Here is a 57,671-nt window from a genome sequence, read left to right as displayed (position 1 = left end):
GCAGCAGGCGCGTCAGCACCGGCGTCGACATCTTGCGCGTCGCCGACTTGTGGGCCTGCGCAATGGCCTGCCACACCGGGCCCAGGCCCTGGCGCTTGATGGCCGAGATGAAATGCAATGACGCGAATTTCAGGAACGGCAGGCGGGTTTCGATCTGCCGCTGGATCTGTTCGCGCTGGTAGCTGTCGACCGCATCCCACTTGTTGATGGCGATCACCACCGCACGTCCGCTTTCGAGGATGTAGCCGGCAATGTGCGCGTCCTGGTCGGTCACGCCCTGCGTCGCGTCGAGCAGCAGCAGCACCACGTTGGCCGACTCGATGGCCTGCAGCGTCTTGACCACCGAGAACTTCTCGATCGCCTCGAACACCCTGCCCTTGCGACGCAGGCCGGCGGTGTCGATCAGCTCGAAGCGCTGGCCGTTGCGCTCGAACGGCACCGAGATGGCGTCGCGCGTCGTGCCGGGCATGTCGAAGGCCACCAGGCGCTCTTCGCCCAGCCAGGTGTTGATCAGCGTGGACTTGCCGACGTTGGGCCGGCCGGCCACCGCCAGCTTGATCGGCTTGTTGACCTCGTCTTCGTCTTCCTCGTCGTCCGGGTCGGCCAGGTTCAGCGGCTCAAGCGCCAGCTCGACCAGGTCGCGCATGCCCTGCCCGTGCGCCGCGGACACGCCGTGCACGTCGCCGAAGCCCAGCTCGTAGAAGTCGACCAGCTTGGTGCCGTCGTGCATGCCTTCGGCCTTGTTGGCCGCCAGCACACAGGGCTTGCCCAGGCGGCGCAGCTCGTTGGCGATGTCGTGGTCTTGCGCCGAGAGGCCTTCGCGGGCATCGACCACGAAGATCACGACATCGGCTTCGGCCACGGCCTGCCGCGTCTGCTTGGCCATTTCCTTGTAGATGCCGCTGCCGGCATCGGGCTCGAAGCCGCCGGTGTCGATCACGATGAACTCGTGCTTGCCCAGGCGGCCGTTGCCGTAATGGCGGTCGCGCGTGAGGCCGGCGAAGTCGGCGACGATGGCGTCGCGCGTCTGGGTCAGGCGGTTGAAGAGCGTCGACTTGCCGACGTTGGGACGGCCGACCAGGGCCACGACCGGCTTCATGGCCGGCCTTTCGATGGCGCGGTTTTCATGGTCGGGCCTTGGAAGTAAGAGAAAGACAAAAAATGATTATTCAGGGCGGTAACCGAACACGCCACCCTTGGCGGTCACGACGACCACCGTGTTGCCGGCCAGCACCGGCGTCACGGTGATGGCCGAGCCATCGGGCGTCACGCGGTTCAGCAGCGCACCGTCTTCACGCGACACGAAGTGCAGCGTACCGGTGCTCTCGCCGATGATCAGCGAGCGGCCCACGGCCAGCGGTGCGGTCAGTTCGCGGTTCTTCAGGCGGCTCATCTGCCAGGCGCGCTCGCCGTCGGCGCGGCGCCAGGCGGTGACGCTGCCGTCCGATTCGGTGCCATAGAGAAAGCGCTCGTCGCCGCTCACGCCGTCGGCGCCCGAGGCCGGCTTGCTCCAGAGCAGCTGGCCGCGCAGGGTGTCGACGCAGCCGACGCTGGCGTAGTAGGCGCGTGCGCAGACCGTGTCGCCGTAGCGGCTCACGCTGCCGGTCAGGTCGACCAGGCGCTCCACGTCGTTGGTGCCGCGCGGCGCAGCGATGGGGGCCTCCCAGCGCGAGCTGCCGTTGCCGGGGCTCATGCCGACGAGTCGGCCACCCAGACCGGCGACCAGCGTGTCGCCGACCGCGATCAGCACGCCCGATTTGCGCAGCACGAGGTTTTCGCCCGGGCGCTGCTGCTGCCACAGGCGACGGCCGCTCTGGCCGTCCCAGGCGCTGACGCTGCGGTCGGCGGTCTGTACGAAGACGCGGCGACCGGCCACCAGCGGCGCGGTGAAGGCCTGGGCCGACAGGCGCTGCTTCCACAGCACCTTGCCGTTTTCGATCGCCACCACTTCGTTGTTGGTGGTGACCACGGCCGTCAGCGAACCGTCGCTGCCGACACCGGCCGCCAGCGGCGCACCGGCGCTGGCGCGCCAGGTCTCGCGACCGGCGCGGGCGTCGATGGCGACGACCGTGCCGTCGCTGCCGGCCACGGTCACGATGTCGCCGCTGACATCGGCGGTGAGCGGGAATTCGACGCCCGGAATCCGCACGTTCCAGGCCTGGCGCACGCCCATCAGGGACGGGTTGGCCGGCAGCTCGGCGGGCTTGGGCTTGCCGGAGCCCGAGCAGGCGGCCAGGAGCGCTACCAGAACAAGAGCAGAACCCGCGCGCAGGGCGGTCGATTCAGGCTTGAAACGCTTGAAATTCATGAGGGTGTGCGATCAGGAGTTCTTGGGGACGGCGGGCGTCACGGTGACGGTCGGCGCCAGGGTCTTCGGGTCGACACCGACCGCGTTGAGCTTGATCTCGACCAGCCGGCGGTAGTCCGAGCCGGCGCCCAGGCCGGTCCAGGCCTTGCGGTACTCGGCCTGCGCCTCGTCGCGCTTGCCCTGTGCCATGAAGATGTCGCCCTTGCGGTCGGCCACCAGCGGTTCGAATTCGGTCGGCACCTTGCCGTCGAGTTGCTTGAGCGCGTCGTCGTAGGACTTGGCATCGAGCAGTTCGGCCGCGAGCCGCAGCTTGGCGATGGCCTGGTAGCCCGGGTCGACGGCGTTCTGCGCGACCCAGCCCAGCGCCGCGCGCGAGCCGTCGGCATTGCCCTTGTCGAACAGCGTCTTGGCGACCAGCAGGCCGGCTTGCTGTGCGTAGGCGGTGCCTGCGAAGCGCTCCTTCATGTCGGTCATCACGCGCTGGATGCGCTCGACGTCGCCGGACTGCGTGCTCCGTTCGACCTCGTCATAAAGGGCCGCGGCCTGAGCAGCCTTGGTGCGCTGGAAGTACTGCCAGCCGTTCCAGGCCACGAAGGCGCCAGCGACGAGCAGCACGGCCCAGGTGATCAGGGTGCCGTAGGTGTTCCAGAAATGCTTGAGCTGGTCGAGCTGTTCCTGTTCTTCGAGGTCGAGATGGGTGGCCATGCGCTGTCAGAGGTTGGGAGCCGGCGATTGTAGGGTGGCGGCCCAGGTGGTCACTTCAGCAAGTGAACGGGCGGACTGCGCGACGCTGGCGTCGCGCAAGGCCTTGAGAGTCACTTCACCGCGCGCAAGTTCATCGGCGCCGAAGATCAGGGCCCAGGCGGCGCCGCTGGCGTCCGCCTTGCGCATCTGCGCCTTGAAGCTCGCCAGGCCTTCGGCGGTGCTGGCGTGCATCTGGACGCGCACACCGGTTTCGCGCAGCTGCTGCAAGGCGCGCAGCACGACGGGCATCGAAGCGGCGTCGGGCACGATGGCATAGACATCGGGCACCGGTGCCGGCACTTCGGCGCCCTGCTCTTTCAGCAGATCGAGCACGCGCTCGACGCCGATGGCCCAGCCCACAGCGGGCGCCGGCTTGCCACCGATCTGGGCGATGAGGTCGTCGTAGCGGCCGCCGGCGCACACCGTGCCCTGCGCGCCGAGGCGGTCGGTCACGAACTCGAACACCGTGAGGTTGTAGTAGTCGAGCCCGCGCACGAGGCGCGGATTGATCGTGAAGGCGATGTCGTTGGCCTTGAGGATGGCCTGCAGCCCCTCGAAGTGCGCCAGCGATTCGGCACCGAGGAAGTCGATCAGCTTCGGCGCCGACTCGACCACTTCCTTCATCGCCGGGTTCTTCGTGTCGAGGATGCGCAGCGGGTTGCTGTGCAGGCGGCGCTTGCCGTCCTCGTCGAGCTTGTCGGCGTGCTGTTCGAAGTGGGCAATGAGCTGGGCGCGGTGCAACGCGCGCTCGGCCGGCTGGCCCAGGCTGTTGAGCTCCAGGCGCACGTCGGTCAGGCCGATGGCCTTCCACAGCGCGGTGGCCAGCAGGATCAGTTCGGCGTCGACATCGGGCCCGGCGAAGCCGAGCGCCTCGGCGCCGATCTGGTGGAACTGGCGGAAGCGCCCGCGCTGCGGCTTTTCGCGGCGGAACATCGGGCCCGTGTACCAGAGGCGCTTGGGCCCTTCGTAGAGCATGTTGTGCTCGATCACGGCGCGCACGAGGCCGGCCGTGTTCTCCGGGCGCATCGCCAGATGCTCCGCCTGCCCATGCTTGTCGGAGCGGTCTTCGAAGGCGTACATCTCCTTCTCGACGATGTCCGTCACCTCGCCGATGCCGCGCACGAACAGCGCCGTGTGCTCCAGGATCGGGGTGCGGACGTTGCGATACGCATAGCGCCCCATCAGGTCGCGCACGATGGCTTCGAGCCATTCCCAGCGCGCCGATTCGGGCGGCAATATGTCGTTCATGCCTTTGACGGCATTCAGTTTTTCAGCCATGGATCTGCGGAGGTTTCAGGCCAGGACAGCGTGCTCGCTGCCGAAGCGCTTTTCGATGTAGGTTTCGACGAGCTGGTGGAACTCGTTGGCGATATTGTCGCCGCGCAGCGTGAGGGCCTTTTCGCCGTCGATGAAGACCGGCGCGGCCGGCGCTTCGCCCGTGCCGGGCAGGCTGATGCCGATGTCGGCGTGCTTGCTTTCGCCGGGGCCGTTGACGATGCAGCCCATGACGGCCACCTTCAGCGTCTCGACACCCGGGTACTTCTTGCGCCAGACCGGCATCTGCTGGCGCAGGTAGTCATCGATCTGCTTGGCGAGTTCCTGGAAGGTGGTGCTCGTGGTGCGACCACAGCCCGGGCAGGCCGTGACGCTGGGCACGAACACGCGCAGGCCCAGGGCCTGGAGAATTTCGTTGGCGATCAGCACTTCCTGCGTGCGCGACTCGCCCGGCTGCGGCGTGAGCGACACGCGGATCGTGTCGCCGATGCCCTCCTGCAGCAGAATCGACAGCGCCGTGGCCGAGGCCACCGTGCCCTTGGTGCCCATGCCGGCTTCGGTCAGGCCCAAGTGCAGCGGGTTGTCGCAGCGCCGCGCGAGTTCGCGGTACACCGAAATCAGGTCTTGAACGCCGCTCACCTTGCACGACAGGATGACCTGGTTGCCGGCCATGCCCATCGACTCGGCCAGCTTGGCGGATTCGATGGCCGAGGTGATCAGCGCCTCGTACATCACCTGCTTGGCGTCCCAGGGCGTGGCACGCTGGCTGTTGGTGTCCATCAGGCTGGCGAGCAGTTCCTGGTCGAGGCTGCCCCAGTTCACGCCGATGCGCACCGGCTTGTTCCAGCGCATGGCCGCGTCGATCATCTGGCCGAACTGCTTGTCCTTCTTGTCGCCCTTGCCCACGTTGCCGGGATTGATGCGGTACTTGCTCAGCGCTTCGGCGCAGGCCGGATAGTCGGTGAGCAGGCGATGGCCGTTGTAGTGGAAGTCGCCGATCAGCGGCACGTCGATACCCATGCGATCGAGTTGCTCGCGGATGTAGGGCACCTGCGCGGCGGCTTCGGGCGTGTTGACGGTGATGCGGACCATCTCGGAGCCCGCAATGGCGAGCTCCTTGACCTGGATTGCGGTGCCGATGGCATCGACCGTGTCGGTGTTGGTCATCGACTGCACGCGCGTGGGCGCGTCGCCCCCCACCGTGACCGTGCGCGGCCCCCAGACCACGCTGGCCTGGCGCGAGCGCCGCGCCTTGGGCGCGGCCGATTCAATGGGCTGGGGAGTGCAGTCGGTTGTCACGATTTCACCTCGAAGCGCGCCACACCGCCGCCGCGGGTGACAGGCTTCAGATCGTAGGGCTTTCCGTTCACTTGCACATCGACCGCCGAGGCGCGCCCGACCACCACGGACAGCGGCAGCGTGCCGGACAGGCCGACGGTTTCGCCGACCTGCAGGCTGCGGCGCAGCAACTGCTTGCCACCGGCTTCGGTGACGGTGACCCAGCATTCCTCGCGCGCCACCAAGACGAGCTGCTGGCTGCTGGCTGTGCTGGTGTTGGCGACGGCCGCCACGGGGGCGGAGGCCGGGGCGGCGGGCACGGCAGCCACTGCGCCAGCGACCGGTGCAGCGCCCACCGGGCCGGTCGGCGCCACGGCCTGCGTCGGCACGGACTCCGAGACGCCCCCCTGATCGGCGGGTGGCATGACCTCGGCATCGTTCTTTGCGGTCAGTCGCGCGACGGAGGCGCCGATCTGGTCGAACGCCGATTGCGGCATCCAGAACAGCACGCCGGCACCGATCAGCAGCAGCACCACGACCGTCAACAGCGCGCGCGATGGCAGGCCGCCGGAACGCCCACCGCTCCAGCGAGGCGTGTCGGAGACCACGCGGGCATTCAGCGTGCGATTGGTTTCGGCCAGCGGTGCGCGTTGCGCGCCCGGCAGCTTGGCCAGCACGGGCGCCGGATCGATGCGCAGTGCGCGGCACACGCTGCTGGCCAGGGCCCGGGCGAACACCGGGTCGGGCAGCGAAGCGATGTCGTCGGCCTCGAGCGCGAGCAACTTTTGCGGCGGCACCTTGAGTGCCGCGGCCACCATCTCGATGTGCAGGCCATGTGCTTCGCGCGCCTCGCGCAGCATGTCGCCAGCCGTCTTGTGCGCGACGTCGCCTTCTGCCAGCGGCAGTGCCGCGGACGTCCCGAACTCTGAAACCCGTTCAGTCATTGAAATTCCCGCGCTCGTACGCCATTGCCTCCCGCGATTGAGGGAAACGTCGTTGCAGTTGACCGCCCAGCTGCGCGACAGCCTCGCGGTTGTTGAGCTTCCGTTCGACCTTGATGCCGAGCCACAGCGTCTCGGCATTGGCCGACGGGCTGTTGTTGACACGGCGGATGTAGAACTGCGCGCGCGACCATTCTTCGCGCTGCGCCAGCACCGAGGCCAGGTTGAAGCCGATCACAGGATTGCCGGCGTCGAGCTCGTAGGCCTGCAGGAGGCTGCGTTCGGCTTGCGGCCTCTGACCGGCCTTGAGCTCGCAGACCCCTTGGGTCATGAGCGTCTTGGCGCGGTCGGTGTAGCTGGGCACCGCCAATGCGGCGGCGAACTGCTGTGCGGCGTCGCCGTAGCGGTTCTGCTGGCACAGCAGCCAGCCGTAGTTGTGGCGCGTGTTGGCGTCGCGCGGATTGATCGCGACGGCGCGGCGGAAGCTGTCTTCGGCCAGACCGGCATCCTCGAGCCGCATGTAGACCAGGCCGCGCAGGTTGTAGGCGTCGGCGTAGTTCGGGTCGATGGTCAGCACCTGCTTGAGCTCTTCGAGGGCGACCGAGGTCTGGCCTTGTTCGAAGTAGCCGGCGGCCAGCTCCATCCGCAGGCGGGCACGGCGGCGGTTGTTTTCGTCGACGTCGGTCACGACAGTGGTGCCGCTGTCGGCCCCGCTGCCGACAAGCCCGGTGGTGGTGGTTCGCGTGTTGACGCAGCCCGCGAGAAGAAGCACCACGGCGACGCTCGCGATTCCTGCGCTCAGCACTCGCTGCGCGCTCGCGGTCGTCGTCGGTAAGGCCATGCTCATTGCGTCAATGCTCCTGGGGAACGGTTGGTTTGGTGGTCTTGGCGCGGGGCGGGTGCAGAACGACGGGGCGCTCGGCCACCGCCGCACGGCGCTGGGCCATGCGTTCGGCCGCACGGGTGCGGTCTTTCACGTCGCCGGCGAGTTGTCCGCAGGCGGCGTCGATGTCATCACCGCGCGTCTTGCGCACGGTGGTCACGAGGCCCGCTTCGCTCAACGTGCGGGCAAAGGCCAGCACGCGCGGTTGCGGCGAGCGCAGCAGGCCCGACGCCGGAAACGGGTTGAACGGGATCAGGTTGAACTTGCACGAGACGTCGTGCTTGCGCACGAGCTCAATCAGCTGGCGCGCGTGCTCGGGCTGGTCGTTCACGCCGTCGAGCATGCAGTATTCGAAGGTGATGAAGTCGCGCGGCGCATGCACGAGGTAGCGCTTGCAGGCCTCGAGCAGTTCGGCGATCGGGTACTTGCGATTGAGCGGCACGAGGTCGTCGCGCAGCGCATCGTTGGGCGCATGCAGCGAGACGGCCATGGCCACGGCGCAATCGGCGCCCAGGCGGTCGATCATCGGCACCACGCCGGAGGTCGACACGGTGACACGGCGGCGCGACAGCCCGTAGGCGTTGTCGTCGAGCATGGTGCGCAATGCGGGCACCAGCGCCGAGTAGTTCTGCAGCGGCTCACCCATGCCCATCATCACCACGTTGGAGATGACGCGCTCGCTGCGATTCAGGTGCTTGCGCAGGAAGTGCTCGGCGAACCAGAGCTGGGCGACGATTTCGCCCGTGGTGAGGTTGCGGCTGAAGCCCTGATGCCCGGTCGAGCAAAAGCGGCAGCCCACGGCGCAACCCGCCTGCGACGACACGCACAGCGTGCCGCGGTCGTCTTCGGGAATGAACACGGCCTCGACCGCATCGCCGCCGCCGACGTCGAACAGCCACTTGATCGTGCCGTCCTTGGATTCATGCTGCGTGAGGACCGACAGGGCCTCCACGCGCGCGGTGGTCGCGAGTTTCTCGCGCAGCGACTTCGCCAGATCGGTCATCTGGGTGAAGTCGCTGGAGCCACGCTGGTGGATCCAGCGAAACAGCTGCGTGGCGCGGAATTTTTTCTCGCCGAGTTTTTCGCAGAACGCAGCCAGCCCGTCGAGATCGAATTCGAGCAGATTGGCTGTGGTCATGAATTCAGGCGAGAAACGGCTTCAGCGTGCGTAGACGTTGAGGCCGGCGAAGAAGAAAGCGACTTCGTTCGCTGCCGTTTCGGGCGCGTCCGATCCGTGAACGGCGTTGGCGTCGATGCTGTCGGCGAAGTCGGCGCGAATGGTGCCGGCGGCTGCCTTCTTCGGGTCCGTGGCGCCCATCAGGTCACGGTTCTTGGCGATGGCGTTCTCGCCTTCGAGTGCTTGCACGAACACGGGGCCCGAGATCATGAACTCGACGAGGTCCTTGAAGAAGGGACGCTCCTTGTGGACCGAGTAGAACTGCTCGGCTTCGTTGCGCGACAGGTGCACCAGCTTGGCGGCGACAACCTTGAGGCCGGCAGCCTCGAAGCGGGAAACGATCTTGCCGATGACGTTCTTGGCGACGGCGTCGGGCTTGATGATGGAAAGGGTACGTTCGATAGCCATTGAAATGCTTCCTGAGCTTTGATTTTGAAGTGTTTTGTCACAACTGCAGCGAATTTGTTTCGCGGCCCGTCGACAAAGCCTCTGATTTTAACCGGCGCGACCTGCGGGATTGGTGAAAACCCCGCGAAAGGCCGCGCTCCGACGGCTGGCTTTCAGCGTCCGCGGCGGCGACTGCCGGCCGGGCCGCCGAATCCACCACCGCCTTGCGAGCCGCCGCCACCACCGCCGCGACGTCCCGGGCCGCCGCGCTGCTCCTTGCGCTGGCGCGAGAAGCTGTCGGCGCCGATGTAGCCTAGCGAGGTCTTCATCGGATCGGGCTGGTTCGCGCCGCCGCCACCACCACCCGCGGCCCGGTTGCCGCCGCCCTGCCCTTGCCCCTGGCCGCCCTGACGGTTGCCGGGACCCGCGTTGCCGCGACGCCCCTGTTGCGGCGGACCGCCGTTGCCGCCGCCCCGGTTCGGACCACCGCGTCCTCCGCGCTCGCCGCGCGGCGGACGGCCGTCGCCCAGCGGACTCGGGATCGGCGCTTCGCCGCGTGCTTCACGCGGCTGACCGCCCCCCATGCCACCGTTGTTGTTGCGGTTGTTGTTGTTGCCGCGGCGCTTCTTGTTTCGACCGTTGCGACCGCCGCCCTCAGGACCACCGGGGCCACGCTGCTGCTGCGGAGCCGGTCGCGCCTGCGCGCCGCCCGAGGCCTGGAACAGCGCTTGAATATCGCGCTCGTCGAGTTCCATCCAGGCACCGCGCTTGAGACCGCGCGGCAGCACCATCGCGCCGTAGCGGATGCGGATGAGCCGGCTGACCGCATGGCCCACCGACTCGAACAGGCGGCGCACCTCGCGATTGCGGCCTTCGGAAATGGTCACGCGGTACCAGCAGTTGGAACCCTCGCCGCCACCGTCTTCGATGGTGCCGAACTGCGCCATGCCGTCGTCCAGGCGCACGCCCTCGAGCAGTTTCTTCTTTTCTTCGCTGGTGAGCGCGCCCAACACGCGCACCGCGTACTCACGCTCCAGGCCGAAGCGCGGGTGCATGAGCTGGTTGGCCAGGTCACCGGAGCTGCTGAACAGCAGCAGGCCTTCGGTGTTCAGGTCGAGCCGGCCCACCGACTGCCACTTGCCCTGCTGCAGACGCGGCAGCTTGCGGAACACCGTCGGGCGGTTCTGCGGATCGTCGTGCGTGACGACTTCGCCCACGGGCTTGTGGTACGCGATCACGCGCGGCGGCGGCGGTGCGATGCGGTAGCGGATCGGCTTGCCGTTGATCTTGACCTGGTCGCCGTACTGGATGCGCTGGCCGATGTGGGCCGGCTCGTTGTTGACCGAGATGCGGCCCTGCAGGATCAGCTGTTCCATCTCGAGGCGCGAACCGAGACCGGCCTGCGCCAGCACCTTGTGCAGCTTGGGTGAATCGGCCTCGGGCAGCAGCACGCGCTTGAGCGGCGGCACCTCGGGGCTTTCTTCGTCGGCATCGAACTGGCCGGAAATGACGTCGGCAAAGCGGATCGGCTCGGTCGGCGGCGCGTTGCGCTGCTCGCGCTCGGCGGCACGACGGGCGCGGTCGAGGTCGTCCTCCTCTTCGTCGGGCTCGTCTTCCTCGTCGTCTTCGTCATCCCCACGGTCGTCGTCCTCGTCCTCATCGGACGCCTGAGGACGCGGTGCTTCGACCGGTGCCGGCTCGCTTTCCTCGGTCGCCGCTGGCGCAGCAACCACGGGTGCCACATCGGGCTCCACCGTCGCGGGGGCTTCGGCCGCAGGAGCGAGTTCCGCCGCGCTCGCCAATTGCTCATCGGCAGCCGGAGCCTCGACCACCTTCTTCTTGCGAGGTGCACGCGGCTTCTTCGGAGCTTCCTCGGCCTCGGCCCCTGCCAGCTCTGCGGGCGCAGCGACGGATTCAACAGCAACTTCCGTCACCTTCTTGGGCGTGGCTGGCCGCTTCCGCTTCTTGACTTCGGGTTCGACCGGCAGCATCGCTGCGTCGTCGGTGTCGGATGAGCTCATGGGGTTTTTCCGGGAGAAACAGCGGGGGGGTCGTGGGGATCGGCCTCGTCCGCTGCGGGGGACGGGACCTCAGATTCGGGTTCTTCGGGCGCGGCGGCCACTTCGGGTTCGGCGGGCAGCTCGTCGGTTTCTGGCTCGGACACAGGCAGCGCCTCATCGACAGGCTCGGCGGCCTCGGCGATCGCCACCACCTCTTCGGCGAACTCCGCCGCATCGGTCGAGACGACTTCTGCCAGCTCAGCCGACTCGGACGGCGCATCGACCATGGCGAGTTCCGCCTGCACGCCTTCTTCATCTGCCGGCGTTGCGGCCTCTGCAGATTCCGCAACGACCTCTTCCGCCGCATCGACGTCGATCGGCAGCCCCGGCTGGTCGCCCGAGGCCTGCTGCAGTGCATCAACCAGCGCCGCCTGCTGCGCGGGCGTTTCCACCAGCGGCAGCTGGTCGAGCGAGGCCAGGCCCAGGTCGTCGAGGAACTGGCGGGTGGTCGCGTAGAGCGCGGGCCGGCCGACCGTTTCGCGGTGGCCGATCACCTCGACCCAGCCGCGGTCTTCGAGCTGCTTCAGGATCAGCGAGTTGATCGTGACGCCGCGGATGTCTTCCATATCGCCGCGCGTGGCCGGCTGCCGGTAGGCAATGATGGCCAGCGTCTCGAGGGCGGCGCGCGTGTAGCGCGGCGGCTTCTCGGGATGCAGGCGATCGAGGGCGTCGCGCATCTCGGGCCGGCTCTGGAAACGCCAGCCGCTGCCGACGCTCACCAGCTCCAGGCCGCGTTGCGCCCAGTCTTCCTGCAGTTCGAGCAACAGCACCTTGATCGTGTCCACGCCCAGCTCGTCGTCGAACAGCACGCGCATGTCGCGCACCGGCAGCGGCTGGCTCGAACAGATCAAGGCGGTTTCGAGAATGCGCTTGGCATCCGCCGTATTCATGGTTCGCGTTATCCGGAAAAAGGCGCCTGGCGACGCTTGTTCAGATGGATGGAAGGGGTAGGCGTTGCCGGCACGCGGCGAGTGCAACGCAAGGCCGGCCTCGGGTGGCCGGCGCGGCCCTCGGGCCGTCAGGCACGATTGTAATCCAGCCCCCAGGTCTGCAAAGCCTGCGCCAGATCGGGCGGCGGCGGCGAGCGGAACTCCATCGCCTGCTGCGTGACGGGATGCACGAACGCCAGCCGGAACGCATGCAGCGCCTGCCGCGACAGGCCCGCCGCCGGCGCACCGCCATACAGCGCGTCGCCGACCAGCGGATGACCGATCGACGCCATGTGCACGCGGATCTGGTGGGTGCGACCGGTTTCGAGCGTGCAGCGCACCGCGCAGCCGTCAGTATGGCTGTCGAGCCGCTCGATCAGCGTGCGCGCGGTCTTGCCCGCGTGGCGCTCCAGGTCGACCACAGCCATGCGCAGCCGGTTGCGCGGATCGCGGCCGATCGGCGCATCGACCTGCCGGGCCGCGGCACCTTCCCAGGCCTTGTGCCCCATCGCCAGGTACTGGCGCTTCACGTCGCGTGCGGCGATCAGCGCCACCATCGCGTCCATCGCGGCCCGTGTGCGCGCCACCACCATCAGGCCGCTGGTGTCGCGGTCGAGGCGGTGCACGATGCCCGCGCGCGGCAGCAGCACGGCCTTCGGGTCGAGCGCCAGCAGCCCGTTCAGCAGTGTGCCGCTCCAGTGGCCCGGCGCCGGATGCACCACCAGACCGGCGGGTTTGTCGATGATTCGCAGGTGTTCGTCTTCGTGGACGGTGACCAGGTCCATCGCCTCGGGCCGAAAGGCCTGGCTTTGGGGCGTGGGCCGCAGTTCGATGCGCCCCGACTGGCCGACGCGCACCGTGGCAGAAACCTTGGTGAGTGTGCGCCCTTGCAGCTCGACGGCGCCGGCCTCAATGAGTTGCTGAAGGTAACTGCGCGAAAACTCGGGCACCAGCGCAGCCAATGCGCGGTCGAGCCGCTGGCCGTGCTGCGCCTGCTCGATGGCGAAGGGCCGCAGCTCGCTGGGCTCCGCGAGATCAGCGCCCTCTTCAGGTTCAGGCCCTTCCGGGGGATCGGTCAGGGGGTCGGTCGATATAATTGAGGGCAACTGTTTCACGAAAGCCGTATGTGATGTTTCGCGCCAAATTATCGGTCCCTGCCTGGATCGCGCTCAGCGCGGCGGCCCTTCTCGTCGCCGGTTGCGGTTCCACCACCAAGGAAGACAAGACCGCGAACTGGAGCCCCAACCGCATCTACTCGGAAGCCAAGGACGAAGTCGGCTCCGGCGCCTACGACAAGGCGGTGCCGCTGTACGAAAAGCTCGAAGGCCGTGCCGCCGGCACGCCGCTGGCCCAGCAGGCCCAGCTCGAGAAGGCCTACGCCCAGCACAAGGCCGGCGAAAAGGCCAACGCCATCGCCACGCTCGACCGCTTCATGAAGCTGCACCCGGCCAGCCCGGCATTCGACTACGCGCTCTACCTGAAGGGCGTGATCAACTTCAACGACGACCTGGGCATGTTCGCGTTCCTGACGCGTCAGGACCTGTCCGAGCGCGACCAGAAGGCCGCCAAGGAATCGTTCGAATCCTTCCGCGAGCTCGTGACGCGCTTTCCCGAGTCGCGCTATGCGCCCGACGCGCGCCAGCGCATGAACTACATCGTGAACTCGCTCGCGCAGTACGAAGTTCACGTGGCGCGCTATTACTACTCGCGTGGCGCCTACCTGGCGGCCATCAACCGGGCGCAGATCGCGCTGTCCGACTACCGCGAAGTGCCGGCGCTCGAAGAAGCCCTGTACATCATGGTGAAGTCGTACGACGCGCTCGGCATGAAGGACCTGCGCGACGACGCGCAACGCGTGCTGACCACCAACTACCCGAAGAGCACCTACCTGGCGAACGGCTTCAAGGGCAGCAGCGACCCTTGGTGGAAGCTCTGGTAATCCAGCGCCCCACGGTAGATATCAATAAGGTTTCCTGAGCGCGTCGATCGCGCTCTCGAAATCCGCTTCGGTTTCCAGCCGGCGCATCGGCGGCAACGCCGCCAGCAGCCGCCGGCCATAGCCCATCGCCACGAGGCGCGTGTCGCAGATCGCGAGCACGCCGCTGTCGGTTTCACGGCGAATGAGGCGCCCCGCCCCCTGTTTCAATGCCACGGCCGCCTCGGGCAGCGAGTAATCGCTGAACGAGCTGCGTCCCTGCGCTTCGAGCCGCTGCGAGCGGGCCTCCACCAGCGGGTCGTTGGGCGGCGGGAACGGCAGCTTGTCGATGACCACGAATTGCAGCGCGTCGCCCGGTGCATCGAAGCCTTCCCAGAACGACGCCGACGCCACCAGCACGCAGCCCGCGCGCCCGTTGCTCGCGCCTTCGCGGAAGCGGTCCATGAGCACGCGCTTGGGCAGTTCGCCCTGCACCAGCACCTCGGGCCGCGCTTCCGTCTGGAGCAGTTCGAACTGCTGGCGCATCGCGTCGCCGATCGTACGCAGCGCGCGCAGCGTGGTGGTGAGCACCAATGTGCGCCCGCCGAGTTCGGCAGCGCCGTGCGCGGCCAGCTTGGCCACCTGCTGGCTGTGCGTGGGATCGTTGGGCTTCGGAAAGGCCCGTGGCACGTAGATCGCCGCCTGCGAGGCGTAGTCGAAGGGGCTCTGCACGCGCAGCACTTCGGCGTCGCGCAGACCGCAGGGCTCGGTGAACCAGCGCAGCGTCGGGTCGTCGCCCAGCGTGGCGGAGGTGAAGACCCAGGCGCGGCGGCTGTCTTCCTGCGGTGGCGGCGGGACGGCGCCGTGCTCGGGGTCTTCGTCGTCATCGCCGTAGGGCAGGTCGGACTCCACGGGCTCGTCGGTCAGCTTGAGCACCCGCTTGCGCATCGCATCGGCGATGTCGAGCGGCGACTCGATCAGCCGCAGCTGCGTGCCCACGTCGACCCAGCGCACGGAATCGAGCTCGCACGGCTGCGCGAAACGCGCGGTGCGTTTCGCGAGCTGGCGTGCGCGCTCATGCAGACGCCCGAAGTCAGGCGAGATCTCGCTCACCGTGTCCAGCCCGTCGGCAGCCAGCACGAAGGCGTCCTGCAGGTCGTCGAGCGCACCCTGCCAGGCTTCGGCGTTCACACCCTCGGGGGCGGGGCCGATCCAGCGCAGCTTGGCACCCGGCCATTGCTTGCCGACCACCAGGCGCAGTTCGCGCGCCGCGCGTTCGACGCCCGCCACCAGCTGCTGCCAGTCGACCAGCCCGCGCGCATGCTGCAGGCCGGCGCCGAGCATGTCGCGCGCGAAATCGAGCGCCTGCCCGCTGCCGAGTTGCGCGCCCAGGAACTGCACGCCGGTTTCGTTGAGCTGGTGCGCCTCGTCGAACACGACGACGCTCACGGTCGGCAGCAGCTCGGCCATGCCGGTCTCGCGCACCGCGAGGTCGGCAAAGAACAGGTGGTGGTTGATGACCACGATGTCGGCCGCCAGCGCCTCGCGCCGCGCCAGGTTGACGTGGCAGGCCTTGAACTGCGGGCATTGCGCGCCCAGGCAGTTCTCGCGCGTGGAGGTGATCAGCGGGATCAGCGGAGAGCGTTCGTCGAGCCCCGGCAGTTCGGCGAGGTCGCCGGTGCGGGTGGCTTTCGACCACTGCTCGATCTTTGCCAGCGTGCGCAGGCTGCCGCGCTCGGGCAGCGAGGCGTCGTGGCGCGCCATGTCGAGCCGGTGCAGGCACAGGTAGCTGCCCCGCCCTTTCAGCAGCGCCGTGCGTATCGGCAGCGCGAAGGCCTCGACGAGGCGCGGCAGGTCGCGGCCGAACAGCTGGTCCTGCAGGGTCTTGGTGGCGGTCGAGAGCAGCACGCGCTCGCCGCTCAGCAGCGCCGGCACGAGGTACGAAAAGGTCTTGCCCACGCCGGTGCCGGCCTCGACCACGAGCATGCCGCCGTCGGAGATGGTGCGGGCCACGGCCATCGCCATCTCGGTCTGGCCGCCGCGTTCGCGGAACTGCTCGGCGGCCTGCGACAGCACCCCGTCCTGCGCGAACGCATCGCGCACCTGGTTTTCGAGCGGCGACGTCACGCCGGCTCTTTCGGGTCGAGCGCGTTCTCGAGCTGGGCGATCTGGTCGCGCAGGGCGAGGCGGCGCTTTTTCAGGCGGCGCATCAGCAGTTCGTCCTGCGGCACGCCGTCTTCCGAGAGCCGGTCGATGGTCGCGTCGAGGTCGGCATGCGCGATGCGCAGCTCGATCAGCTGACGGGAAAGGGAATGAAGATTGGAGTCCAACGGTGGGGGGGCGCGTGCCACATGGGGCCGCGCGTGTTCATTCGATAATACGTCCTGACACGAACCCCAGAGAAGACAGAAAGCGCGCCTCTGGCGCCCCAGCGCTCATGACCCAAGGCTTTCGACTCGCCGCCGCCACCGGCCTCCACAAGGGGGATCGCCCCTACCAGCAGGACCAGGTGCTGTTGATGAGCCACCCCCGCACGCCGGGCTGCGTGCTCGGCGTCATCGCCGACGGCATGGGCGGGCGCAGCGGTGGGCGCAAGGCGTCCGACCAGGTGCTGATGACCGCGCGCCAGCTCTTCACCCGCTACAGCCCCGAACGCGACGACCCCGCCGTCGTGCTGCGCCAGCTGCTCGAAGACGCCCACACGGTGATCAAACTCACCGCGCTGTCGAGTGAGCAGGAGCCTCACAGCACGCTGGCCGCCTTCCTGATGACCCCCAAGGGCGACTGCGCCTGGATTCACGCAGGCGACTCGCGCATCTATCACTTCAACGACGGCGCGCTGGTCAAACGCACGCGCGACCATTCGTATGTGCAGGCGCTGGTCGATCGCGGCCAGATCAGCGAGGCCGAGGCCAACATCCATCCGCAGGGCAACATCCTGCTGGGCTGCCTGGGCATGACGACCACGCCGCCGCCCGTCGATCCGCACCACATTGCCAAGCTGCAGCCGGGCGACCTGCTGATGGCCTGCAGCGACGGGCTCTGGCACTACTTCTCACCCGAGGAACTGGCCAGCGTGCTCTACGCACAGCCGCCGCGCGATGCAGTGGAAATTCTGGTGGGAGAAGCGCGGCGCCGTGCGCGCGGCACGGGCGACAACATCTCGATCGCGGTGCTCAAGCTCGACCGGCTGCCTGCGGCGGCCTGAGCGCCCGCCTCTCTTTCAGGGTGCCGGTGCTGGCAACGGCGCGCCGCGCGGCTTGGTCCGCTCGGCGTTCTGGCGTTCACGGCTGGCTCGATGTTCCGCCGCCCGCTTCTGCTTGTCTTCGAAGCGCGTGCTCACGGCCGGTGCGTCGGCGCGGCGCTGCGCCGCCTTGGCCTGCTCGTCGGCATGGGCCTTCTGCTTGTTCTCGAACTGGCGCTGGCGTGCGTCCGCATCGGCCGCCGTCGCAGCACGGCTCGCGGCGTGGTCGGCGGCCCGCTGCTCGCGCTCTTTCTGATCCTGTTGCGACTTCTCACGCTGCTCGCGCGAATCCTGTGGGCGCTGGGTGGCGGCCTTCTGGTCGAGCTTCTGCAGCTCGGCCGCGCCGCTGCGCTGGCGCTGGATGTCGTTGATCGCGGTTTCCTGCCGCTTGATGTGGTCGGTTTCCTTGCGACGGCGGCTGCGACTTTCGCGCAGGCAGTCTTCGACTGCGAACTTCTTGTAGCAGGCCGCCCGCTCCTTGGTGTAGCGCGACTCGATGGCCTCGCGCTCGGTGGCCAGACGGCTGCGTTCGGCTTCGAGATCGGCGCTGCCCGCCGCCGCATTGGACTGGGCCCAGAGCGGCAGGCTGGCCAAGGCCAGGAACAGGGCAAGAGCGGTTTTTTTCATGTGAGTCGGGTGTCGACGATGCGGCGTTCGAGGGCGAGGAATTCGCTCGACTGCATTTCGGTGAGCCGGGACACCGTGCGCGGAAACTCGTGCGCCAGCGGCCCCTCGGTGTACAACGCCTCGGGCGGAACCTCGGCCGACATGATGAGCTTGCAGCGCCGGTCGTACAAGACATCGACCAGCCAGGTGAAACGGCGTGCTTCCGAGGCCATGCGCACGGGCATGTGCGGCACGTCGGACAGCAGCACGGTGTGGAACTGGCTCGCGATCTCGAGGTAGTCGTTCTGCGAGCGCGGACCGCCGCACAGCGTCTTGAAGTCGAACCACACCACGCCGCCGGCCTTGCGCAGCGCGCGGATCTCGCGCTGCTCGATGTGCAGGATCGGGCTTTCGTCGGCCGTCTCGGCCAGCTTGTCGAAGGCGTGGCGCATTTCCTTCTCGGCCGCCGCGTCGTTCGGCGTGAGGTACATGCGCAGCTGCTCCAGCGTGCGGCGCCGATAGTCGGTGCCGTTGTCCACGCTCAGCACTTCGAGCTTCTGGTTGAGCAATGCAATGGCGGGCAGGATGCGGTCGCGGTGCAGGCCGCCGGGGTACAGGTCGTCGGGCTTGAAGTTCGAGGTGGTGACAAAGCCCACGCCGTTGTCGAACAGCGACACGAGCAGCCGGTGCAGGATCATCGCGTCGGTGATGTCCGCGACGTGGAACTCGTCGAAGCAGATCAGCTTGTAGCGCTTGGAAATGCGCAACCCCAGCTCGTCGAGCGGGTTCACGGTGCCCTGCAGGTCGCGCAGTTCGCGGTGCACTTCGCGCATGAACTCGTGGAAGTGCAGGCGCGTCTTGCGCCGCAGCGGCACGGCGTTGAAGAACAGGTCCATCAGGAAGCTCTTGCCGCGCCCCACGCCGCCGTACATGTAGACGCCGCGCGGCAGCTCCGGCCGGTTGATGAGCTTCTTCAGCGCGTTGGAGCGTCGGGCCTTGTACTCGCCCCACTCGGTGGCGCAACGGTCGAGCGCCTCGACGGCCGCGAGTTGTGCGGGATCGCTCTTGAACCCGCGTGCCGCGAGTTCCGCTTCGTAAGCCTGTTTGACGCTCAAGGGATCGGATCGCTTCAAAAATGGAGAGCCCCGACCGCCCCGCGAGGGTCGATCGGGGCCGGGTTCGCTCAAGAACCGGAGATCAGAAGTTGAGCGTGCGCTTGTCCACGGCCAGGGCCGCTTCCTTGGTGGCTTCCGACAGCGACGGGTGCGCATGGCAGATGCGCGCGATGTCTTCGGCACTGGCCTTGAACTCCATCGCCACGACGGCTTCGGAGATCAGCTCGCTGGCCTGCGGGCCCACGATGTGCACGCCCAGGATCTCGTCGGTGGTCGCATCAGCCAAGAACTTGACCATGCCGGTCGTGTCGCCCAGCGCGCGTGCGCGGCCGTTCGCCAGGAACGGGAAGGTGCCGGCCTTGTAGGCGCGGCCCGCGGCCTTGAGCTGCTGCTCGGTCTGGCCGACCCATGCGATCTCGGGGCTGGTGTAGATCACCCACGGCACGGTGTTGAAGTTCACGTGGCCATGCTGGCCCGCGATGCGCTCCGCCACCGCCACGCCTTCTTCCTCGGCCTTGTGCGCCAGCATCGGGCCGCGCACCACGTCGCCGATCGCCCACACGTTGGGCAGGCTGGTCTTGCAGTCGTCGTCCACGGCGATGGCGCCGCGCTCGTCGAGCTTCAGGCCCACGGCTTCGGCGTTCAGGCCGATGGTGTTGGGCACGCGGCCGATCGAGACGATCAGCTTGTCGACTTCCAGCGTCTGGGCTTCGCCCTTGGCGTTGGTCCAGGCGACGCTCACGCCCTTCTTCGACGACTTGATCTCGCCGACCTTGACGCCGAGCTCGATCTTGAGCTTCTGCTTGTCGAAGGCCTTCTTGGCTTCCTTGGCGATCTGCTCGTCCACGGCGCCCAGGAAGGTCGGCAGTGCTTCGAGCACCGTGACCTCGGCACCGAGGCGGCGCCACACCGAGCCCATTTCGAGGCCGATGACGCCCGAGCCGATCAGGCCCAGCTTCTTGGGCACCGCGCCGATGCGCAGCGCGCCGTCGTTCGAGAGGATGTTTTCCTCGTCGAACGGCGTGCCCGGCAGCGCGCGGGCGTTGGAGCCCGTGGCCAGGATGATGTGCTTGCCGCTGATCGATTCTTCAGCGGCGCCTGCCACCTTGATCTCGTAGCCGGTTTCGTCGGTCTTCACGAACGAACCGCGGCCGTGGAAGAAGCTGATCTTGTTCTTCTTGAACAGGTACAGGATGCCGTCGTTGTTCTGCTTCACGACCTGGTCCTTGCGGGCCAGCATCTTCTCGACGTCCAGGCCGAGGCCTTCGACCTTGATGCCGTGGTCCGCAAAGTGGTGACCGGCCTGCTCGAAGTGCTCCGACGATTGCAGCAGCGCCTTCGAGGGGATGCAGCCGACGTTGGTGCAGGTGCCGCCCGGTGCGGGGCCGCCCTTGCCGTTCTTCCACTCGTCGATGCAGGCCACGTTGAAGCCGAGCTGCGCAGCGCGGATCGCCGCAATGTAGCCGCCAGGACCGCCGCCGATGACGACGACGTCGAATTGCTTGTTTGCCATCTGTGTCTTGCTCCCCGGATCAGATGTCGAACAGCAGGCGCGACGGATCTTCCAGCGCTTCCTTCATGGCGACCAGGCCCAGCACGGCTTCGCGGCCGTCGATGATGCGGTGGTCGTAGCTCATGGCGAGGTAGTTCATCGGGCGAACGACGATCTGGCCGTTTTCGACCACGGCGCGGTCCTTGGTGGCATGCACGCCCAAGATGGCCGACTGGGGCGGGTTGATGATCGGGGTCGAGAGCATCGAGCCGAAGGTGCCGCCGTTCGAGATCGAGAACGTGCCGCCGGTCATTTCTTCGATGCCCAGCTTGCCGTCCTGTGCCTTCTTGCCGTACTCGGCGATCTTCTTCTCGATGTCGGCGAAGCTCATCTGGTCGGCATTGCGCAGGATGGGCACCACCAGGCCGCGCGGCGAACCGACGGCGATGCCGATGTCGAAGTAGCCGTGGTACAGGATGTCGTTGCCGTCGACCGACGCGTTGAGCACCGGGTACTTTTTCAGCGCGTGCACGGTGGCCTTCACGAAGAAGCTCATGAAGCCGAGCTTCACGCCGTGTTCCTTGGTGAACGCGTCCTGGAACTTCTTGCGCAGGTCCATGACCGGGGCCATGTTCACTTCGTTGAAGGTCGTGAGGATGGCGTTGGTCGATTGCGATTGCAGCAGGCGCTCGGCGATGCGGGCGCGCAGGCGGCTCATCGGCACGCGCTGTTCCGGGCGCTCGCCCAGGTCAGGCGCGGCAGGCGCCGCCACCTGTTGCAGCGCGGGCTTGGCAGCCGGTGCGGCGATGGTGGCGGCAGGCTTGGCGCCGGCAGCCACTGCGCCGAGCACGTCGCCCTTGGTCACGCGGCCGTCCTTGCCCGTGCCGGCCACGTCGCTGGTCTTCAGGTTGTTGTCGGCCAGCAGCTTGGCGGCGGCGGGCATGGCCACGTCGGCCTTCGAACCACCGGTGGCGGCGGCTGCCGCTGCGGGGGCAGCAGCGGCCGGTGCGGCGGCGGGTGCAGCTGCTGCAGCAGCAGGCGCTGCGGCGGCGGCCTTGCCATCGGTGTCGATCTTGGCGATCAACTGCTCGGCCACCACGGTGGCGCCGTCGGGCTGAACGATCTCGACCAGCACGCCGGCCGAGGGTGCGGGCACTTCGAGCACGACCTTGTCGGTTTCGATCTCGATCAGGATTTCATCGACGGCGACGGCTTCGCCGGCTTTCTTCTTCCACGTGAGCATGGTGGCCTCGGCCACGGATTCGGAAAGCTGGGGGACTTTGACTTCTACGATAGACATTTGGAGTGAGCTCCGTTTTGTTCTTGAGGGTGTTCGTGTGAAAAGGGACGGTTCTTACTTGGTCAGCACGAAGCCCTTGAGCTTGCCAAATGCGCCATCGACCAGCGCCTTCTGCTGTTCCTGGTGCAGGTGCGAGTAGCCGACGGCCGGCGATGCCGAGGCGGCACGGCCGGAGTAGCCGAGCTTCTGGCCTTCCTGCATGTTTTCGTGGATGTAGTGCTGCACGAAGAACCAGGCGCCCTGGTTCTGCGGCTCGTCCTGGCACCACACGATGTCCACGAGGTTGGGGTACTTCTTGACCTCGGCGGCGAACGCCTTGTGCGGGAACGGGTAGAGCTGCTCGACGCGGATGATCGCCACGTCGTCGGTGCCCTGCTCTTCCCGCTTCTTGGCCAGGTCGTAGTAGACCTTGCCCGAGCAGGCGATCAGGCGCTTGACCTTCTCGGCCTTCAGGCCCTTGCTGTCGGGAATGACGGTCTGGAAGCTGCCCTTGGTGAACTCGGACAGCGGCGAGGTCGCGTCCTTGTTGCGCAGCAGCGACTTGGGCGTGAGGATGATCAGCGGCTTGCGCAGGTTGCGCACCATCTGGCGGCGCAGGATGTGGAAGATCTGGCTGGCCGTGGTGGGCTGCACCACCTGCATGTTGGTGTCGGCGCTCAGCTGCATGAAGCGCTCCAGGCGTGCCGAGCTGTGCTCGGGGCCCTGGCCTTCGTAGCCGTGCGGCAGCATCATCGTGATGCCGTTGACGCGGCCCCACTTCACTTCGCCCGAGGCGATGAACTGGTCGATCACCACTTGCGCGCCGTTCACGAAGTCGCCGAACTGGGCTTCCCAGATGACGAGCGTGTTGGGGTCGTTCGAGGCGTAGCCGTATTCGAAGGCCAGCACGGCTTCCTCGGACAGGATCGAGTCGATGACGACGAACGGGGCCTGGTTCTCGGCCACGTTCTGCAGCGGCGTGTAGGTGCCGGTGTCGAACTTCTCGCGGTTCTGGTCGTGCAGCACGGCGTGGCGGTGCGTGAACGTGCCGCGGCCCGAGTCTTCACCCGACAGGCGCACCGGGTAGCCGCTGGCCACCAGCGAGGCGAAGGCCATGTGCTCGCCCATGCCCCAGTCGACGTTGACGTCGCCACGGCCCATGGCTGCGCGGTCGTCCAGCACCTTCTTCACGAGCGGGTGCACGGTGAAGTTCTCGGGTGCCTTGGTGATGCGCTCGGCCAGACGCTTCCACTCGGCGGAGGGAATCGCGGTGTCGCCGGCGTCGGTCCACTTCTTGTTGAGGTACGGGCTCCAGTCGACGGCGTACTTGCTCTTGAAGTTGGTGAGCACGGGGTCGACGGTGTTCTTGCCTTCGTCGAAGGCGGCGCGCTGCGCCTTGACCATGTCGTCGCCGAGCGTGTCGCCCAGGCCTTGCGCGGCCAGCTTGTCGGCGTACAGCTTGCGCGTGCCGGGGTGGGCCGCGATCTTCTTGTACATCAGCGGCTGGGTGAGCGACGGCGTGTCCTGCTCGTTGTGGCCCAGCTTGCGGAAGCAGATGATGTCGACGACCACGTCCTTCTGGAATTCCATGCGGAAGTCGAGGGCGAACTGGGTGGCGAGCACCACGGCTTCGGGATCGTCGCCGTTCACGTGCAGCACCGGCGCTTCGATCATCTTGACGATGTCCGAGCAGTACAGCGTCGAGCGGCTGTCGCGCGGGTCGCTGGTGGTGAAGCCGATCTGGTTGTTGATGACGATGTGCACCGTGCCGCCGGTGGAATAACCACGGGTCTCGGCCAGTGCCAGCGTTTCCATCACGACGCCCTGGCCTGCGAAGGCGGCGTCGCCGTGCACGATCACGGGCAGCACCTGCTTGCCCAGCGGATCGCCGCGGCGGTCCATGCGGGCGCGCACCGAGCCTTCGACCACGGGGTTCACGATTTCCAGGTGCGAGGGGTTGAACGCCAGGCTCAGGTGGACCGGGCCGCCGGGGGTGGTCACGTCCGAGCTGAAGCCCTGGTGGTACTTGACGTCGCCGGAGGGCAGGTCTTCGGGGGCGGTGTGGTCGAACTCGGCGAACAGGTCGGCGGGCATCTTGCCCAGCGAGTTCACGAGCACGTTCAGGCGGCCGCGGTGGGCCATGCCGATCACGATTTCCTGCACGCCCTTGACGCCAGCCTGGTTGATCAGCTCGTCCATCGAGACGATGAAGCTTTCGCCGCCTTCGAGCGAGAAGCGCTTCTGGCCGACGTACTTGGTGTGCAGGAAGCGCTCGAGGCCTTCGGCGGCCGTCAGGCGGTTGAGCACGTGCTTCTTCTGCTCGGCGCTGAGCTTCGGGTTGGTGCGGGCGCTTTCGAGCTTCTGCTGCCACCAGCGCTTGTGGTTCTGGTCGGTGGTGTACATGTACTCGGCACCCATCGTGCCGCAGTACGTTTCACGCAAGGCATTGAGCAGGTCGCGCAGCGACATGGTCTCTTTGCCGAAGAAAGTGTTGCTGGTGTTGAACACCGTCTCGAGGTCGGCGTCGGCAAAGCCGTAGAACGAGGGCTCGAGTTCCGGGATGGCGGGACGCTCGGCGCGCTTGAGCGGGTCGAGGTCGGCCCAGCGGGCGCCGACGTTGCGGTAGGCGGCAATCAGCTGCTGGACGGCCGTGCGCTTGCGGCCGAGTTCGGAGTCGGCACCGCTGGCCTGCACGACCTTGGTCGTGCCCTGCTTTGCCAGTTCGGCAAAGGCGTTGATGACCGGCAGGTGGGGGACGTCGCGGGCGCTGGTGCCGTCGGCGGCGGGGACGTTCTGCAGGGCGTCGAAATACGTGCGCCAGTTGTCAGGAACGCTGCCGGGGTTGGCGAGGTAGTTTTCGTACATCTCCTCGACATAGGGCGCATTGCCGCCGAAGAGGTAGGTGTTGCCTTGATAGGCGGTGTACGCCGTAGGCGTAGAGGAATCGCTCATGATCCGCTGACCTTCGCTTCCCTGGAGGAAGCACGAGTTGGTTAAGAAACCTTCCGCGACACGGCTGGACCGATTGGCGGATGCGACTGTGGCTGGGGAAGGGCCTGAGTACCTTGGCATTGTGCCACGTCAACCATATGACGACAGAACGCGGCTGCGCAAGGCCCGCAACCCTACCCCGATTCGCGCTTGCGGTCAGGTGGCGGACAGTAACTGTTTGATCTGTTGCAGCGTGGCCGGGTCGTCGATGGTGGTCAGGTCGCCCGGGTCGCGCTGCTCGCACACGGCCTGGATCGCGCGACGCAACAACTTGCCGCTGCGGGTCTTGGGCAGGCCGCTCACGAAGCGCACGCGCGCGGGCCGCGCCAGGGCGCCGAGCTGGTCGGCCACGACCTTCATGATCTCGCCCTCGAGCTGGAGCGCCGCGTCGGCGTCGGTCACGGCCAGGCCGTCCTTCGGCACGACGAAGGCCATTGCCACCTGCCCCTTGAGCGTGTCGGCCACGCCGACCACCGCCACCTCGGCCACGTTGGCGTGGCCCGAGATGCTCTCCTCGATCTCGCGCGTGCCCAGGCGGTGGCCGGCGACGTTGATCACGTCGTCGGTGCGGCCCAGGATGTAGAAATAACCATCGGCATCGCGGATGCCCCAGTCGAAGGTCGAATAGACCATCTTGCCCGGCACGCTCTTCCAGTAGGTGTTGACGAAGCGCGCGTCGTCCTTCCACACGGTCTGCATGAAGCCCGGCGGCGTCGGGCCCTCGACCACGACCACGCCCTTCTCGTTCGCCCCGGTGAGCTCCTCGCCGGTCGACTCGTGCAGGATCTTGATGCGGTAGCCGTACATCGGCACGCCCGGGCTGCCGAACTTGCTGGGCTTGGCTTCCACGCCGTTGGCGATGGTGATCATCGGCCAGCCCGATTCGGTCTGCCAGTAGTTGTCGATGATCGGCACGCCCAGGCCGTCGCTGATCCAGCGCGCGGTCGGTTCGTCCAGCGGCTCGCCGGCCAGGAACAGCGCGCGCAGGGTCGACAGGTCGTACTTCTTGAGCAGCGCCGGGTCTTGTTTCTTGAGCACGCGCACGGCGGTGGGCGCGCTGAACATCACCGTCACCTTGTACTTCTCGACCAGGCGCCACCAGATGCCGCCGTCGGGCTGCTGGTCGATGCCCTGCGTGGGCAGGCCCTCGTACATGATGGTGGCCATGCCCGCGATCAGCGGGCCGTAGACGATGTAGCTGTGGCCGACCACCCAACCGATGTCGCTGGTCGAGAAGTAGGTTTCGCCGGGCCGGCCGTCGAAGATGTGCTTCATGCTCGCGGCCAGCGCCACGGCGTAGCCGCCCACGTCGCGCTGCACGCCCTTGGGCTTGCCGGTGGTGCCGCTCGTGTAGATCGTGTAGCTGATGTCGGTCGAGGCCAGCCAGGTGCAGGGCACCTGTGCATTCAGGTGCCTGTGTCTCAGCTCGCCCGCCAGATGGTCGCGGCCGGCCACCAGCGTCATCGCCGCCAGGCCCCGGTCGGTCAGCAGCACGGCCTCGGGCTTGTGCTTCGACAGGCGGATGGCCTCGTCGAGCAGCGGCTTGTACGCGATGACCTTGCCGCCGCGCGAACCGGCGTCGGCGCTTACCACCACCTTGGGCTCGGCATCCTCGATGCGGGTGGCCAGCGAGCCGCTGGCGAAGCCGCCGAACACCACGCAATGGATGGCGCCAATGCGCGCGCAGGCCAGCATCGCGAAGGCGGCCTCGGGAATCATCGGCATGTAGATGAGCACGCGGTCGCCCTTGCCCACGCCCAGCTCGACGAGGCTGGCGGCGGTGCGCTGCACCTCGGCATGCAGCTCGGCGAAGCTGTAGCTTGTTTCGACGCCGGTCTCGGTCGACACGAAGATCAGCGCTGGCTGATCGCCCCGATCGGCCAGGTGCCGGTCGACGGCGTTGTGGCACAGGTTGGTGGTGCCGCCGACGAACCAGCGCGCGAACGGCGGCTGGCTGGCGTCGAGGATCTGCTGCGCGGGCGTGTGCCAGTCGATCAGCTTGGCCTGCTCGGCCCAGAAGGCCTCGGGCGCGTCGACGGACTGGCGGTAGAACTCTTCATAACGGCTCATCGGGATCTGTCTCCTGTTGTATGGGCTCCGTTTCAGGCTCGACGCCGAAACTGAATTCATAATTATGGGGACCGATCTTGCGGGAAGCTGACAGCCGCGGCAATCCGGGCGGCCCCCTTGCCGGGCCGCCCTTCACAGCAATTCAGTGAGTCAGTAGGTCAGCGAATCAGCGCCTGCAGGTCGCGGAACGCCGGATGCTCGGCGGTGCGCAGCCACTCGAAACCGACCATCTCGGTGGTCACGAGCTCGGCACCGGCGCCGGCCAGCCGGTCGAAGGCCGCGTCGCGGTTGCGCTCGGTGCGCGAGCTGCAGGCGTCGGTGACGACCCACACGTCGAACTCGTCCTCGAGCAGGTCGAGCGCGGTCTGCAGCAGGCAGACATGCGCTTCGCAGCCGGCGATGACGATGGTGTTGCGCTCCTCGGCCGCGGCCGGGGGCTTCTGCAGATGCTTGGGCAGGCTGCGGGCATTGCCCTGCGGCGCCGCCTTCGCGGGCGGGCGCAGCCATTCGCCGAGCCCCTCTTCCACGCCGCTGAAATGCATCTTGGCCAGCGTCTTGCGGCAGAAGGCGCGGATCTCGGGCAGGTTCTCGCCCAGCTTCGACGGGTTCTGCTCCGTGCCCCAGACCGGCACGTCGACCCACTGCGCCATCTGGCCCAGGCGCGCCGCATTGCGCGCCGCCGCTTCGCCTTCGAAGATCGCCGGCATCAGCCGCGCCTGGTAATCGACCAGGACGAGTTGGGATTGCGTGGCGTCGAGCAGCATGGACTTCTTCTTTCAGGTATCGGTTGAACTGGGCTGAACCGTACCACTGAAAAGAGCGGGTTTCACTGCGCCTTCCGCTGTAGCTGCAGGGGTCGATCGCTGCACCAGCTGCCCAAGGTAGGTCTTGAACAGCGCATCCGCCGACTGCCTGAACATGCGGATGCGCCCCGTGTGCTGCATCAGCAGCAGGCCGACGCCGTGCGCGAACAGCGCCGTGTTCTCCTGCTGCGCGAGATCGGCATCGAGGCCCAACGCCAGCAACGCTTCCTCGCAGGGGCGCAGGGCGTCGTAGAGGCGGTCGTTCAGTTCGTGGTCGAGCGCGTGCGTCAGTCCCCGGGGCCGCATGCCATGCACCAGATAGAAGCCGAGGTCGAGGTCGCGCGGGTTCGCCGCATAGAAGTCGAACCAGGCCTGGGCCTTGGCGGCCAGGGTCTGGTCGGGCCGGCTCTCGGACACCGCCACCTCGGCCACCGCGGCCTGCAGGCGCAGCAGCGACTCGTCGAGCAAGGCCGCGTAGATCGCCTCCTTGCTCTCGAAGTACGAATAGATGGCGCCCGGCGTGTAGCCGGCTTTCTTCGCGATTTCACGGATGCTCGCGCCCTCGATGCCGGCCTCCGCGAACACCGTGCGGGCGGCGTCGAGCACCAGGGCGCGGCGGGCGTCGGTGAGGGTCTGGCGGCGTTGGAGCTTGGCGTGCATGGGCGGGACTATAGCCCTCGATCTGGTCGTCGATCATTTTTTCGAACATTGATCTAAAAATTGAACAGTGTTTAAATCTTCACGCCAACGGCCCCAAAACCCCCACGAGCCCATGGAGACAACACGCATGAACGCCCCGCCTTCCGACGCCCTCCTCATGTCCGGCGCCGACTACCGTGAATCGCTGCGCCGCTACACGCCCACCGTGTTCGTCGACGGCCGCCGCGTCGCCAGCGTGGCCGACGAGCCCGCCTTCCAGCCCGGCATCAACGCCATCGCCCTCACCTACGACCACGCGCTCAAGTCCGAGTACGCGCCGCTCATGACCGCCGTGCAGCACACCAGCGGCAAGCGGGTGAACCGGCTCTCGCACATCAACACCAGCTCAGGCGACCTGCTCAACAAGCTCGAGGCCGTGCGGCTGGTCTGCCAGGAAACCGGCTGCGCCCAGCGCTACCTGACGCACGACGCGCTCAACGCCATCGCCCAGGTGTCGGCGCGCATCGACGACGCGCGCGGCAGCACCGAGCACACCGCGCGCTTTCTCAATTACCTGCACCGCATCCAGGACCAGGACCTGACCCTGGGCGTCGCCATGACCGACGCCAAAGGCGACCGCAGCCGCCGGCCGCACGAGCAGGCGAACGTCGACAGCTACCTGCACGTGGTCGAGCGCAACGCGCGCGGCATCGTCATCTCGGGCACCAAGGCCATCGTGACCGGCGCGCCGTATGTGCACGAGCTGCTGGTCATGCCCTGCCGCAACATGGGCAAGGAAGATGCCGACTTCGCCGTCTGCTGCGCCGTGCCGCTGGACGCGCCCGGCCTCACCATCGTCGCGCGGCCGGCCGGGCGGCCCGGCGAGAAGCTCGAGCACGGCGACGCCCTCTTCAGCCGCAAGTACGGCCAGAGCACCGGCGTGTGCATGTTCGACCGCGTGTTCGTGCCGTGGGAACGCGTGTTCTACGCCGGCGAATGGGAGCACTCGGGCCACCTGACCTACAGCTACGCCACGCACCATCGCCACAGCTGCATCGCGGCCCGCGCCGGCTTCGGCGACCTGCTGATCGGCGCCGGCGCGCTGATGTGCGAGGCCAACGGCTTCGACCCCGGCAAGGAAAGCCACCTGGGCGAGCAGATGGTCGAGCTCATCACCCTCACCGAGAGCTTCTTTGCCTGCGGCGTGGCGGCCAGTGTCTATGGCAAGGCCGACGACCACTGCGAGGTCTTCATGCCCGATCCGGTGTTCAGCAACATCGGCAAGCTGCTGCTGGCCACGAAGATCTACGACATGCACCGCATCGCGCACTACGTGAGCGGCGGCCTCATCGTCACCCTGCCCGGCCCGGACGAAGACCACAACCCCGAAACCGCGGCGCGGCTGTCCGACGTGCTGCGCGCCAACCCCGCCATTCCCTACGAGCAGCGCATCGAGACGGCCCGCTTCATCGAAGACCTCACGGCCGGCTACCAGGGCAGCTGGTACAGCGTGATCAGCCTGCACGGCGGCGGCTCGCCGGCGGCGATGAAGCAGGAGATCTGGCGCAACTATCCGGTCGGCTCGAAGGTCGAGCTGGTCGAGCGGCTGCTCGAGCGCGGCATCGCGGCCGACGGCACGCCGGCCGCCGCGCCGCACGATCCGCGCCGCGCCATCACGAAGAACCGCCAGCCCGGCAAGTGCTGCGACACCGGCTGCACCGTGCCGGGACAACCGGTGATGGTCGACCTGCCGGTTCCGCTGTCGCGCACCTAGACTCCGGCGGATGCAGACCTTGCCACTCCTGCGCCGCCGCCTCGCCCTGCTCTTCGGCGCCGCCTCGTTGCTGCTGCTCGCCGGCTGCGGCGGGTTGCGCGCCGCCGAGGCCCCGCTGGCCACCACACTGGAAAAGAGCAGTTGCACCCGCAGCGCCGACACGCTGATCGTGCTGCTGCCCGGCGCCTACTCGGCGCCCGAGGAGTTCGTGCGCGAAGGCTTCATCGACGCACTGAACGAGAACCGGCTCGCGGTCGACACCCTGCGCGTCGATGCCCACATGGGCTACTACCGCGACAAGACCATCCTCGACCGGCTGGATCGGGACGTGATCGCGCCGGCGCGCCGCCAGGGCTACAAGGCGATCTGGATCGCCGGCATCTCGGTCGGCGGTTTCGGCGGGCTGCTGTACGCCCAGACGCACCCCGGCGACCTCGCCGGCCTGGTCGTGCTGGCGCCCTACCTGGGCGAACGCGTGCTGAGCCAGGACATCGCCAATGCCGGCGGCGTGGCGCGCTGGCACGGCCCGCTCGAAGCGCCACCCGGCAGCGACCCGCGCACGCCCAGCGACACGCAGCTGTGGCAATGGCTGCGCGGCTACGTCGGCCACACCCGCACCTTCGGCGACCGGCCGCCGCTGTACCTGGGCTACGCGCTCGACGACCGCTTCGCCTTCAGCCACCGGCTGCTGGCCGGGGCGCTGCCGGCGGAGCGCGTGGTCACGACCGACGGCGGGCACGACTGGCCCGAGTGGCGGCGGCTCTGGCGCCGCCTGCTGCCGACGCTGCCGCTGCCGGGCTGCCCGGGCTGAGCCGTCGGTCAGTTCGGCCGCAGGCGCAGCAGCTTGCCGTCGGACTCGTCGGTGAGCACGTAGAGCAGGCCGTCCGGCCCCTGCTTCACGTCGCGGATGCGGGCGCGGCCGTCGGCCAGCAGCTTGTGCTCGGCAACCACCTTGTCGTCCTTCAGCTCGATGCGATCAAGGTATCCGAACTTCAGCGAGCCCACGAACAGGTTGCCCTTCCAGCCGGCGCCGTAGCGATCACTGGTGAGGAAGGCCATGCCCGAGGGCGCGATCGACGGCACCCAGTAGTGCAGCGGCTGTTCCATGCCGTCCTTGCGGGTGATGCCCTCGCCGATCTTGCCGCCGCCGTAGTTCTCGCCATAGGTGATCACCGGCCAGCCGTGGTTGCGGCCGGCCAGCGGGATGTTGATCTCGTCGCCGCCCTGCGGGCCGTGCTCCGTCATCCAGAAGCGACCGTCGGGCGCGAGCGTTGCGCCCTGGCTGTTGCGGTGGCCGTAGCTCCAGATCTCGGGCAGCGCACCCGGCTTGCCGACGAAGGGGTTGTCTTTCGGCACGCTGCCGTCCTTGCCGATGCGCACCACCTTGCCGTGGTGGTTGTCGAGCGTCTGCGCATCGTCCTTGCGGCTGAATCGGTCGCCGAGCGTGAGAAACAGGTTGCCGTCGCGGGCCTCGACGATGCGGCAGCCGAAGTGCGCGCGGCTCGCGACCTTGGGCTTCTGGCTGAAGATGACCTTCAGCACCTCCAGCGTCGTGCCGTCGGCCGACAGGCGGGCGCGCGCGAGCGCGGTGCTGTTGGCCGATCCACCGCCCGCCTCGGGTTCCGAATAGCAGAAGTACAGGGTGCGGTTCTGCGCGAAGCCGCTGTCGGCCAGCACGTCGAGCAGCCCGCCTTGCCCGCCCGCCGCGACGGGCGGCAGGCCCTGGATCGGCGCGCCCAGCTTGCCGTCGGCCGCCACCAGGCGCAGGCGCCCCGGCTTCTCGGTGACCACGAAACGGCCCTCCGGCAGGAAGGCCACGCCCCAGGGGTTCTCAAGACCGGAGGCGACGGTTTCGGCACGCACTTGCGCCATGGCCGCGCCAGCCAGGCCGCAACCCGCGAGCACCACGAGGCTTCCCAGGGAGCGACGAAAGGAGAAATTTCGCAAGTTCATGAAGATTTCCTGAATTTGAGGCCATCTTGACAACAAATGAAACGCACATGTCGACTTTTAAGACCGCAAAGTCATATATGCCGAGACGTTTACATTCGAATCCTTATGCCGCATAAACGTTCACCGTTACATTTTTTCTTCCGCCGGATCGAAAAAGTTCATGTAAATCAATGGTTTACGCACGCATTCAACAATTCAGATTAAATTGACATAACTGCGCGTCATCAATATCCTACGCGCCATGCGTTTTTTCGTCCTACCCGTATCCCTCCTGTTCGCCGTGGCCGTCCACGCCGCCCCCCCTCAACAGGATCGATCGGATGAGATGGACCGAATCCTTGCCGAACGCGGCCTGGTCGGCCAGTTCCATCAGGTTCGCCAGACCGTCGCAGAGCGCACGTCCGACCTCGTCGTGACCGCCATCGGTTTCCTCGGCGTCCCCTACCGCCGCGGCGGCAACACCGCCGAATCCGGCTTCGACTGCAGCGGCTTCGTTCGCGCCATGTACAACCAGACGGTGGGCCACGTGCTCCCGCGCCGCGCCGAAGAACAGGCCGCCGCCACCGAGAAGATCGACCGCAGCCAGCTCAAGCCCGGCGACCTCGTGTTCTTCAACACCATGCGCCGCACCTTCAGCCACGTCGGCATCTACGTCGGCGAAGGCAAGTTCATCCATTCCCCCCGCTCCGGCGCCCAGGTCCGTGTCGAAGACATGAACGGCAGCTACTGGCAGCGCCGCTTCGACGGCGCCCGCCGCGTGCTCAGCGGCCAAGGCGACGAGGTCAAGGCTGCGGCCATGGCCAACGCCAGCGACTGATTCGACTCCCCCGAATCCAGGACGAAAAAAATCCCGCCGCGGCGGGATTTTTTGTGGGCGCTCGACAGGCGCCGTAGCGCCTATCGATCAGGCCGCCTTCTTCGCCGGCGGCAGGTCGGTACACGTACCGTGGGCCACTTCCGCCGCCATGCCGATGCTTTCGCCCAGCGTCGGGTGCGGATGGATGGTCTTGCCGATGTCGATCTCGTCCGCGCCCATCTCGATGGCCAGCGCGATCTCGCCGATCATGTCGCCCGCGTGCGTGCCGACGATGCCGCCGCCCAGGATGCGGTGCGTCTCGGCGTCGAACAGCAGCTTGGTGAAGCCTTCGTCGCGGCCGTTGGCAATGGCGCGGCCCGACGCAGTCCACGGGAAGTGGCCCTTCTTGACCTTGATGCCTTCGGCCTTGGCCTGGTCTTCCGTGAGGCCGACCCATGCCACCTCGGGGTCGGTGTAGGCCACGCTGGGGATCACGCGGGCGTTGAAGGCGGCGCTGGACAGCTCCTTGTCGCCCTTCTGCTCGCCGGCGATCACTTCAGCCGCCACATGCGCCTCGTGCACCGCCTTGTGCGCCAGCATGGGCTGGCCCACGATGTCGCCGATGGCGAAGATGTGCGGCACGTTGGTGCGCATCTGGATGTCGACCGGAATGAAGCCGCGGTCGCCCACCGTGATGCCGGCCTTCTCGGCGCCGATCTTCTTGCCGTTCGGGCTGCGGCCCACGGCCTGCAGCACGAGGTCGTACATCTGCGGTTCCTTCGGTGCGTTCTCGCCCTCGAAGGTGACCTTGATGCCCTCCTTCGTGGCTTCGGCGCCGACCGTCTTGGTCTTGAGCATGATGTTGTCGAAGCGCGGCGCGTTCATCTTCTGCCAGACCTTCACGAGGTCGCGGTCGGCGCCCTGCATGAGGCCGTCGAGCATTTCGACCACATCGAGGCGCGCACCCAGCGTCGAATACACGGTGCCCATTTCGAGGCCGATGATGCCGCCGCCCAGCACCAGCATGCGCTTGGGGTCGGTGCCCATCTCGAGCGCGCCGGTCGAGTCGACCACGCGCGGGTCCTTCGGCATGAAGGGCAGGCTCACCGACTGCGAACCGGCCGCGATGATCGCGTTGCGGAACTTGACGGTCTGCTTCTTGCCAGTGGTGTCCCAGCTCGTGCCGGAGGTCTCTTCGACTTCCAGGTGGTACGGGTCGACGAAGTTGCCGACGCCGCGCAGCACCGTCACCTTGCGCATCTTGGCCATCGCCGTGAGGCCGCCGGTGAGCTTGCCCACCACCTTGTTCTTGTGGCCGAGCAGCTTGGCGCGGTCGACCGTGGGGGCCGCGAAGCTCACGCCGAGGTCGGCGAAGTGCTTCACCTCGTCCATGACGGACGCCACGTGCAGCAGCGCCTTCGACGGAATGCAGCCGACGTTCAGGCACACGCCGCCGAGCGTGGCGTAGCGTTCGATCAGCACGACCTTCAGGCCGAGGTCGGCCGCGCGGAAGGCGGCCGAGTAGCCGCCAGGGCCGGCGCCGAGCACGACCACGTCGCACTCGACATCGACCTTGCCGCCGTAGCTGGACACCACCACGGACGCTGCCGCGGCAGGGGCCGGTGCGGCCGCCTTGGGCGCAGGCGCAGCTGCCGCCGGTGCGGGGGCAGCTGCCGGCGCGGGCGCGGGCGCGGCGGCCCCGTCGACTTCGAGCGTCAGCACGACCGACCCTTGCTTGACCTTGTCGCCCACCTTCACGGCCAGCGACTTCACCACGCCGGCGGCCGACGACGGAATTTCCATCGAGGCCTTGTCCGATTCGACCGTGATGAGCGACTGCTCGGCCTTGACCGTGTCACCGACGTTGACCAGCACCTCGATCACCGCGACTTCGTCGAAGTCACCGATGTCCGGCACCTTGATGTGTTGTTCGCTCATTTGGACACTTTCAGTTTGAGTGTGAGAACGTCGGCCGGCAGGGCCGAATTGCGATCGAATTCGCAGGCGGCGGCGATGCCCGCCTCCGCCACGTCGCGCGCGTTGCGCGACTTGTTGTCATAGGCCACGTGCATGGCGCCGAGCGCGAAGCTGCGTCCCGAGCCGATGGCCCAGTACTGCTTGAACTCGAACACCTCGCGGTAGCTGTAGATGCCGTAGATGCCGCTCGGGTTGGCCAGCAGCATGGTGAACTGGCTCGACTCGTAGGGCTCGTGCTCGTCTTCCTTGGTCTGCATGAAGAACGAATCCTTCAGCACCGGATGCAACTGCGTGAAGGTGTGGAACACCTCGTGCTTGCTGCCGAACTGCAGCGCCTCGCGCGGCTGGGCCGCCAGCGCATGCTGGAGCACCAGCTGGTGCGCGGCGGCGCCCGCCACCGCGAACAGGCTCTGGCCCGCGGCATCCTCGACGGTGAAGATCTTCTGGTTCGCTTCGGCGTTGTGCGACATGCGCGTGTCGCCGAAGGTCACCAGCGAGTCTGCCGCCATCGTGACCTGGCCACCCTTTCGGACGGCCACAACCGTGGTCATAGCAGGATGCGACGGTAGTCCGCGAGCACCTGGCCCAGGTAGGCGTTGAAACGCGCAGCCAGGGCGCCATCGATCACGCGGTGGTCGTACGACAGCGACAGCGGCAGCGTGAGACGCGGCACGAACTGCTTGCCGTCCCACACCGGCTTCATCTGGCCCTTGGAGAGGCCGAGGATGGCCACTTCGGGGGCGTTGATGATGGGCGTGAAGTGCGTGCCGCCGATGCCGCCGAGCGAGCTGATCGACATGCAGCCGCCCTGCATGTCGGCCGAACCGAGCTTGCCGTCGCGCGCCTTCTTGGCGAGCTCGCCCATCTCGGCGCTGATCTGCAGGATGCCCTTCTTGTCGGCATCCTTCAGCACCGGCACCACGAGCCCGTTGGGCGTGTCGGCCGCGAAGCCGATGTTGTAGTACTGCTTGTAGACGAGCTGGTCGCCGTCCAGGCTGGCGTTGAAGTCGGGGAACTTCTTCAGCGCCGCGACCACCGCCTTGATCACGAAGGCGAGCATCGTGACCTTGATGCCCGACTTCTCGTTCTCCTTGTTGGTGGAGACGCGGAAGGCTTCGAGCTCGGTGATGTCGGCTTCGTCGTTGTTGGTGACGTGCGGGATCATCACCCAGTTGCGGTGCAGGTTCGCGCCGCTGAGCTTCTTGATGCGCGACAGGTCCTTGCGCTCGACGGTGCCGAACTTCGTGAAGTCGACCTTGGGCCACGGGATGAGGCCCAGCGCCGCGCCGTCGCCACCACCACCGGCCGGCGCCTTGGCCGCCGAGGCCTTGGTGCTGGCCTGGCCGCTCATCACGGCCTTGGTGAAGTTCTGGACGTCGTCCTGCGTGATGCGGCCCTTGAGGCCGGAACCCTTGACCTCTTCGAGCGGCACGCCGAGTTCGCGCGCGAACTTGCGCACCGAGGGCGAGGCGTGCGGCAGGCTGCCGGTGGGAGCCGACGTCGGCTGGTGGGCCGGGGCGGCTGCAGCAGGTGCTGCGGCGGCCGGCGCAGGTGCGCTGGCGGTTGCAGCAGCGGGCGCGGCAGCCGCAGCCTGTGCCGGCGCGGGCGCCGATGCGGGTGCAGCAGCGCCTGCAGCGCCTTCGAGCACCGCGATCAGGTCGCCGATGTTCACGGTGTCGCCCACCTTGACCTTGAGTTCCTTCAGCACGCCGGCGGCCGACGACGGGATTTCCATCGAAGCCTTGTCCGACTCCACCGTGATCAGCGACTGCTCGGCGGCAATGGTGTCACCCACCTTCACCAGCAGCTCGATGACCGCGACGTCCTTGAAGTCGCCGATGTCCGGTACCTTGATGTCGACCGGGCCCGAGGCCACCGGTGCGGCTGCGGCGGGCGCAGGCGCGGCAACCGCCGCGGCGGGTGCCGCGGCAGCAGGCGCAGCGGCCGGCGCCGGGGCGGCGGCAGCCGCGCCCTCGGCCTCGACCACCAGCACCACCGAGCCTTCCTTGACCTTGTCGCCCACGGCGATCTTGATTTCCTTGACCACACCGGCCGTGGACGACGGGATTTCCATCGACGCCTTGTCCGATTCGACCGTGATGAGCGACTGCTCGGCCTTGACCGTGTCGCCCACCTTCACGAGCACCTCGATCACCGCGACTTCATCGAAGTCGCCGATGTCGGGCACTTTCACTTCCACTGCTGCCATATCGTTGTCTCCCGCCGTCAGGCGCCGTTCGTTCGTTGGTTGTTGATGTTCAAGCGTAGAGCGGGTTGACCTTGTCGACATTGATGCCGTACTTCTTGATCGCTTCCACCACCTTGGCCACCGGCACGGTGCCATCTTCGCTCAGCGCCTTGAGCGCAGCCACCACGATGTAGTGACGATTGATTTCAAAATGCTCGCGCAGCTTGGCGCGGAAGTCGCTGCGACCGAACCCGTCAGTGCCCAGCACCTTGTAGGTGCGGCCCTTCGGCACGAACGGACGGATCTGCTCGGCGTAGGCCTTCATGTAGTCGGTCGACGCGATCACAGGGCCGGTCGAGGCACCTAGCTGCTGGGCTACGAAGGGCACGCGCGGCGTCTGGTCGGGGTGCAGCAGGTTCCAGCGGTCGGCGTCCTGGCCGTCGCGGGTCAGTTCGTTGAAGCTCGGGCAGCTCCACACCGAAGCCGACACGCCCCACTCCTTCTCGAGCAGCTCCTGCGCGGCAAAGCTCTCGCGCAGGATGGTGCCGCTGCCCAGCAGTTGCACAGTCGGCGCTTCTTTCGCGCCCTTGGCGGCCTTGACCACCGGGCCCTGCTTGGACAGGTACATGCCCTTGATGATCTGCTCTTCGGTGCCGGGCTGCAGGCCGGGCATCGCGTAGTTCTCGTTGAGCAGCGTCAGGTAGTAGTAGACGTTGTCCTGCTTCTCGACCATGCGCTTCAAGCCGTGGTGCAGGATCACGCCGACTTCGTGCGCGAAGGTCGGGTCGTAGCTCACGCAGTTCGGGATGGTGTTGGCCAGGATGTGGCTGTGACCGTCTTCGTGCTGCAGGCCTTCGCCGTTCAGCGTGGTGCGCCCCGAGGTGCCGCCTAGCAGGAAGCCGCGGGCCTGCATGTCGCCGGCCGCCCAGGCCAGGTCGCCGATGCGCTGGAAGCCGAACATCGAGTAGTACACGTAGAACGGCACCATGATGCGGTTGTTCGTGCTGTACGACGTGGCCGCCGCGATCCAGCTGGACATGCCGCCGGCTTCGTTGATGCCCTCTTGCAGGATCTGGCCGGCCTTGTCTTCCTTGTAGTACATGACCTGGTCTTTATCGACCGGGGTGTACTGCTGACCGTGCGGGTTGTAGATGCCGATCTGGCGGAACAGGCCTTCCATGCCGAAGGTGCGGGCCTCGTCCACCAGGATGGGCACGACGCGCGGGCCCAGCGCCTTGTCGCGCAGCAGCTGCGTGAGGAAGCGCACGTAGGCTTGCGTGGTCGAGATCTCGCGGCCTTCGGCCGTGGGCTCCATCACCGCCTTGAAGGTGTCGAGCGAGGGCACCGTGAAGCTCTCGTCGGCCTTGACGCGGCGGTGCGGCAGGTAGCCGCCCAGGGCCTTGCGGCGCTCGTGCAGGTAGCGCATTTCGGGCGTGTCGTCGGCCGGCTTGTAGAACGGCAGATCGGCAATCTGGCTGTCGGGAATCGGGATGTTGAAGCGGTCGCGGAAGGCCTTGATGTCTTCGTCGCCGAGCTTCTTGGTCTGGTGGACCGTGTTCTTGCCTTCGCCGATCTTGCCCATGCCGAAGCCCTTGACGGTCTTGACGAGCAGCACGGTGGGCTGGCGCTTGTGGTTCTGGGCGGCGTGGAAGGCGGCGTACACCTTCTGCGAGTCGTGGCCGCCGCGCTGCAGGTTCCAGACCTCGTCGTCGGTCAGGTGCTCGACCATCTTCAGCGTGCGCGGATCGCGGCCGAAGAAGTTCTTGCGCACGTAGGCGCCGTCGTTGGCCTTGAACGACTGGTAGTCGCCGTCGTTGCACTCCATCATGATCTTGCGCAGCGCACCGTCATGGTCCTTCTCGAGCAGCGCGTCCCAGCCCTTGCCCCAGATCAGCTTGATGACGTTCCAGTTGGCGCCGCGGAACTCGCCTTCGAGCTCCTGGATGATCTTGCCGTTGCCGCGCACCGGGCCGTCCAGGCGCTGCAGGTTGCAGTTGATGACGAAGATCAGGTTGTCGAGGTTCTCGCGCGCGGCCAGGCCGATGGCGCCCAGCGATTCGACTTCGTCCATTTCGCCGTCGCCGCAGAACACCCAGACCTTGCGGTTCTCGGTGTTGGCGATGCCGCGGGCGTGCAGGTACTTCAGGAAGCGCGCCTGGTAGATCGCCATCAGCGGGCCCAGGCCCATCGACACCGTGGGGAACTGCCAGAACTCGGGCATCAGCTTGGGGTGCGGGTAGCTCGACAGGCCCTTGCCGTCCACTTCCTGGCGGAAGTTGAGCAGCTGGTCTTCGGAGAGGCGGCCTTCCAGGTAGGCGCGGGCATAGATGCCGGGCGACACGTGACCCTGGATGTACAGCAGGTCGCCGCCGTGGTTCTCGCTCTCGGCGTGCCAGAAGTGGTTGAAGCCGGCACCGAACATGCTGGCCAGCGAGGCGAAGGAGCCGATGTGGCCGCCCAGGTCACCGCCTTCGGGCGGGTGGATGCGGTTGGCCTTGACCACCATGGCCATGGCGTTCCAGCGCATGTAGGCGCGCAGGCGCTGTTCGATCTCGAGGTTGCCGGGGCTGCGGGCTTCCACGCCCGGCTCGATGGTGTTCACGTAGCCGGTGTTGGCCGAGAACGGCATGTCGACGCTGTTCTGGCGCGCATGTTCGAGCAGTTGTTCGAGCAGGAAGTGCGCCCGCTCGGGCCCTTCGCTCTGGATGACGGAAGACAGTGCATCCATCCATTCACGCGTCTCCTGGGCGTCCGCATCGTTTGCGGCCGAGCCGAACAGGTTCTCGGGATTTGCCGACATGCTTGTCTCTCCTTTTAGGGCTGTGGCTGTAATTTAGTGCGCTGGGCACCGAGCGCGCCGGAGTTTCGCATAGAAGTTTCCCTATTTCAAATAGTGCTTGTTGATTTCTTATTATGAAATATCAAGGAAGCACGTCCCCGGCAGGGCCTCTTGCCCGAGAGGGCCATCACCTAAACTCCGCCCATGCCCCTTTCCTCCCCGCTCGCGGTCGCCCGCAGTGCCGTCAAAGCCTCGCCGCTGTCCTGGTGGCGCACGTGGTGGCGCAAGCAGACACCGGTGCTGCAGGACGCCGTCGCGATGCTCGCGCCGATGGCGGCCGTGCTGTTGTTTCTCGCGGCCATCGTGTCGGCGTTCTGGTACCTGCGCTCCGAAGAAGTCGAGCGCGAGCAGGAGTCGGTGCGGCGCGATGTCGAGTACGCGCAACAGCGCATGCGCCTGCGTTTGCTGGAGCGGCAGGAACAGCTGATGCGCATCGCGCGCGATGCCTCCAACCGCGAGATCGATCCGGTCGAATTCACGAGCCGTGCTGAGTCGCTGGTGAGCCAGTTCCCCGAACTGCAGACCATCAGCTGGATCGACGACCGACGCCGCTTCAAGGCCGGCTATGCCGCACCCAGCGTCCACCCGGCACAACAACACCTGATCGGCGACGTGCTGCGACCCGGCGACATCGAAAGCAATTACGCGCTCGCGCGCGAGCTGCGCCAGCCGGTGTACTCGCAGCCCGTGGCCGGCGGCGAGCCGGCCGCGATGCTGCAGCTGCACATTCCACTGTTCGACCAGGGCCTGTTCGCGGGCGTCGTGCTCGGCGAGTTCTCCATCGACGGCCTGCTGCGCTACGGCATGCCCTCCGAGGTGCAGGCGCGCTACGCCGTCTCGCTGCTCGACGCCAAGGGCAACGTCATCGCCGGCAACACCACGCCGCTGAAGAACAGCGGCACCCGCCTGCTGCCCTGGACCGAAGCCACCAACGAATACGAAGTGCCGGTGTCGCCCGTGGGCAATGCGCTGATGCTGCGCGCGCAGGCCTACCGCACCTCGCAGGGCGTGGTGGGCAACGGCCTCTTCTGGCTCGTGTGCGCCCTCAGCGTGATGACCAGCTGGATGCTGATCGGCACCTGGCGCCACACGCGGCGCCGCCTGCAGGCGCAGCAGCGGCTGGTGGCCGAAACCAACTTCCGCCGCGCGATGGAAAACTCCATGCTCACCGGCATGCGCGTACTCGACCTGCAAGGCCGCATCACCTACGTGAACGCCGCGTTCTGCGCCATGACGGGCTGGAGCGAGGACGAACTGGTCGGCCAGACGCCGCCTTTCCCCTACTGGCTCGAATCCGACCGCGAGGTGATGAACGAGCGCCTCGAAGAAGAGCTGCACGGCCGCGCCCTGCCCGGCGGCTTCCAGGTGCGCGTGAAGCGCAAGAACGGCAGCGTCTTCAACGCGCGCCTGTACGTGTCGCCGCTGATCGACGCGCGCGGCCACCAGACCGGCTGGATGACGTCGATGACCGACATCACCGAACCGACGCGCATCCGCGAGCAGCTGTCCGCCTCGTACGAACGCTTCACCACCGTGCTCGAAGCGCTCGACGCCGCCGTGTCGGTGGCGCCCATCGGCAGCGAAGAACTGCTGTTCGCCAACAAGCTGTACCGCCTGTGGTTCGGCTCCGACACCGTGGGCCACCTGGGCATGGTGGCGCAGGCCGGCGTGCCGCCGTCGAACGCGCACGACGAAGGCCTGGACGACGTCGACCCCTACGCCGGCCTGCCGATCGACACCCTGACCGCCGCCCAGACCGCGAACAACGAGATCTTCGTGCCGCACCTGGGCAAGTGGCTCGAAGTGCGCTCGCGCTACCTGACCTGGGTCGACGGGCGCCTCGCGCAACTGGTGATCGCCACCGACATCACGCCGCGCCGCGACGCCGAAGAACAGGCCGCCGCGCAGGCCGACAAGGCCCAGGCCGCGAGCCGCCTGATCACCATGGGCGAGATGGCGTCCAGCGTGGCGCACGAACTCAACCAGCCGCTGACGGCCATCGCCAACTACTGCAACGGGATGATGTCGCGCATCAAGGGGCAGACGATCGACAACGACGCCCTGCTTGCCGCGCTCGAGAAGACCTCGAAGCAGGCGCAGCGCGCGGGCCAGATCATCCAGCGCATCCGCTCCTTCGTGAAGCGCAGCGAGCCCAATCGCACGCCGGCCGACGTCGCCACCATGGTGAGCGAGGCGGTCGAACTCGCGGGCATCGAGCTGCGCCGGCGCAATGTGCGCCTGAACCACTACGTGGCCGCGCGGCTGCCGGTGGTGCGCGTCGACCCGATCCTCATCGAGCAGGTGATGGTCAACCTGCTGAAGAACGCGGCCGAATCCATCGACATCGCCGACCGCCCGCTGGCGCGCCGCAGCGTCGAATTGCGCGTGCTGCCCAAGGTGATCGAGGGGCAGAATGCCATCGAGTTCTCGGTGCAGGACACGGGCAAGGGCCTCTCGCCCGAGGTCATGGACCGGCTCTACGAGGCCTTCTTCTCCACCAAGCCCGAAGGCATGGGCATCGGGCTCAACCTGTGCCGCACCATCGTCGAGTCGCACCGCGGCCGGATGCAGGCGGAGAACATCTACAATGGCCCGGATGTGATCGGATGCCGTTTTTCCTTCTGGATTCCGGTGTTGGACGCTATCAGTTCCGTAGCAAGCGACGAGGCAAAGGTACCTGCATGAGTTTGATTCCGAAGAAGGGCACGGTCTATGTCGTCGATGACGACGAAGCCGTCCGCGATTCACTGCAATGGCTGCTCGAAGGCAAGGACTACAGAGTCCGCTGTTTCGAGTCCGCCGAATCCTTTCTCTCCCGATACGACCCGCGCGAAGTCGCCTGTCTGATCGTCGATATCCGCATGGCCGGCATGACCGGCCTCGAATTGCAGGATCGACTGATCGAACGGCGTTCTCCGTTGCCGATCGTGGTCATCACCGGCCACGGCGACGTGCCGATGGCGGTCGACAGCATGAAAAAGGGCGCGATGGATTTCATCCAGAAGCCCTTCAACGACGAAGAGCTGGTGTCGCTGGTCGAGCGCATGCTCGAACACGCACGCGGCGCCTTCACGCAGCACCAGCAGTCGGCCAGCCGCGACGCGCTGCTGTCCAAGCTCACGGGCCGCGAGGCGCAGGTGCTCGAGCGCATCGTTGCCGGCCGCCTGAACAAGCAGATCGCCGACGACCTGGGCATCAGCATCAAGACGGTGGAGGCGCACCGCGCCAACATCATGGAAAAGCTCAACGCCAACACCGTGGCCGATCTGCTCAAGATCGCGCTCGGGCAAGCGGCCCCCACGGCCAAGGCCTCCTGAGCTGCAGCTATCCCTGCGATAGCCACGCACCTTCCCCACGCCTGCGCAAGCGGGCGTTTTTACTTGGAAAATCAAAACCGATGACCGCCCAACTGATCGACGGCAACGCCCTCGCCAAAACCATCCGCGCCGAGGTGTCCGGCCGCACCGCTGCGCTGAAGGCCCGCGGCGTGAACCCGGCCCTGTCCATCATTTTGGTGGGCAGCGATCCGGCGAGCCAGGTCTACACCAAGCACAAGGTCAACGACAGCACCGAAACCGGCCTCGCGGCCACACTCGAGACCTACCCCGCCGACCTGAGCGAGGCCGACCTGCTGGCGCGCATCCGCGCCCTCAACGACGACCCGAAGGTGCACGGCATCCTCGTTCAGTTGCCGCTGCCCAAGCACATGGACAGCCAGAAGGTCATCGAGACCATCTCGCCCGCCAAGGACGTCGACGGCTTCCACGTGGCCAGCGCCGGCGCGCTGATGACCGGCGCCCCGGGCTTCTGGCCCTGCACGCCGCACGGCTGCATGAAGATGCTCGAATCGATCGGCTACGACCTGCGCGGCAAGCACGCGGTGGTCATCGGCCGCAGCAACATCGTCGGCAAGCCGATGGCCATGATGCTGCTCGCCAAGAGCGCCACCGTGACCATCTGCCACAGCGCCACCCAGGACCTGGGTGCGATCACGCGCCAGGCCGACGTGATCGTCGCCGCCGTGGGCAAGCTCGACCTGCTGACCGCCGACATGGTGAAGCCCGGCGCCGTCGTCATCGATGTGGGCATGAACCGCAAGGCCGACGGCAAGCTGGCCGGCGACGTCGATTTCGACGGCGTGAAGGAAGTGGCCGGCTGGATCACCCCCGTGCCCGGCGGCGTCGGCCCGATGACGCGCGCGATGCTGCTCGTCAACACCCTTGAAGCCGCCGAGCGCGCCGCCAAGTAATTTCCATGGCCATGACGAACAACCCCCTCCTCGACTTCACCGACCTCCCCCTGTTCGATCGCATCAAGCCCGAACACGTGTCGCCCGCGGTCGACGCGCTGCTGGCCGATGCCGAGGCCGCGCTGCAGACGGTGACGGCGCCCGAATTCCCGGCCGACTGGATCGCGATCTCCAAGGTGCTCGACGTGGCCTCCGAACGCTTCAGCCGCGCCTGGGGCGCCGTGGGCCACCTCAACGCCGTGGCCGACACGCCCGAGCTGCGCGCCGCCTACAACGAGGCCATGCCGCGCGTCACCGCCTTCTGGACCCGCCTGGGTTCCGACGAGCGCCTGTATGCCAAGTACAAGGCCATCGACCCGGCCACGCTCAACCCCGAACAGCGCCAGGCGCACAAGAACGCCGTGCGCAACTTCGTGCTCGGCGGCGCCGAGCTGCAGGGCGAGGCCAAGCAGCGCTTTGCCGACATCCAGGAACGCCAGGCCGAGCTGAGCCAGAAGTTCAGCGAGAACGCCCTCGACGCGACCGACGCCTTCGCGCACTACGCGCAGCTGGGTGAACTCGACGGCGTGCCCGAAGACGTGGTGAGCGCCGCGCGCGCGGCCGCCGAGGCCGAGGGCAAGCAGGGCTACAAGCTCACGCTCAAGATGCCGTGCTACCTGCCGGTGATGCAGTTCGCCAAGAGCAGCGCGCTGCGCGAAACCCTGTACCGCGCCTACGTGACGCGCGCCAGCGAACTCGGCGATCCGAAGTTCGACAACACCGCGCTCATCACCGAGATCCTTGCGCTGCGCGAGGAAGAATCGAAGCTGCTGGGCTACCAGAACTTCGGCGAACTCTCGGTCGTGCCCAAGATGGCCGAATCGCCCGAGCAGGTCGTCAAGTTCCTGCGCGACCTCGCCGCCAAGGCCAAGCCCTACGGCGAGCGCGACCTGGCCGACCTGCGCGCCTTCGCGGCGGAACAGCTGAACCTCGTCGACCCGCAGGCCTGGGACTGGACCTACGTGGGCGAGAAGCTCAAGGAAGCGCGCTACGCCTTCAGCGAGCAGGAGGTGAAGCAGTACTTCCCGGCGCCAAAGGTGATGGCCGGCCTGTTCAAGATCGTCGAGACACTGTTCGAAGTGTCGATCCGCCGCGACAGCGCGCCCACCTGGCACCCGAGCGTCGAGTTCTACCGCATCGAGCGCGCCGGCCAGAAGGTCGGCCAGTTCTACCTCGACCCCTCCGCCCGCGCCGCCAAGCGCGGCGGCGCCTGGATGGACGACGTGCGCGCCCGCTGGCTGCGCCCCGACGACGGCGTGCTGCAGACGCCGGTCGCGCAGCTGGTGTGCAACTTCGCCAGCGGCGTCGACGGCAAGCCGCCGCTGCTCACGCACGACGACGTGACCACGCTCTTCCACGAGTTCGGCCACGGCCTGCACCACATGCTCACGCAGGTGAACGAGCGCGACGTGTCGGGCATCAGCGGCGTCGAGTGGGACGCGGTCGAACTGCCGAGCCAGTTCATGGAGAACTTCTGCTGGGAGTGGGACGTGCTTGCCCACATGACGGCCCACGTCGACACCGGCGAGCCGCTGCCGCGCGCGCTGTTCGACAAGATGACCGCCGCCAAGAACTTCCAGAGCGGGCTGCAGACGCTGCGCCAGATCGAGTTCTCGCTGTTCGACATGCTGCTGCACACCGAGCACCAGGCCGCCGCTGCCGCACCGGGTGCCGTGATGGCGCTGCTCGGCCAGGTGCGCGCCGAAGTGGCCGTGATGCCCTCGCCGCCGTTCAGCCGCACGCCGAACACCTTCAGCCACATCTTCTCGGGCGGCTACGCGGCCGGCTACTACAGCTACAAGTGGGCCGAGGTGCTGAGCGCCGACGCCTACGCGGCCTTCGAGGAAACCGTGGGCGCCGACGGCGAGCCCAACATCGAGACCGGCCGCCGATACCGCCAGGCCATCCTGGAGGCCGGCGGCAGCCGCAGCGCGATGGATTCGTTCAAGGCCTTCCGGGGCCGCGAGCCGCAGCTTGATGCGCTGCTGCGACATCAGGGCATGGCTCAGGCCCAGCCCGCTTGATACGGCGCTGAAGCTTGCGATACTCGGGAGATATGTATCCGACTTTTTACAAACTCCCGATGCGCGGCCTGATCGGCCTGGTCCTCGTGCTGTCGACTGCCAGCGTGCTGGCACAGGCGGTCTACCGCCAGGTCGACAAGAACGGCAAGGTCACGTTCTCGGACCAGCCCCCCGTCGTCACCAACGCGCCGACGGGCGGGCCCCAGCCGGCCGGCGTCAACGCGCCGACCAACAGCGGGCTTCCCTACGAACTGCGCCAGGTGGCACAGCGCTACCCCGTCACGCTCTACAGCGGTGAGGGCTGCGGCCCCTGCAACGAGGCGCGCACGCTGCTCACCACGCGCGGCATTCCCTTCGAGGAACGCACCATCAAGAGCAACGAGGACGTCGACGCCCTGCAGCGCCTGAGCGGACAGAACGCGCTGCCGCTGCTGACCGTCGGGTCGCAGCAGCTCAAGGGCTTCTCGGATGTGGAATGGTCGCGCTACCTCGACGCAGCCGGCTATCCCAAGAGCAACAGCCTGCCCCCGGGCTACCGCCCGCCCGCAGCGCGTCCGCTCGTTGCGCAGCAGGCACCGGCGGCGGCTGCGCCCCGTGCGACCGACACGCCCCTGCAGCCGCCGAACCCCGCGCCGGCACCGCCCTCGAACGCACCGGGCCCGAACAACCCGGCCGGCATCAAGTTCTAGGGATAACGGGGGCCTCGCCCCCGTGCTCCCCGTGTTGCATCGCCGCCGCTCAGCCGGCGAACTGCAGCGTCTTCACACCCGACGCCGTGCCCAGCAGGCAGACATCGGCCTTCTGGTGCGCGAAGACCCCCACCGTCACCACGCCGGGCCACTGGCTCACTTCGGATTCGAAAGCGCGCGGGTCGGTGATCCGCAGGCCGGTCACGTCGACGATGTGCTGGCCGTTGTCGGTCACCAGCGGCAGGCCGTCTTTCTCGCGCACCTGGGCGATGCCGCCCAGGCTGGCGAACTGACGCATCACGCGGCGCACCGCCATCGGGATCACTTCCACCGGCAGCGGAAACGCGCCGAGCGTCTCGACCAGCTTGGAGGCGTCGGCGATGCAGACGAAGCGCTTGGACTGCGCCGCGACGATCTTCTCGCGCGTGAGCGCCGCGCCGCCGCCCTTCACCATGAAGCCCCGGTGGTCGATCTCGTCGGCGCCGTCGATGTAGACGGCCAGTTCTTCCACCTCGTTGCTGTCGAACACCGGAATGCCCAGCGCGCGCAGGCGTTCGGTGGACGCGACCGAGCTGGAGACGGCGCCCTTGATCTCGTCCTTGATCGTGGCCAGCGCGTCGATGAACTTGTTGACCGTGGAGCCGGTGCCCACGCCGACGATCTCGCCCTTGACCACGTAGGCCAGCGCGGCAAGGCCGACCTGGGCCTTGAGTTCATCCTGGGAAAGAGGGGTTGGGGAGGCGGGTGCGGTCATCGCGGAGAATCCTTGGCTCATTGAAGTCGAGAATTATCCGATGCCCCTGCTGCTGCCCTCTTCGCTCTATGGCCTGGCCCGCCCTTTTCTGTTCGGTTTCGACCCCGAGCACGCCCATGAAATCACCCTCGACGGGCTGGCCCGCACCCAGAACACGCCACTGGCCTGCGCCTACGCGGCGACGCGCGTCGAAGACCCGGTCCAGCTCGCAGGCCTGAATTTCCCCAACCGCGTCGGCCTGGCCGCCGGGCTGGACAAGAACGCACGCTGCATCGACGCCTTCGCAGCCATGGGCTTCGGTTTCGTCGAGGTCGGCACGGTCACGCCCAAGGGCCAGCCCGGCAACCCGAAGCCCCGCATGTTCCGCCTGCCGCAGCGCGACGCGCTGATCAACCGCCTGGGCTTCAACAACGATGGCCTCGACGCCTTCCTGGCCAACGTGCAGAAGGCCCGTTTCCGCAAGCAGGCCGGCGGCGGCAAGTCGCCCATGCTGCTGGGCCTGAACATCGGCAAGAACGCGGCCACGCCGATCGAGCGCGCGGTGGACGACTACCTGGCCTGCCTGGACGGCGTCTACCCGCACGCGGACTACGTGACGATCAACATCTCCAGCCCCAACACGGCCAACCTGCGCTCGCTGCAGAGCGACGAGGCGCTCGATGCGCTGCTGGGCGCCGTGGCCGAACGGCGCGAAGCACTGGCCACGCGCCACGGCAAGCGCGCGCCGCTGTTCGTGAAGATCGCCCCCGACCTCGACGACGCGCAGGTCGCGGTGATCGCCGCCACGCTGCAGCGCCACGGCATGGACGGCGTGATCGCCACCAACACCACGCTCGCGCGCGACGCGGTCGCCGGTCTGCCGCACGCGCAGGAAGCCGGCGGCCTCTCGGGCGCGCCCGTGCGCGAAGCCAGCAACCGCGTCATCGCGCAACTGCGCGCGGCACTGGGCAAGGACTTTCCGATCATCGGGGTGGGCGGCATCCTGAGTGCAGCGGATGCCAAGGCCAAGATCGCCGCGGGCGCGGACGTGGTGCAGATCTACACCGGCCTGATCTATCGCGGCCCCGGGCTGGTCCGCGAAACGGCCCAGGCACTGCAGCAGGATCGCCGCAAGGCCTGAGCCGGTTCTTCGAGCTGCTGCCGGTGGCTCAGCGCATGCGCCAGAGCACTGGCGCGATGACCGTGGCCCAGCGCAGCAGCCGCCTCGGGCGGATCACCGCCACGGCCGCAGCGGCGACAACCCCGGCAGCCACCGGGTGCTCGCGTGCAATGCGCAACGCGGTCGCCGCGGCCGATTCATTGACGGGCTCGCCCGTCGCCGGCTGCGTGTCGCGACCGCCCTGCAGGGTGGCGATGCGTTCACGCTGACGTTCCATGCGGGCCAGCAGCTCCTCGCGCGTGGCGGGGCGTGGCGGGCGCGGTGCTTCGTCGTCCTGCTCCGGGTCCTTGCCGAGGTTGAAACGGTCCTGGACCCAGGCCCAGTCGCGCTCGAACTCCTGAAAGGTCGGAACGAAGCTGTTGGAAGCATTGCTCAGGCTGCGCATCAGGCCGATGACGGCCGCCAGCCACAGCACCACCCAGACACCGGCCACCACCCAGGCGGCGGTGACGCGGTACGGCGTGTCCCAGTAATGCACGACCACCGCCATCGAGAGCAGCGCCACCGCGACGGTGGTCAGCCCCAGCACGGCGACGACCAGGACGAGGGTCAGCTTCAGGCGCTGCTTCTCGTCCTCCCAGGCCATGCGCAGCAACTGCACCCGGTCCTCGGCCGCCAGCGCACCTTCGGCCGCGGCGATGCGCAACCGGCGGATGCGGGCATCGAGCCCGAACAGGGACAGCAGTTTCATGCGCCGCCTCCGCCCTCACCGGCCACATCCGCGTGGCGACGGCGAACGAACGAACGACGGTGTGCGCTCAGGCCGGTGCGGTGACGCTCAGCGGCGGCCAAGCAACAGACCCACCAGCACGCCGACCGCCAGTGCGGCGCCGGCAACCTGCCAAGGTTCGTCGTGGGCGTAGGTGTTGGTGGCGGTGGCCGCCTGGCGCGCCTTCTTGGCAGCCAGCTTGCTCTTTTCGGAAGCCAGCTCGCGCGCGATGGCGAGCTTGGTGTCGATGCGTTGGCGCAGCGCCTTGATGTGGGGAACCGAATCCAGGTCCTTGCTGGCCAGCACGCCGCGCACGTCGCTTGCGATGTCTTCGGCTGCTGCTTCAAGATTGTTGGATGCACTCATTGGAATCTTTCCTCCGTGATGACACCGGCACCGCGCCGGCGGCTTCACGCCAGCATATGGCGTGCTGTCATGTTACAGGCTCGAAAGCCCCTCATGCGCGACAGATGTGCTCAGTTGTGCCCGAGTGCATGCATCAGGCCTCGGCGAGCAGGTCTGCAACGTGTCGTCCGATGGCCAGGCAACTGGTGAGTCCGGGCGACTCGATGCCGAAGAGATGGACCAGCCCCGGCACCCCATGCGACGCCGGCCCCGCAATCACGAAGTCGGCCGCAGGCGCGTCCGGCCCCGAGATCTTCGGACGCATGCCCGCATAGCCGGGAATCAACGCCCCGTCGGGCAACGCCGGCCAGTACCTGCGCACCTCGTCGTAGAAACGATCGCCACGCGCCGGATCGACCACGAGGTCATCGGCCGCCTCGACCCATTGCACATCGGGCCCGAACTTGGCCTGTCCGCCGAGGTCGAGCGTCAGGTGCACGCCGAGCCCGCCCGGCTCCGGCACGGGATAGATGAGCCGGCCGAACGGTGCGCGGCCCGCGAGCGTGAAGTAGTTGCCCTTGGCGAAGTATTCGCGCGGCACAGCCGACGCCGGCATGCCTTCGAAACGACGCGCCAACGCCGGGGCACCGAGCCCCGCCGCATTGACCACGGTGCGACAACGCAGCACCGTGCCATCGGCGGCGATCAGCACGACTGCGCCGTCCCCGCATTCGGCACGTTCGATGGGCGACTTGAGCGCCAGCATGCCGCCCGCGTTCTCGAGATCGCCGAGCAGGCCCAGCATCAGCGCATGGCTGTCGACGATGCCCGTGCTCGGTGAATGCAGCGCCGCGACGCAATGCAGTTGCGGTTCCATCGCAAGGGCTTGCTGCGCGGTAAGCAGGACCAGATCGTCCACCCCGTTGGCCGCCGCCTTCGCGCGGATCACCTCGAGTTGTCCTACCTGTTCGGCCGAGGTCGCGACGATGAGCTTGCCGCAGCGGCTGTGCGGCACGCCGCGCACCTGCGCGTAGCTGTAGAGCGCGTCGCGTCCTTCGACGCACAGCGTCGCCTTCAGCGAACCCTGTGGGTAATAGATGCCCGCGTGGATCACCTCGCTGTTGCGCGAACTCGTTCCCGTGCCGATGGCCCCTTCGGACTCCAGCACCAGCACCTCCCGGCCCGCGAGCGCCAATGCGCGCGCCACGGCCAGACCCACCACGCCGGCACCGATGACGGCGCAATCGATTTCATCCATCGCGCGAGCTTAGCGCGGCACGACGGGCGTTCGGCCTACCTCGCGCTCGGCGGTGGCTCGGGGTCGGTGGGCTCGTCGGGCGCGTGCTCCGGCCCTTCATCGGGCTCGACCGGCAGGTCGGGCGTGATCGGAGACGGAAGATCGGGTTGGGTGGCCATGGCTGCACTCCTTCGTTCCATCTCTTCGTTCTAGCGCGTTCTCACGCGCCTGCAAGCGGCCCGTGGCGAAAGGCGTCGTCGGTGCGCACCGACAGCAGACCTTCGCCCAGGCGCTCCAGCAAGAGGGCCACGCACGCTGCTGCTTCCTCGCCCCTCCCACACCGCACAGGGAGGATCACAGTGGACGATGCATGGCAGGGCCAGTCTAGGCATCGACGTGCCTTCGCACATGAGCCAAGCGCACCTTTGCGAGGGGGGCATGCGCCCTGCCCCGGTACGCCTGCGAGCGTGACAAAACGCCTGCCCGGGACCGGGCGCGTTTCGAGCATCGGCGTCGACAAAGAGCCGGCATCCGACCTGAAGAACCGTCCCCGCAACGCCATCCACGCCGCGGTGCGGCGATGAATTGCGGACGGGCCCGGTGCGTCGATGTCCGGGACCGGTTCGGACCTTCCGGCCAGTGCGACGGAAATCAACCGGGATCAATTCCGGCGCCCATGACGCCGCCGATCGGCCCAATTTCGCTGGCGACTGCCGCGAAGCATCCGGGTGCTCCGCTTGCTGACAGAGGAGAAATCACCTCATTGGATGCCGCTCCAAATTCTTAAAAAGAACGACGGCACCCAACCAATCAAATCCATCCTCAACAGTCATGGAAAACTTAAAATCAAGCGCCTCCAAGGCATCAAAGTAACATTTTCAATTGAATTTCTATAAATTCCAATTGCACTAAAAATTCAATAATCAAATAAATTGAAAGACAGATTTTTTCTTTCTCCGAAGAAAAACACCTACCCCATTTGAGCCGACAGCTTCCGAATGTTGATGTCATCCGTTTGTCTCAATTTGCGAAAAATCCAATCTCATCCTTCCATTTTTGACTTAATTTCGCAACAAAACTGAAATTCATACCGAATTTCAGACTTTCGAGCGTATCGACCGAAGGAGACGAAACAGCCATTTTTTTGAACTGACGTTCCGCTATAGCTTCAGAAATGCGTGACAAACCGCCCCCCACAAATGTCCTTGGTACCTCAAATGTCACGGCTTAGGTAGTTCTATTCAGAAATATTTATATCAAAGTGTAAACAAACAGAAAAGACCCAAACAAACGCCTCGCCAAGTTCCTAGGATCGCAACAAATCAAGAACCAAATTCAATTGAAATCAATTCAACCCCTTCAATTGTATTTTTCATTCACAGTCTGCAGCCGGGCAATTGCATGGACACCCACATTGCTTCGTCGCCGGAGGCCACCATGGCTTCGCAGGCCACGCTGGGCGACCTGTTCGTCTCGCCGCCTGCGCGCGCGGCGGCAGGCGAACGGCTCGGCGTCTCGCTGGCTCTCGACACCGGGTTCGCGCAGCGCTGGCTCGCGTCACTGGGCACCACGGGGTACCTGCCCGACACGCTCTTCGTGGGTGCCTGGTTGCTGCTGCAATCGCGCTGGCTGGGTGCGGTCCTGCCAGGGTCGCAAGGCATGCCGACGTCGCTGCCCGGCACCGCGAGCGCGTGGCTGACCCAGCTCGACCTCGCCCGCCGGACCACGCCGCCCACCGGCGACACCCCACCGCCGTTGCAGCTCGAAGCCCGGGCGGAACGCCCCGCCAGCCTGCACCTGGACGTCGACGCGAGCCTGATGGACGCGCCCTGCGCCAGCCGCCTGCTCGCTGCCATCGCCGACACCGCCGCCGATCTGCTGGCGCACCCCGACGCAGCACTCCACGGCATCCGTGTCCTGCCCGACGCCGACCGCCACGACCAGCTCGCCACCTGGACCACGCCGCCCGCCGCACCCGACCTGTCGCTCACCGTGCCCGCCGTGTTCCGCCGCCGGGCCATGGCCACGCCCGACGCGGTGGCGCTGGTGGAAGGCGACGAGACGATGCGCTACGGCGAACTCGACGCGCGCAGCGACCGGCTCGCACAGCGCCTGCAGCGCGCGGGCGTGCAGGCGGGCGACCCCGTCGGGATGGTGTTCGAGCGCTCGATGGCCGCCATCGTCGCCATGCTCGGCATCCTCAAGGCGGGCGCGGCCTACGTGCCGGTACCCACCGACTTTCCGCCCGAACGGGTCGCCGCCATGTTCGACCAGGCCGGCGTGCCCCGGGTCGTGACCACCGAGGCACTGGCCTCTCTCGTGCCGGCCCACCGCACTGCCCTGTGCATCGACGCACCTGAAGACGACGCGGACCCCGCGCCGTGGGCACCGCCGACCTTCGACGGCGAATCGCTGGCGTACCTCATGTACACCTCGGGCTCGACCGGCGTACCCAAGGGCATCGAGATCGGCCATCGCGCCATCCTGCGGCTGGTCGTCGACGTCGACTACATCGACCTCGCACCGGGGCGCGCGATGCTGCACGCCGCGCCGCTCGCCTTCGACGCCTCGACGCTCGAAGTCTGGGGGCCGTTGCTCAACGGCGGGTGCTGCGTGATCCACGGCGAACGGGTACCCACCGGCGCCGGCCTTGCACGCACCATCGCCCGCCACGAGGTACACACCGCCTGGCTCACGGCCTCGCTCTTCAACGCCGTGATCGATGGCGATCCGCAGCACCTCGCGGGCCTGGCGCACCTGTTCACCGGCGGCGAGGCGCTGTCGGTACCCCATGTGCGGCGCGCGCTCGACGCACTCCCCGGGCTCACGATCAGCAACGGCTACGGGCCGACCGAGTGCACGACCTTCGCGGCCACCCATCGCATCGAACGCGCCGCGATCGCAGCGGGCCCGCGCTCGGTACCGCTCGGGCGCCCGATCAAGGACACCGTGCTGCGCGTGCTGAGCCCGACACTGGAGTTGCTGCCCAGCGGACTCGTGGGCGAGCTGTGCATCGGCGGACACGGCCTGGCGCGCGGCTACCTGGGCCAGCCCGAACTCACGGCCGCGCGCTTCGTGCCCGATCCTTTCGGCGCGCCCGGCGACCGGCTCTACCGCACCGGCGACCTCGCCCGCTGGCTGCCCGACGGCACGATCGAATTCATCGGCCGCATCGACGGCCAGGTCAAGATCCACGGCCACCGCATCGAGACCGGCGAGGTCGAGGCGGCGATCCTCGCGCATCCCGCGGTGCAATCGTGCGCGGTGGTCGCGCGGCCCGGTCGCGACGGCCAGCTGCGCCTGGTCGCCTACCTGGTCGCACGCACGCAGAAGCTGGCGTGGGACACGCTGCGCGCGCACCTGGCGACCCGCCTGCCCGCGCCGCTGCTGCCGTCGGCGCAGGTGTGGCTTGCGCAGCTCCCCGTCACGCCCAACGGCAAGCTCGACCGCAACGCGCTGCCCGAGCCGGCCGCCGAGCGCCCCGAACTCGCGCAGCCTTTCGAAGCCGCGCGCGACGCGCTCGAGCAGCAGGTGTGCGACGCCTTCGCGCGCGCCCTGGGCATCGACAAGGCCGGGCGTCACGACAACTTCTTCGACCTGGGCGGCAGCTCGCTGCTGGTGCTGCAGGTGCTGGCGGACCTGCAGCGCGAGGGCGCGCCGCCGCTGTCGACCAACCTCTTCTTTCGCCACCCGACACCGGGCGCCATCGCGGCGCAACTGCAGTCGGCTGGCGAGGCGCCGCAGGCGCCACACCCCGTGCCCGTGCGCGAGGACGCCGCCCGCGTCCCCGAGCCCATCGCTCTCATCGCCACCGCCGGTCGCTTCCCCGGCGCGGGCGATGTGGAGCAGTTCTGGGACAACCTCGTCGCCGGGCGCGACACCGTCAGCTTCTTCGACGACGCCAGCCTGGACGCCGGCGTCAGCGAGTCGCTGCGCCGCGACCCGGCCTATGTGCGGGCGCGCGGCGTGATCGACGGCATCGAGGGCTTCGATGCCGCCTTCTTCGGCATTGGCCCGAAGGAAGCCGCGCTCATGGACCCGCAGCACCGCGTGTTCCTCGAGATCTGCTGGGAGTGCCTGGAACGCGCCGGCTATGTGCCCGACGAAGCGCCGGGTCCGGTGGGCGTGTATGCAGGCACGTACAACGCCACCTACTTCCAGCGCCACGTGGCCTCGCGGCCCGACCTCGTGGAGGCCGTCGGCGAATTCCAGGTGATGCTGGCCAACGAGAAGGACTACATCACCACCCGCGTGGCCAACCGGCTCAACCTGCGCGGGCCGGCGGTGAGCGTCAACACCGCGTGCTCGACCTCGCTGGTCGCGGTGGCCCAGGCCTTCCACGCGCTGCGCACGGGCCAGTGCTACATGGCGCTGGCGGGCGGCGCCTCGGTCACCTGCCCGCCGCGCAGCGGCTACCTCTACAACGAGGGGTCGATGCTCTCGCCCGACGGCCACACACGCAGCTTCGACGCGCAGGCCAAGGGCACCGTGTTCAGCGACGGCGCCGCCGTGGTGCTGCTCAAGCGGCTGTCCGACGCGCAGGCCGACGGCGACACCGTCTATGCCGTGCTGCGCAGCGCCTGCGTCAACAACGACGGCGGCGCCAAGGCCAGCTTCACCGCGCCCAGCGTGGACGGCCAGGCGGCCGTGATCCGCGCCGCGCTGGCCGCGGCGGACGTGGACGCGCGCAGCATTTCCTACGTGGAAGCACACGGCACCGCCACACCGATGGGCGACCCGGTCGAGGTCGAGGCGCTGGCCGTCGCGTATGCCGAGCACACCGACGCGCGGGGCTACTGCACGCTGGGCTCGCTCAAGAGCAACGTGGGCCACATGGTCACGGCCGCGGGCGCCGCCGGCCTCATCAAGACGGCGCTGTCGCTGCACCACGAGCTGATTCCGCCCACCGCGCACTTCACGGCGCCGAACCCGGCGATCGACTTCGCGCGCACGCCGTTCCATGTCAGCAACCAGCTGCAGCCGTGGCCGCGGGCCGCGCTGCCGCGCCGCGCGGGCGTCAGCTCGTTCGGTGTCGGGGGCACCAATGCGCACGTCGTGCTCGAGGAAGCGCCGGCGCGGCAGGCACGCACCACGCAACCGGGCGTCCACGTGCTGGCGCTGTCGGCGCGCTCGGAGGCCGCGCTGGCGGTCGCGACGCAGCAGCTGGCGACGCATCTCGAAGAACAGCCCGGGCTCTGCCTGGGCGACGCGGCGTTCACCCTGTGCGTCGGCCGCAAGGCCCATGCCTTCCGCCGCGCCGTGGTGGCCGGCGATGCGGCGCAGGCCATCGAGGCCTTGCGATCGGAGAACACGGCCTGGCGCGTGAGCGACCGGATCGCCGAGCGCGCGCCGCAGCCCGTGCTGATGTTCCCGGGCCAGGGCGCGCAGTACCCGGGCATGGGCCGCGCGCTGCATGCGGGCGACCCGGTGTTCGCGGCCGCGTTCGACAACTGCCTGCGCGCCTTCGAGGACGCACTCGACTTCGACCTGCGCGAGCGCCTGTTCGCAGACGACCCGCAGGCGCTCGCGCCGACGGCCGTCACGCAGCCCGCGCTCTTCACGCTCGAGTACGCGCTCGCGCGGCGGCTGCTGTCGCTGGGCCTGCGCCCGCACGCGCTGATCGGCCACAGCGTCGGGGAATTCGTCGCGGCCGTGATCGCCGGCGTGATGCGCCTGGAAGATGCGGCCCGGCTCATTGCGCGCCGCGGCGCGCTCATGCAGGCACAGCCCGCCGGGACGATGCTGTCGGTGCGCCTGGGCGCGGACGCGCTGGCCTCGCGGCTCGCGTCCGCGCCCCAGGTCTCGCTCGCCGCGGAGAACGCACCCGGCGCCTGCGTGGCCGCCGGCCCCACCGAGGCCATCGCCGAACTCCAGGCCGCGCTCGAAGCCGAGGGCGTCGCCTGCCGGCTGCTGCAGACCTCGCACGCCTTTCACTCCGCCATGATGGACGCCGCGGTGGCGCCCTTCGAGGCGCTCGTGGGCCAGGTGGCGCTGCACGCGCCGCAGATCCCCATTTACTCCACGTTCACCGGCCGCCTGCTCGAAGACGCGCAGGCCACGAGCCCGGCCTACTGGGCGCAGCACCTGCGCGGCACCGTGCGCTTCTCGCCGGCGCTGCAGAGTGCCGCGGACGACGCCACCCATCCGGTGTTCGTGGAAGTCGGTCCGCGCAACACGCTGGCCGCGCTGGTGCGCCAGCACCGCGTGCCAGGCCTTGTCGCAGCGGTGTCGCTGCTGCACGGCGAGCCGGCCGACGAGCCCCGCACCCTGCGCCTGGCCGCCGCGCGCCTGTGGACCTGCGGCGCCGAGGTCGACCTCGCGCTGCTGGCACCGCGCACCGGCGCCCGGCGCGTGTGCCTGCCCACCTACCCGTTCGAACGCAAGCGCTTGTGGGTCGACATCGCGCCCACCGCGCCGGTGTCGCCCGCCTTGCCTGTTTCCTTGGAGCCGATCGTGACCGCTGCAGCGCCCTCGCCTCACCTGCCTGCGCCTTCTCCCCTGCCGCCCGATGCATCGCGTGCGGCGTCGATCGACGCGCGATTGCGGGCCCTCTTCGAAGACATCTCGGGCATCGACATGGCGCAGGCCGAGGGCCAGGCCTCGTTCGGCGAGATCGGCATGGACTCGCTCACGCTGACGCAGGCGGCCACGCAGATCAAGAAGCGCTTCAAGGTCGAGCTGAGCTTCCGCCAGCTGATGGAGAACTACCGCAGCTTCGACGCGCTGGCCACGTACCTGCAGCAGAGCCTGCCGCCCGAGGCCGAGCCGGTGGCCGCGCCCGCCATGCCTGCGGCCCCCACCGT

At 67.5% G+C, this 57,671-nt stretch carries 45 protein-coding genes (2 of these 45 running past the window's edge); 12 read left to right on the top strand and 33 right to left on the bottom strand.

The window, feature by feature from the left end:
• From der to AC3WQM_RS01835, 12 genes are all read right to left on the bottom strand, one after another.
• Nucleotides 1–1,099, bottom strand: partial view of a ribosome biogenesis GTPase Der gene (gene der, locus AC3WQM_RS01890; protein WP_489058387.1) — the 5' portion only. The gene continues 245 nt to the left of window position 1, outside the view; 1,099 of the gene's 1,344 nt are visible here — the first part of the coding sequence; its start codon is at nt 1,097–1,099; its stop codon lies beyond the left edge, outside the window.
• 66 nt (nt 1,100–1,165) lie between these two features.
• Nucleotides 1,166–2,308 (bottom strand): outer membrane protein assembly factor BamB, encoded by a 1,143-nt coding sequence (gene bamB / locus AC3WQM_RS01885; protein ID WP_492676720.1) that lies wholly within the window; start codon nt 2,306–2,308, stop codon nt 1,166–1,168.
• Between the two features lie 12 nt (nt 2,309–2,320).
• Entirely contained in the window at nt 2,321–3,013 is a 693-nt protein-coding gene (locus AC3WQM_RS01880) for a YfgM family protein (protein ID WP_489058389.1), read from the bottom strand.
• A 6-nt stretch (nt 3,014–3,019) separates the two neighbouring features.
• Nucleotides 3,020–4,330, bottom strand: a complete 1,311-nt coding sequence (gene hisS / locus AC3WQM_RS01875) for a histidine--tRNA ligase (RefSeq protein ID WP_492676719.1) — start codon at nt 4,328–4,330, stop codon at nt 3,020–3,022.
• Between the two features lie 15 nt (nt 4,331–4,345).
• The gene (ispG, locus tag AC3WQM_RS01870) at nt 4,346–5,626 is read right to left on the bottom strand and encodes a flavodoxin-dependent (E)-4-hydroxy-3-methylbut-2-enyl-diphosphate synthase (protein WP_099790066.1); all 1,281 of its coding nucleotides are present in this window, start codon (nt 5,624–5,626) and stop codon (nt 4,346–4,348) included.
• On the bottom strand, nt 5,623–6,549 hold the full coding sequence (locus tag AC3WQM_RS01865) for a helix-turn-helix domain-containing protein (RefSeq protein WP_492676718.1): 927 nt from the start codon (nt 6,547–6,549) through the stop codon (nt 5,623–5,625). The genes ispG and AC3WQM_RS01865 overlap by 4 nt, the downstream gene beginning before the upstream one ends.
• Nucleotides 6,542–7,393 carry a type IV pilus biogenesis/stability protein PilW gene (pilW, locus tag AC3WQM_RS01860; protein ID WP_492676717.1) on the bottom strand — a complete coding sequence of 284 codons (852 nt, stop codon included), beginning with the start codon at nt 7,391–7,393 and terminating at the stop codon, nt 6,542–6,544. Before pilW ends, AC3WQM_RS01865 begins: the two co-directional genes overlap by 8 nt.
• Before the next feature lie 4 nt (nt 7,394–7,397).
• On the bottom strand, nt 7,398–8,567 hold the full coding sequence (gene rlmN, locus AC3WQM_RS01855) for a dual-specificity RNA methyltransferase RlmN (RefSeq protein ID WP_492676715.1): 1,170 nt from the start codon (nt 8,565–8,567) through the stop codon (nt 7,398–7,400).
• A 21-nt stretch (nt 8,568–8,588) separates the two neighbouring features.
• Entirely contained in the window at nt 8,589–9,014 is a 426-nt protein-coding gene (gene ndk, locus AC3WQM_RS01850; RefSeq protein WP_489058395.1) for a nucleoside-diphosphate kinase, read from the bottom strand.
• Nucleotides 9,015–9,166: 152 nt separating this feature from the next.
• Complete coding sequence (locus AC3WQM_RS01845) at nt 9,167–11,014, bottom strand: pseudouridine synthase (protein WP_492676714.1); 1,848 nt, start codon at nt 11,012–11,014, stop codon at nt 9,167–9,169.
• Complete coding sequence (scpB, locus tag AC3WQM_RS01840; RefSeq protein ID WP_492676713.1) at nt 11,011–11,943, bottom strand: SMC-Scp complex subunit ScpB; 933 nt, start codon at nt 11,941–11,943, stop codon at nt 11,011–11,013. The genes AC3WQM_RS01845 and scpB overlap by 4 nt, the downstream gene beginning before the upstream one ends.
• A gap of 128 nt (nt 11,944–12,071) precedes the next feature.
• Nucleotides 12,072–13,088, bottom strand: coding sequence for an RluA family pseudouridine synthase (locus AC3WQM_RS01835; RefSeq protein ID WP_492677179.1), 1,017 nt, complete (start codon nt 13,086–13,088; stop codon nt 12,072–12,074).
• A 23-nt stretch (nt 13,089–13,111) separates the two neighbouring features.
• Between AC3WQM_RS01835 and AC3WQM_RS01830 the strand changes: the two genes are divergently transcribed.
• Entirely contained in the window at nt 13,112–13,921 is an 810-nt protein-coding gene (locus AC3WQM_RS01830; RefSeq protein ID WP_489058398.1) for an outer membrane protein assembly factor BamD, read from the top strand.
• A 21-nt stretch (nt 13,922–13,942) separates the two neighbouring features.
• On the opposite strand, the gene yoaA is transcribed toward AC3WQM_RS01830, so the two are convergent.
• Both yoaA and AC3WQM_RS01820 read right to left on the bottom strand, forming a co-directional pair.
• On the bottom strand, nt 13,943–16,024 hold the full coding sequence (yoaA, locus tag AC3WQM_RS01825; RefSeq protein WP_492676712.1) for a DNA repair helicase YoaA: 2,082 nt from the start codon (nt 16,022–16,024) through the stop codon (nt 13,943–13,945).
• Nucleotides 16,021–16,227 carry an HP1242/YdcH family protein gene (locus AC3WQM_RS01820; protein WP_095745658.1) on the bottom strand — a complete coding sequence of 69 codons (207 nt, stop codon included), beginning with the start codon at nt 16,225–16,227 and terminating at the stop codon, nt 16,021–16,023. Before AC3WQM_RS01820 ends, yoaA begins: the two co-directional genes overlap by 4 nt.
• A 107-nt stretch (nt 16,228–16,334) precedes the next feature.
• On the opposite strand from AC3WQM_RS01820, the gene AC3WQM_RS01815 reads away from it, so the two are divergent.
• The gene (locus AC3WQM_RS01815) at nt 16,335–17,105 is read left to right on the top strand and encodes a PP2C family protein-serine/threonine phosphatase (RefSeq protein WP_369629132.1); all 771 of its coding nucleotides are present in this window, start codon (nt 16,335–16,337) and stop codon (nt 17,103–17,105) included.
• A gap of 15 nt (nt 17,106–17,120) precedes the next feature.
• Here AC3WQM_RS01815 and AC3WQM_RS01810 read toward each other — a convergent pair whose 3' ends face one another.
• The 8 genes from AC3WQM_RS01810 to AC3WQM_RS01775 all read right to left on the bottom strand — a co-directional run bounded on the left by AC3WQM_RS01810 (nt 17,121) and on the right by AC3WQM_RS01775 (nt 28,157).
• Nucleotides 17,121–17,768 (bottom strand): hypothetical protein, encoded by a 648-nt coding sequence (locus AC3WQM_RS01810; RefSeq protein WP_492676711.1) that lies wholly within the window; start codon nt 17,766–17,768, stop codon nt 17,121–17,123.
• Nucleotides 17,765–18,862 (bottom strand): cell division protein ZapE, encoded by a 1,098-nt coding sequence (gene zapE / locus AC3WQM_RS01805; protein ID WP_492676710.1) that lies wholly within the window; start codon nt 18,860–18,862, stop codon nt 17,765–17,767. The genes AC3WQM_RS01810 and zapE overlap by 4 nt, the downstream gene beginning before the upstream one ends.
• An 82-nt stretch (nt 18,863–18,944) precedes the next feature.
• Nucleotides 18,945–20,375, bottom strand: a complete 1,431-nt coding sequence (gene lpdA / locus AC3WQM_RS01800; protein ID WP_492676709.1) for a dihydrolipoyl dehydrogenase — start codon at nt 20,373–20,375, stop codon at nt 18,945–18,947.
• Nucleotides 20,376–20,394: 19 nt separating this feature from the next.
• Nucleotides 20,395–21,654, bottom strand: a complete 1,260-nt coding sequence (gene odhB / locus AC3WQM_RS01795) for a 2-oxoglutarate dehydrogenase complex dihydrolipoyllysine-residue succinyltransferase (RefSeq protein ID WP_492676708.1) — start codon at nt 21,652–21,654, stop codon at nt 20,395–20,397.
• Between the two features lie 54 nt (nt 21,655–21,708).
• Nucleotides 21,709–24,585, bottom strand: a complete 2,877-nt coding sequence (locus AC3WQM_RS01790; protein WP_492676707.1) for a 2-oxoglutarate dehydrogenase E1 component — start codon at nt 24,583–24,585, stop codon at nt 21,709–21,711.
• Between the two features lie 195 nt (nt 24,586–24,780).
• Complete coding sequence (locus tag AC3WQM_RS01785) at nt 24,781–26,754, bottom strand: propionate--CoA ligase (protein WP_492676706.1); 1,974 nt, start codon at nt 26,752–26,754, stop codon at nt 24,781–24,783.
• 98 nt (nt 26,755–26,852) lie between these two features.
• On the bottom strand, nt 26,853–27,458 hold the full coding sequence (locus tag AC3WQM_RS01780; RefSeq protein WP_062480816.1) for an isochorismatase family protein: 606 nt from the start codon (nt 27,456–27,458) through the stop codon (nt 26,853–26,855).
• 12 nt (nt 27,459–27,470) lie between these two features.
• The gene (locus AC3WQM_RS01775) at nt 27,471–28,157 is read right to left on the bottom strand and encodes a TetR/AcrR family transcriptional regulator (protein ID WP_492676705.1); all 687 of its coding nucleotides are present in this window, start codon (nt 28,155–28,157) and stop codon (nt 27,471–27,473) included.
• A 127-nt stretch (nt 28,158–28,284) separates the two neighbouring features.
• On the opposite strand from AC3WQM_RS01775, the gene AC3WQM_RS01770 reads away from it, so the two are divergent.
• Together AC3WQM_RS01770 and AC3WQM_RS01765 are read left to right on the top strand one after the other, a co-directional pair.
• A complete protein-coding gene (locus AC3WQM_RS01770) occupies nt 28,285–29,910 on the top strand; it encodes a 4-hydroxyphenylacetate 3-hydroxylase family protein (protein WP_492676704.1) in 1,626 nt (541 codons plus the stop codon).
• A gap of 10 nt (nt 29,911–29,920) precedes the next feature.
• Nucleotides 29,921–30,721: an alpha/beta hydrolase gene (locus AC3WQM_RS01765; RefSeq protein WP_492676703.1), complete on the top strand. Its 801-nt coding sequence runs from the start codon at nt 29,921–29,923 to the stop codon at nt 30,719–30,721.
• 8 nt (nt 30,722–30,729) lie between these two features.
• Here AC3WQM_RS01765 and AC3WQM_RS01760 read toward each other — a convergent pair whose 3' ends face one another.
• Entirely contained in the window at nt 30,730–31,782 is a 1,053-nt protein-coding gene (locus AC3WQM_RS01760; RefSeq protein WP_492677178.1) for a PQQ-dependent sugar dehydrogenase, read from the bottom strand.
• A gap of 322 nt (nt 31,783–32,104) precedes the next feature.
• On the opposite strand from AC3WQM_RS01760, the gene AC3WQM_RS01755 reads away from it, so the two are divergent.
• Nucleotides 32,105–32,680: a C40 family peptidase gene (locus AC3WQM_RS01755; RefSeq protein WP_489058409.1), complete on the top strand. Its 576-nt coding sequence runs from the start codon at nt 32,105–32,107 to the stop codon at nt 32,678–32,680.
• 87 nt (nt 32,681–32,767) lie between these two features.
• On the opposite strand, the gene lpdA (AC3WQM_RS01750) is transcribed toward AC3WQM_RS01755, so the two are convergent.
• From lpdA (AC3WQM_RS01750) to aceE, 4 genes are read right to left on the bottom strand one after another with little or no spacing between them, the layout of a single operon-like run.
• Nucleotides 32,768–34,597 (bottom strand): dihydrolipoyl dehydrogenase, encoded by a 1,830-nt coding sequence (gene lpdA, locus AC3WQM_RS01750; RefSeq protein WP_492676702.1) that lies wholly within the window; start codon nt 34,595–34,597, stop codon nt 32,768–32,770.
• Nucleotides 34,594–35,187: an MFS transporter gene (locus AC3WQM_RS01745; protein WP_492676700.1), complete on the bottom strand. Its 594-nt coding sequence runs from the start codon at nt 35,185–35,187 to the stop codon at nt 34,594–34,596. The genes lpdA (AC3WQM_RS01750) and AC3WQM_RS01745 overlap by 4 nt, the downstream gene beginning before the upstream one ends.
• Nucleotides 35,184–36,845, bottom strand: a complete 1,662-nt coding sequence (gene aceF / locus AC3WQM_RS01740) for a dihydrolipoyllysine-residue acetyltransferase (RefSeq protein ID WP_492676699.1) — start codon at nt 36,843–36,845, stop codon at nt 35,184–35,186. The genes AC3WQM_RS01745 and aceF overlap by 4 nt, the downstream gene beginning before the upstream one ends.
• A 49-nt stretch (nt 36,846–36,894) precedes the next feature.
• Nucleotides 36,895–39,624, bottom strand: coding sequence for a pyruvate dehydrogenase (acetyl-transferring), homodimeric type (gene aceE / locus AC3WQM_RS01735; protein ID WP_492676698.1), 2,730 nt, complete (start codon nt 39,622–39,624; stop codon nt 36,895–36,897).
• A gap of 183 nt (nt 39,625–39,807) precedes the next feature.
• Here aceE and AC3WQM_RS01730 point away from each other — a divergent pair, with 183 nt between their 5' ends.
• The 5 genes from AC3WQM_RS01730 to AC3WQM_RS01710 all read left to right on the top strand — a co-directional run bounded on the left by AC3WQM_RS01730 (nt 39,808) and on the right by AC3WQM_RS01710 (nt 46,664).
• Nucleotides 39,808–42,348: a PAS domain-containing sensor histidine kinase gene (locus tag AC3WQM_RS01730; protein ID WP_056580072.1), complete on the top strand. Its 2,541-nt coding sequence runs from the start codon at nt 39,808–39,810 to the stop codon at nt 42,346–42,348.
• Entirely contained in the window at nt 42,345–42,980 is a 636-nt protein-coding gene (locus AC3WQM_RS01725) for a response regulator transcription factor (protein WP_099790122.1), read from the top strand. The genes AC3WQM_RS01730 and AC3WQM_RS01725 overlap by 4 nt, the downstream gene beginning before the upstream one ends.
• 80 nt (nt 42,981–43,060) lie before the next feature.
• Nucleotides 43,061–43,912: a bifunctional methylenetetrahydrofolate dehydrogenase/methenyltetrahydrofolate cyclohydrolase FolD gene (gene folD, locus AC3WQM_RS01720; protein WP_492676696.1), complete on the top strand. Its 852-nt coding sequence runs from the start codon at nt 43,061–43,063 to the stop codon at nt 43,910–43,912.
• A gap of 5 nt (nt 43,913–43,917) precedes the next feature.
• A complete protein-coding gene (locus AC3WQM_RS01715) occupies nt 43,918–45,975 on the top strand; it encodes a M3 family metallopeptidase (RefSeq protein ID WP_492676695.1) in 2,058 nt (685 codons plus the stop codon).
• Between the two features lie 59 nt (nt 45,976–46,034).
• Nucleotides 46,035–46,664, top strand: coding sequence for a glutaredoxin family protein (locus AC3WQM_RS01710; RefSeq protein ID WP_307693132.1), 630 nt, complete (start codon nt 46,035–46,037; stop codon nt 46,662–46,664).
• A 49-nt stretch (nt 46,665–46,713) separates the two neighbouring features.
• Here AC3WQM_RS01710 and rpiA read toward each other — a convergent pair whose 3' ends face one another.
• A complete protein-coding gene (rpiA, locus tag AC3WQM_RS01705) occupies nt 46,714–47,418 on the bottom strand; it encodes a ribose-5-phosphate isomerase RpiA (RefSeq protein ID WP_492676694.1) in 705 nt (234 codons plus the stop codon).
• A gap of 40 nt (nt 47,419–47,458) precedes the next feature.
• Here rpiA and AC3WQM_RS01700 point away from each other — a divergent pair, with 40 nt between their 5' ends.
• Entirely contained in the window at nt 47,459–48,538 is a 1,080-nt protein-coding gene (locus AC3WQM_RS01700) for a quinone-dependent dihydroorotate dehydrogenase (RefSeq protein WP_492676693.1), read from the top strand.
• Nucleotides 48,539–48,566: 28 nt separating this feature from the next.
• Here the strand turns inward: AC3WQM_RS01700 and AC3WQM_RS01695 are convergent, their stop codons facing one another.
• From AC3WQM_RS01695 to AC3WQM_RS01675, 5 genes are all read right to left on the bottom strand, one after another.
• Complete coding sequence (locus AC3WQM_RS01695; protein ID WP_492676692.1) at nt 48,567–49,268, bottom strand: phage holin family protein; 702 nt, start codon at nt 49,266–49,268, stop codon at nt 48,567–48,569.
• An 87-nt stretch (nt 49,269–49,355) separates the two neighbouring features.
• A complete protein-coding gene (locus tag AC3WQM_RS01690) occupies nt 49,356–49,652 on the bottom strand; it encodes a glycine zipper domain-containing protein (protein WP_056580064.1) in 297 nt (98 codons plus the stop codon).
• A 133-nt stretch (nt 49,653–49,785) separates the two neighbouring features.
• On the bottom strand, nt 49,786–50,889 hold the full coding sequence (locus AC3WQM_RS01685; protein WP_492676691.1) for an NAD(P)/FAD-dependent oxidoreductase: 1,104 nt from the start codon (nt 50,887–50,889) through the stop codon (nt 49,786–49,788).
• A 35-nt stretch (nt 50,890–50,924) separates the two neighbouring features.
• Nucleotides 50,925–51,047: a hypothetical protein gene (locus AC3WQM_RS01680; RefSeq protein ID WP_062479916.1), complete on the bottom strand. Its 123-nt coding sequence runs from the start codon at nt 51,045–51,047 to the stop codon at nt 50,925–50,927.
• Nucleotides 51,048–51,888: 841 nt separating this feature from the next.
• Nucleotides 51,889–52,092: a hypothetical protein gene (locus AC3WQM_RS01675; RefSeq protein ID WP_492676689.1), complete on the bottom strand. Its 204-nt coding sequence runs from the start codon at nt 52,090–52,092 to the stop codon at nt 51,889–51,891.
• Between the two features lie 177 nt (nt 52,093–52,269).
• Between AC3WQM_RS01675 and AC3WQM_RS01670 the strand changes: the two genes are divergently transcribed.
• A protein-coding gene (locus AC3WQM_RS01670; protein ID WP_492676688.1) for a hybrid non-ribosomal peptide synthetase/type I polyketide synthase crosses the window boundary here: on the top strand, nt 52,270–57,671 show its 5' portion. Its footprint extends 1,738 nt past the window's final position; only the first 5,402 of its 7,140 coding nucleotides appear in the window; the start codon lies at nt 52,270–52,272; its stop codon lies off the right edge, out of view.

This window comes from Variovorax sp. FW301-JW7 (assembly GCF_058788795.1).
This window is presented reverse-complemented; position numbering and strand designations above follow the sequence as displayed.

Bases quoted from the DNA above. Each gene is read 5' to 3' on its own strand.
- AC3WQM_RS01865 (WP_492676718.1), bottom strand. From the start codon at position 6,549: ATGACTGAACGGGTTTCAGAGTTCGGGACGTCCGCGGCACTGCCGCTG.
- odhB (WP_492676708.1), bottom strand. From the start codon at position 21,654: ATGTCTATCGTAGAAGTCAAAGTCCCCCAGCTTTCCGAATCCGTGGCC.
- AC3WQM_RS01880 (WP_489058389.1), bottom strand. From the start codon at position 3,013: ATGGCCACCCATCTCGACCTCGAAGAACAGGAACAGCTCGACCAGCTC.
- aceE (WP_492676698.1), bottom strand. From the start codon at position 39,624: ATGTCGGCAAATCCCGAGAACCTGTTCGGCTCGGCCGCAAACGATGCG.
- aceF (WP_492676699.1), bottom strand. From the start codon at position 36,845: ATGGCAGCAGTGGAAGTGAAAGTGCCCGACATCGGCGACTTCGATGAA.
- rpiA (WP_492676694.1), bottom strand. From the start codon at position 47,418: ATGACCGCACCCGCCTCCCCAACCCCTCTTTCCCAGGATGAACTCAAG.
- bamB (WP_492676720.1), bottom strand. From the start codon at position 2,308: ATGAATTTCAAGCGTTTCAAGCCTGAATCGACCGCCCTGCGCGCGGGT.
- AC3WQM_RS01785 (WP_492676706.1), bottom strand. From the start codon at position 26,754: ATGAATTCAGTTTCGGCGTCGAGCCTGAAACGGAGCCCATACAACAGG.
- AC3WQM_RS01710 (WP_307693132.1), top strand. From the start codon at position 46,035: ATGCGCGGCCTGATCGGCCTGGTCCTCGTGCTGTCGACTGCCAGCGTG.
- pilW (WP_492676717.1), bottom strand. From the start codon at position 7,393: ATGAGCATGGCCTTACCGACGACGACCGCGAGCGCGCAGCGAGTGCTG.
- folD (WP_492676696.1), top strand. From the start codon at position 43,061: ATGACCGCCCAACTGATCGACGGCAACGCCCTCGCCAAAACCATCCGC.
- AC3WQM_RS01715 (WP_492676695.1), top strand. From the start codon at position 43,918: ATGGCCATGACGAACAACCCCCTCCTCGACTTCACCGACCTCCCCCTG.
- AC3WQM_RS01765 (WP_492676703.1), top strand. From the start codon at position 29,921: ATGCAGACCTTGCCACTCCTGCGCCGCCGCCTCGCCCTGCTCTTCGGC.
- AC3WQM_RS01685 (WP_492676691.1), bottom strand. From the start codon at position 50,889: ATGGATGAAATCGATTGCGCCGTCATCGGTGCCGGCGTGGTGGGTCTG.
- AC3WQM_RS01680 (WP_062479916.1), bottom strand. From the start codon at position 51,047: ATGGCCACCCAACCCGATCTTCCGTCTCCGATCACGCCCGACCTGCCG.
- hisS (WP_492676719.1), bottom strand. From the start codon at position 4,330: ATGGCTGAAAAACTGAATGCCGTCAAAGGCATGAACGACATATTGCCG.
- lpdA (WP_492676702.1), bottom strand. From the start codon at position 34,597: ATGAGCGAACAACACATCAAGGTGCCGGACATCGGTGACTTCGACGAA.
- AC3WQM_RS01775 (WP_492676705.1), bottom strand. From the start codon at position 28,157: ATGCACGCCAAGCTCCAACGCCGCCAGACCCTCACCGACGCCCGCCGC.
- lpdA (WP_492676709.1), bottom strand. From the start codon at position 20,375: ATGGCAAACAAGCAATTCGACGTCGTCGTCATCGGCGGCGGTCCTGGC.
- ndk (WP_489058395.1), bottom strand. From the start codon at position 9,014: ATGGCTATCGAACGTACCCTTTCCATCATCAAGCCCGACGCCGTCGCC.
- AC3WQM_RS01730 (WP_056580072.1), top strand. From the start codon at position 39,808: ATGCCCCTTTCCTCCCCGCTCGCGGTCGCCCGCAGTGCCGTCAAAGCC.
- AC3WQM_RS01745 (WP_492676700.1), bottom strand. From the start codon at position 35,187: ATGACCACGGTTGTGGCCGTCCGAAAGGGTGGCCAGGTCACGATGGCG.
- AC3WQM_RS01815 (WP_369629132.1), top strand. From the start codon at position 16,335: ATGACCCAAGGCTTTCGACTCGCCGCCGCCACCGGCCTCCACAAGGGG.
- AC3WQM_RS01780 (WP_062480816.1), bottom strand. From the start codon at position 27,458: ATGCTGCTCGACGCCACGCAATCCCAACTCGTCCTGGTCGATTACCAG.
- AC3WQM_RS01845 (WP_492676714.1), bottom strand. From the start codon at position 11,014: ATGAGCTCATCCGACACCGACGACGCAGCGATGCTGCCGGTCGAACCC.
- scpB (WP_492676713.1), bottom strand. From the start codon at position 11,943: ATGAATACGGCGGATGCCAAGCGCATTCTCGAAACCGCCTTGATCTGT.
- rlmN (WP_492676715.1), bottom strand. From the start codon at position 8,567: ATGACCACAGCCAATCTGCTCGAATTCGATCTCGACGGGCTGGCTGCG.
- AC3WQM_RS01810 (WP_492676711.1), bottom strand. From the start codon at position 17,768: ATGAAAAAAACCGCTCTTGCCCTGTTCCTGGCCTTGGCCAGCCTGCCG.
- AC3WQM_RS01695 (WP_492676692.1), bottom strand. From the start codon at position 49,268: ATGAAACTGCTGTCCCTGTTCGGGCTCGATGCCCGCATCCGCCGGTTG.
- AC3WQM_RS01790 (WP_492676707.1), bottom strand. From the start codon at position 24,585: ATGAGCGATTCCTCTACGCCTACGGCGTACACCGCCTATCAAGGCAAC.
- AC3WQM_RS01725 (WP_099790122.1), top strand. From the start codon at position 42,345: ATGAGTTTGATTCCGAAGAAGGGCACGGTCTATGTCGTCGATGACGAC.
- AC3WQM_RS01700 (WP_492676693.1), top strand. From the start codon at position 47,459: ATGCCCCTGCTGCTGCCCTCTTCGCTCTATGGCCTGGCCCGCCCTTTT.
- AC3WQM_RS01830 (WP_489058398.1), top strand. From the start codon at position 13,112: ATGTTTCGCGCCAAATTATCGGTCCCTGCCTGGATCGCGCTCAGCGCG.
- AC3WQM_RS01760 (WP_492677178.1), bottom strand. From the start codon at position 31,782: ATGGCGCAAGTGCGTGCCGAAACCGTCGCCTCCGGTCTTGAGAACCCC.
- AC3WQM_RS01690 (WP_056580064.1), bottom strand. From the start codon at position 49,652: ATGAGTGCATCCAACAATCTTGAAGCAGCAGCCGAAGACATCGCAAGC.
- AC3WQM_RS01770 (WP_492676704.1), top strand. From the start codon at position 28,285: ATGAACGCCCCGCCTTCCGACGCCCTCCTCATGTCCGGCGCCGACTAC.
- AC3WQM_RS01755 (WP_489058409.1), top strand. From the start codon at position 32,105: ATGCGTTTTTTCGTCCTACCCGTATCCCTCCTGTTCGCCGTGGCCGTC.